Genomic DNA, 55,591 nt, shown 5'->3' on the forward strand with positions numbered 1-55,591 from the left:
ACAGGCCGGGCTGAAGGACAAGGTGCCCGCGACCACGTGGAGCAGGTTGTACGGCTCGATCGAGCCGGCGGCGGGGCTGAGGTTCTTCCGCGACGAACTGACGGATTTCTTCGAAGACAAGGTGGGGGCATGACCAAGCTGGGTGACGCGGTCGCGTCGGAGTGGACGAAGTTCTGGTCGGTGCGGGCGACCTGGTGGTCGCTGGCAGCGTCGGCGGTGCTGATGGCCTTTTACAGCGTGATGGGCGGCTTGGTGATCGCACGGGATGGCGAGACGGGCTCGGTGCGCACGATCGCGATCAACGGGGCCTTCTATATGGCGCAGTTCCCGGTGATCGCGATCGCGACCCTCTTCGTGACCAGCGAGTACGCCAGCGGCAGCATCCGCTCGTCGCTGCTGTGGGTGCCGGTACGCAATCGTTTGCTACTCGCCAAATCCGCCGTGCTGCTGCCGGTGCTGTTCGTGCTGGGAGCGGTGCTCGCGGGGCTGGCCATGGTCGTCGGCGGCTTGTTCGCGGGCGACCACGCGATCGCGATCACGACGGGCGAGGTGGTGCTGACGATCGCCGGGATGGCGGCGTACTTCGCGCTGCTGGGGTTGCTGTGCCTGGGCATCGGCACGGCGTTGCGGTCCACGGCGGGCGCGATCGTGTCGGTGATCGTGCTGCTGCTGATGGTGCCCATGCTCGTCGGCGCGCTGGGAGCGAACGCGCTGGTCGACTACTTCCCCGGCTTCGCGGGTGTCAACGGCATGCTGCCCAAGGGCGAGCTGAACCCGATCATCCACAGTCCGACGGTCTACCCGCCCTGGATCGGCGTGCTGTCCTGCGCGGCTTGGAGCGTGGCCGCGCTCGCGGCGGGCAGCGTGCTTCTTCGTAAGCGTGACGCTTAACGAGGGGAAAGCCAAATGTGGCGCACCCCAGGGCAGCTGAGTGAGGGCCTCCCTCACCCAACCCGGGCCACGCGCGTGGCCCGGGTGAGCCCGCCGAGAGAGAAGTCGTGAGTGTTTTCACCGGTTAGAACCGGCCGTACCACTCATGACCCCCACACCCAAGCCGAGCCCACGATCACGCGTGGAGCGAAAGGAGGAATCTGGAAATCGGGCGGCCAGATTCCGCCTCTCGCGAAGAGAATTTGGCTCACCCCTCGATAGAACGGGACAAAGCGGCTTAACCGACTAGGCCTGCTTCATAAGCGACGATGGCCGCCTGGACTCGATTCTTCGCGTCCAGGCGGCCTAAAATACTGCTGACGTAAGCCTTGACGGTGCCTTCGACCAGGAAGAGCTTGGCCGCGATGTCCGCATTGGACAGTCCAGAACCCAGCAACGCCAGCACTTCCCGCTCACGCGGCGTCAGCGAAGCGACCTGCGAGCGGGCCGCGGCGCCCCGGCTCAAGCGGCCGCCGGACAACTGCGCGATGACCCGTTGCGCGACCTTCGGCGAAAGGAAGGCCGCGCCATCGGCCACCGCACGGATGCCGGCGAGCAACTCGCGCGGGTCGCCGGACTTGAGCAGAAACCCAGACGCGCCAACCGAAAGCGCGCGCTCGATGTAGGCGTCCTCGCCGAACGTCGTCAGCATGATCACGCCTGTCTCCGGGCGGACGCGGCGGATTTCCTCGGCCGCCGCCAAACCGTCAAGCTTGGGCATCTGGATGTCGAGCAGCGCGACGTCCGGCCGCGTGCGCAGCACCTCGTCGACGGCCGCGCGCCCGTCGGAGACCTCCGCGACCACCTCGACCCGCTCGTCACTGCCCAAAATGGCGGCGACGCCCGCGCGGATCAGCGGTTCGTCGTCAGCCAGCACTACGCGGATCACTGCGCTCCTTCAAAACATCCTTGGACACGAGCTTGCCGTCAGTGAAGCACAGCCGGTATGCCTCATAGGTCGCGGTGAACAGGCTTCGGCCGTTGCCGTAGTACACACAGTCCGCGCCCGCCGGAATCGGCGGCTCGCCCGCATACGGCCTGGCCACGCGTTCCCTGCTCGGGAAGAACGGCTGGATCTCCGCGCGTGGCTGGCCGATGCGGAACGAGTCGTAGGCCTTCGGTTCGAGCTCCGAGCCGTACCAGCCGTACAGGAACGCGATCCCGCTGATCGCGCCGACGCCCAGGAACAACGACGCGGGCACCAGCACCGCCTGCAGCAGGCTGCGCCGCACCTCACGGCGAGCGCGTTCGAGGCCGAGCGCGGCGTCGGAGACCTCGACCGGCCCCGGTGACCCGGCATGCGGCAACGTCGCTTCCACCGCGAAGCCGCCGTTCACCGGCTCCGCCCGGAAAGTGCCGCCGACGACACGGACCCGCTCCCGCAACCCGACGAGCCCATGCCTGCCCGACGCCGCGCCGGGCAGTGGCCCGGCGGGCGGCGGCGCGTTGACCACCGACACCGTCGTCTCGTCCGCGCCACCGGTGACCGTGACCACGGCGGCGGCGCCCGGCGCGTGTTTCGCGACGTTCGTCAGCGCCTCCTGCACCACGCGATACGCCGCACGCTCGACCATCGCGGGCGCGGCACTCAGATCGTCCACAGTGGACGTGATCGCCAAGCCGGAGGCCACCGACCGCTCGACCAGCTCAGGGATGGTCTCGTGCCCGGCAGGCTCGTCGTTCTCCCGCAGTACCCCGATGATCTGGCCCAGCCGATCCATCGCGACAGCGGCGCTCTCACGCAGCTCACCGGCCGCCCGGCTCTGCTCCTCCCCCAGCCCGCCCGCGACCTCGAGCGCGGCGGCACGCACCGCGATCAGCGAAAGCTCGTGCCCCAGCGAATCGTGCATGTCACCGGCGATCCGCGCCCGCTCACGCAGCCTGGCCTGGTCGGCGACCAGCCGCTGGCGGCTCTCGATCTCCTCCGCGCGCTCCCACCCGCTGCGCGCCATCTCGTCGCGCAGCCGCACGTAGCGCCCGAGCTGCCACGGGAACAGCGCCGCGAACCCGATGACGCTCAGCATCATCGCCCAGCCGTCGAGGCCTCTGGTGCCTGCCACGTACGCGACCGGTACACAAAGGACACACACGACTACGAAGATCACCAGCGCCGGTTTCGCCGTGCGCATCCGCCGTCCGGCGAAATAGGCCATCGCGACCATGACGAACACCGGCCAGATCGGCACCCGGCCGCCGTGGTCGATCACCATCGCGACCCCGGACGAGGTGGCCGCGGCCAGCGAGACGACCGGATGACGCCTGGTCGCGGCCACCGCGGCGGTGATCACCACGAGGCCGAAGACGAACTCCCACGGCGAGGTGCCGTGCACGCTGTCGACGAAGAGCAGCCAGCTCAGCGCGAGCCAGAGCAGTGCGTCGAGCACCAGCCCGCCCCGTCGTTTCCACCAGTCCCGCACGATCCCGACGCTACAAGCTCCGGTCTCCCGCCGCCCTGGACGAAAGTAAGGTCTTCACGTCGTGGCCTTGACGAACGCCAGCACCTGCGGCCACGAGACCGCGTACGCCGAGGCGTTGACCGGGTTCGCGTGCCTGCTCCGGTTGCTGAACCCGTGCTCGGCCTCGGGATAGACGTGCGCGATGGTCGCGCCCGCCGGACGCGACTCCAAAGCGTCGCGCAGGCGGACATAGACCGAACGCGGCACCAGCTCGTCGGCCGTCGGGTAGAGCACCATCGCGGGCGCGGTGATCGCGGGAACCTCGGCGACGGCGTCGAGCACGTGATGCGGCGGGAGCTCCGGGTAGATGGTCGGGTGATACGCGACGACGTTCGACACCCGGTCGTCACGCGCGCCGAGCAGCAGCGCGAACCGGCCGCCGAGACACCAGCCGATCACTCCGGCGCGGGTACAGCCGAGTTCGCCGAAGAGATGGTCGAGCAGGGCACGCTGTTCACCCAGGCATTGCTCGTCGTCCTGCGTGCCGAGCAGCTCGAAGAGCTTCTCCTGCGGCGTGTTGTCGGCGTTCGACCCGTGCCAGGTGTCCCACACCAGCGCGGTCACGCCCTGCTCGGCGAGCTCGTCGGCCCAGTCACGCAGCTGCTGCCCGATCCCGGTGATCATCGGCAGCAGCAGCATCCCCGACACCGAGCCGCCGCCAGGCCTGGCGAGGTAAGCGCTGAGGTCTCCGACACGGACAGTGGCCTTATCAACGGTCATATTTCCGAACTTAAGGCATGATGATCGACCATGGCGGCACGTCCTCTGGCCGAGCAACTCGGCGGCGCGGTACCCGCGGGCATCGAAGCACTCGAGCCTGCCCAACGCGACGACCTCGCCCAAGCACTGCACGACGCCAGGAAACGGCAGTCCAGAGCACTCGCGAGGGCAGGCGAAGAAGGCCTCAAGTACGTGCCGGCGCTGCTGCGCGGCGCGGTGCGCAAAGTGGTCGGGTTATGAGCGAGGCCGAGGTTCTCAAGCTCGCGAGGCTGCTCGGGGACTCGCCGGACCGGTTCGCATACCTCAACGACGTCGGCCCCGATGACCTGCGGAAACTGCGCGAACAGGTGACCGACGTGCTGTTCGACGCCGACCTGCCCGTGCTCCAGCGGATGGCGATGGCCACCAGGGTCATCCCGGCGCCGGTGCTCGCGAAGATCGGCGAGAAGGTGTTCGGCCCGCTGCTCTGCGCGCGGATCGCCGGGCTGGTCGACGTCTCACGCGGCGTGGACGTCGCGAAGCGGCTGACACCGAGGTTCCTCGCGGACGTCGCCGTCGAGCTGGACCCGCGCCGGGCCAGCCGGATCATCGCCGACATCCCGCCGTCGACCGTGGCCAAGGTCGCCGCCGAGCTCGTCGGGCGCGAAGACTGGATCACCGTCGGCCGGTTCGTCGGGCATCTGCCCGACGGCACGGTCAAGGCCTGCCTGACCGTCATCGACGATCCCGCGCTGCTGGAGATCGCCTACGTCATCGACGACAAGAGCCGCATCGACCATGTCGTCGGGCTCTTGCCGCCGGTGCGGCTGGAAAGCCTCGCCGAGAACGCCGACGAGGACCTGCTCGAGAACCTCGTGGAGCATCTCAGCGAGGCCAACCTGGCCAAGCTCAAACGATGATCAGGTAAATCCCGTAGAGCACCATCGCCGCGCACACGGCGAAACACGCCACCGAAGCGGTCAGCGCGACCGTCCCGGAGCCGCCCTCGGCGCGCGCGTCCGCGTGGCTGGACAGCCCTCGGACGCCGAACGAGAACAGCGTGGTCAGCACCAGCACGGCGCCCAGCGAGATCGCGAAGACCTCGAACAATCCGGACCAGTTGATCGTCACGCCACACCTGCCGGGATCGGTTCGGGCCGCTGCTCGGCGATCGAGTTCGGATCGACCGGATTGCGCTTGGACACCAGGTAGATCGCGATGGCGATGCCGACACCGGCGACGCCGACCAGCAGCGTGCCCCAATCGCCCTTGGTGGCGATCGCGGCCGCCACCGCGCCGACGATGGCCGCGGCAGGCAAGGTCAGCAGCCAGGCCAGCACCATCCGGCCGGCGACGCCCCAGCGGACCTCCGCGAGCCTGCGCCCGACGCCCGAGCCGATGATGCCGCCCGAGCAGACGTGCGTGGTGGACAGCGCGAAGCCGAAGTGCGAGGACGCCAGGATCACGGCGCCCGCCGTCGCCTCCGCCGCGAAGCCTTGCGGCGTCTGGATTTCCGTGAGCTTGCGGCCCATGGTCTGGATGATCCGCCAGCCACCGAGGTAGGTGCCGAGCGCGATCGCCGCGCCCGCCGCGAGTATCACCCAGATCGGCGGGCTGGACCCGGCCGCGAGCGAACCGGACGAGATCAGCGTCAGCGTGATGATGCCCATCGTCTTCTGCGCGTCGTTGGTTCCGTGTGCGAGCGAGACCAGCGAGGCCGAAAGCACCTGACCGCTCTTGAACGCCTTGCCGACCACTTCCTGCCGCGCGCGCTGGGTGATCCGGTAGACCACGAACGTGCCGACGGTCGCCACCAGCCCGGCCACGAGCGGCGACGCGATCGCCGGGATGAGCACCTTCTCGACGACCTTGGCGAAGTGGATCGCGTCGGCGCCGGCAGCGATCCAGGTGGCGCCGATCAGCCCGCCGAACAACGCGTGCGACGAACTCGACGGCAGGCCGACCAGCCAGGTGAGCAGATTCCAGATGATGGCGCCGACCAGACCGGCGAAGATCACCGCCGGGGTGATCTTCAGCTCGTCGACGATGCCACCCGAGATCGTCTTCGCCACCTCGATCGAGAGGAACGCGCCGACCAGGTTGAGCACGGCGGAAAGGCCGACCGCGACCTTTGGTCTGAGCGCCCCGGTCGCGATGGACGTGGCCATCGCGTTCGCTGTGTCGTGGAAGCCATTGGTGAAGTCGAAAGCCAGCGCCGCGACGATGACTACGATGACGATCAGCGAGTAGTCCACAGTGTTCCAGGCTACCGATCGGGTGACTCAGCCCCGATACCGCCGGAGTGTCGTCTTCCTGAACACGAGATGAATTCGCTTGCGGCTCAACGAATTCGCTGTCCCCTTCGCCAGACATTCCTTGTCAGCGGCACCCCGGGACGGTACGCCAGATGAGTGACGGAAGGCGCTTCCAAAACCTGGAAATCGGCACGCGCGCCCACGCTGAGCACGCCGACGTCCTCGCGGCGCAGTGCCTCCGCGCCGCCCGCGGTGGCTGACCATACGGCCTCGTCGATGGTCATGCGCATCTGCAAAACGGCCGTAGCCACACAAAACGCCATCGAGGTCGTGTACGAACTGCCCGGATTCGCGTTGCTGGCCAACGCCACGGTCACGCCCGCGTCGAGCAACCGGCGAGCGGGCGCGAGTGGTTGCCTGGTCGACAAATCACACGCGGGCAACAAGGTCGCGACCGTTTCCGAAGCCGCCAAGGCGTCGACATCACCATCTGTCAAATAAGTGCAATGGTCGACGCTGGCCGCGCCGAATTCGACGGCGAGGCGGACACCCGGCCCCTCGCCGAGCTGATTTCCATGCACGCGCAAACCGAGTCCGCGCTCCTGTGCCGCCTTCAAAACGCGCGAGGATTGGGCTTCGTCGAACGCGCCGGTCTCGCAGAACACATCCGCCCAGCGGACGTGATCCACGACGGCGTCGAGCATGTCGCCGCAGACGAGATCCACATAGGATTCCGCGTCCGCGCCGGGCGGCACCAGATGCGCGCCGAGGAAGGTCACCTCATCGGCGACCTCGGCGGCGATACGGGCAGACCGCGCCTCGTCTTCGACGTTCAGCCCGTAGCCGGTCTTGGTCTCCAGACAGGTGGTGCCTTGATAAGCGGCCTCGTCGACGTGGCGGCGCAGATTCGCGGCCAGCTCCTCGTCGGACGCGGCCCGCGTGGCGCCGACGGTGAGGGCGATTCCGCCTGCCGTGTACGGCTTCCCGGCCATCCTGGCCTCGAACTCGGCGGTCCGGTCACCGGCAAAGACGAGGTGCGTGTGGCTGTCGACCCAGCCGGGCAGCACCGCGCGGCCGTCGACGTCGACGCGCTCGTCGGCGGCAGGCGCGTCGGGCGCCGCTCCCACCCAGACGACCCGGTCGCCCGAGAACACCAATGCGGCATTCGTCAGTTTCCCCAGCTCGGGGTCGTTGGTGGTGAGTTCGCCGATCCCGGTTACGAGTGTTGCCACAGTGCGTCGATCTCCTTCGCCAGCACGGATTCCGGTGCTTCGACCGTGAGGTGCACGCGGTCGCGGACGACCCAGCGGCCTCGGGCGAGCACGTCGCGCACATCAGCCCCAGACGCCGCGTAGACCGTACCCGAAGGTTCGGTGCCCACGGTCCTGATCGATTCGAGATCGATATTCACCAGATCGGCGCCGTGGCCCGCGGCGAGCGCGCCGACCTCGTCCCAGCCGATGGCGGCGTGGTCGGTCGCGGCGGCCATCAGCTCGTCCACGCTGAACCGCCCGCGTGACTCGCTGGCCAGGCGTTCGTTGAGCTCCAGCGCCCGTGTCTCCTCGAAGGCGTCGACGACGGCGTTGCTGTCGCTGCCCAGGCAGAGCCCGACCCCCGCGTCGAGCAGGGCGCGCGCAGGGCCGATGCCGTCGCCGAGGTCCCGCTCGGTGGTCGGGCAGAAGCACGCGCGGGCACGCGCGTCCCCGAGCAGGCGGATGTCGCTCTCGGTGAGGTGCGTGGCGTGGACGGCGGTGAGCCGTTCGCCGAGCGCGCCGTGTTCGGCGAGCAGGCCGGTCGGGGTGAGGCCGTAGGCCGCGAGGCACTGCTCGTTCTCGGCACGCTGCTCGGACAGGTGCACGTGAAGCGGCCTGTCCTGCTTGCGTACCAACGAAATCTCGTCGGCCGGGACCGCACGGACCGAGTGGATGGCCGCGCCGACACGGAAGCCGTCGTTCTCCTCCAGCGCGCTGACCCGTTCGGCCCAGCGTTCGGCGGAGCCGTCGGAAAAACGCCGCTGGACCTCGTCGGGGGCGACGCCGATGCCGCCCGCGAGGTAGCAGGTGTCGAGCAGGGTCAACCGGATCCCGGCGTCGGCCGCGGCGCGTTCGAGCGCGGCGCCCATCGCGTTCGGGTTGCCGTACGGCGTGCCGCCCGGCGCGTGGTGCAGATAGTGGAACTCGCCGACGCTGGTATACCCGGCGAGCACCATCTCCGCGTAGACGCCGCGGGCGAGCCGGTAGTACGCGTCGGGATCGAGCCTGGCGGCGAGCGAGTACATGCGCTCGCGCCAGGTCCAGAACGTCCCGCGCTCGTGGTGGGTGCGGCCGCGCAGCGCCCGGTGGAAGGCATGGGAATGACCGTTCGCCATGCCGGGCACGGTCAGCCCGGTGAGGACATGGCCCTCGCGCGGCTGACCGGGCAGCACGGAGTCGAACCGGTCGCCTTCGATCGTGATCAGGACTTCGCTCGCGACCCCGTCCGGGAGCCACGCGTACTCACACCACAGTGTCGTCATGTCGACATGTGCTCCAAAACGGTCGCCAGCGCCTGAGCGCCGTGGTCGACGTCCTCGGCCTCGGCGAACTCCTCGGGCGCGTGGCTCACGCCGGTCGGGTTGCGCACGTAGAGCATCCCGGCGGGCACGAACCCGGCGAGGATCCCGGCGTCGTGCCCGGCGCCGGTGGGCAGTTCCGGCGCTCCGCCAAGCCACTTACCGAGGTCGTCGCGCAGCTTCGCGTCGAAGGTCACTGTGTCCGAATAGGACTCTTCGGAGATCTCGACCAGACAGCCCTCTTCGGCTGCCGCTTCCTTCGCCAGCGCACTGAGTTCAGCCACCAAGGCACGCGTCCGGTCACCGCCGGGGACACGGGCGTCGAGCCAGAGGTCCACAGTGGACGCGATGACGTTCGTCCCGCCGGGTGTCAGCACCAGACGGCCGACGGTCGCGCGTCCGTCGCCGGTCGCCTTCGCGACACGGCGGGCGGCGGCGACCACCTGGGCGGCGGGGAGCATCGGGTCGTGGCGGTCGCCGATCAGCGTCGCACCGGCGTGGTTTCCCTGTCCTGAAAAGGAAAATCGCCAACGCCCGTGCGCGATCACCGTGTCTCCGACCGCCACCGGTGAACCGAGGTCGATGAGGCCACGACCCTGTTCGACGTGCAGCTCGAGGAACCGGCCGATGCGGCCGAGCGCCTCGGGGTCGGCGCCGAACCGCTCGGGATCGTGGCCGGCCTTGGCCGAAGCCTCGGCGAACGTGATGCCGTCGGGGTCCTTCAGCGCACGCGCCTTGTCGGCGTCGATCGTCCCGGTCAGCAGCCGCGAACCGAGGCAGGGGACGCCGAAGCGTCCACCCTCTTCTTCGGCGAACACGACGACCGCGAACGGCTTGCCCGGCCGGAAACCCTTGGCCTGCAAGATCTCCACCGCGTCGAGCGCGCTGACCACACCGAGCGGGCCGTCGAAGGCACCGCCGCCGGGCACCGAGTCGAGATGGCTGCCGGTGACGACCGCGTCCGGGCCGGGTGTGCCCCACCAGGCCCAGATGTTGCCGTTGCGGTCGGTCTCGACGTCGAGCGAGAGGCGCTGCGCGCGCTCGGCGAACCAGGCGCGCAGCTCACCCTCGGCCTGATCGAAAGCGTGACGGGAGTACCCGCCGCGCTTGCGATCGCGGCCGACGTCGGCGATTTCGCCGAGTAGCGAAGTCGCGGTCACTCAGCGTCCTTCATCGGGATCTTCACGCCACGCTCGCCGGCGACGTCGGAAGCCCGCTCGTAGCCAGCGTCGACGTGCCGGATGACACCCATGCCCGGGTCGTTGGTGAGCACCCGCTCGAGCTTCTGCGCGGCGAGCGCGGTGCCGTCGGCGACGCTGACCTGGCCCGCGTGGATGGAGCGGCCCATGCCGACGCCGCCGCCGTGGTGGATGGACACCCAGCTGGCGCCCGACGAGGTGTTGACCAGCGCGTTCAGCAACGGCCAGTCGGCGATGGCGTCGGAGCCGTCCGCCATGCCCTCGGTCTCGCGGTACGGCGACGCGACGCTGCCGGAGTCGAGGTGGTCGCGGCCGATGACGACCGGGGCCTTGAGCTCGCCGCTGGCGACCATCTCGTTGAACCGCAGGCCGGCGAGGTGGCGCTCGCCGTAGCCGAGCCAGCAGATACGCGACGGAAGTCCTTGGAAGGCAACGCGTTCACCGGCGAGCCGGATCCAGCGCGCGAGTGATTCGTTCTCCGGGAACAGTTCCAGCATCGCGCGGTCGGTGGCCGCGATGTCCTCGGGGTCACCGGACAGCGCCGCCCAGCGGAACGGGCCGTTGCCCTCGCAGAACAGCGGGCGGATGTAGGCGGGCACGAAGCCGGGGAAGTCGAACGCGCGCTCGCAGCCGCCGAGCTTCGCCTCACCGCGGATCGAGTTGCCGTAGTCGAAGACCTCGGCGCCCTTGTCGAGGAAACCGAGCATGGCGTCGACGTGGTCGGCCATCGACTCGCGCGAGCGGTCGGTGAACTCGTCGGGCTTCTTGGCGGCGTAGTCGTGCCAGTCGTCGACGCTGATTCCCTTGGGGAGATAGGAAAGCGGGTCGTGCGCGGAGGTCTGGTCGGTGACGATGTCGACCTCGACGCCGCGGCGCAGCAGCTCCGGCAGCACCTCGGCGGCGTTGCCGACGACACCGACGGACAGGGCGCGCTTTTCCTTCTTCGCGGCTTCGACGCGGCGGATGGCGTCGTCGAGGTCGTCGGCGACCTCGTCCAGGTACCGGGTCTCGACGCGGCGGTGCGCGCGCTGCGGGTCGACCTCGATGCAGAGCGCGACACCGTCGTTCATGGTGACGGCCAGTGGCTGGGCGCCGCCCATGCCGCCGAGGCCGGCGGTGACGGTCAGCGTGCCCTTGAGGGTTCCGCCGAAGCGCTTCTTGGCGACAGCGGCGAAGGTCTCGTACGTGCCCTGCAGGATTCCTTGCGTGCCAATGTAAATCCACGAGCCCGCGGTCATCTGGCCGTACATGGTCAGGCCCTGCTGCTCCAGCCTGCGGAACTCTGGCCAGGTGGCCCAGTCGCCGACGAGGTTGGAGTTCGCGATGAGCACGCGCGGCGCCCATTCGTGCGTGCGGAACACGCCGACCGGCTTGCCGGACTGGACGAGCAGCGTCTCGTCGGCTTCGAGGTCGGTCAGCTCGCGGGTGATGGCGTCGAAGCTGGCCCAGTTGCGGGCGGCCTTGCCGGTGCCGCCGTAGACGACCAGGTCGTCGGGGCGCTCGGCGACCTCGGGATCGAGGTTGTTGTGGAACATGCGCAGCGCGGCTTCGGTCTGCCAGTTCTTGGCGGTGAGCTGCGTGCCGCGGGCGGCGCGGACCGGACGGGCGGTGCTGGTCATCAGACCTCCAGACGGGCGGCGGCGAGAACGGCGCCGGAACGGACGAGCTCTTCGGCGGCGGCGATCTCCGGCGCCAGGTGACGGTCGGGCCCAGGGCCTTCGACCTTGGTACGCAACAGATCCCGGACCCGGCCGGTGACCGGCGACGGCTCCAGCGGCGCGCGCATGTCGAGCGCGCGTGCGGCGGTGAGCAGTTCGATGGCGAGCACGGTGGTCAGCCCGTCGACGGCCTTGCGCAGCTTGCGCGCGCTCGACCAGCCCATCGAAACGTGGTCCTCCTGCATCGCGCTGCTCGGGATCGAGTCGACCGACGCCGGCACGGCGAGCCGCTTGAGCTCGCTGACCACGGCGGCCTGGGTGTACTGGGCGATCATGTGCCCCGAGTCGACGCCGGGGTCGGCCGCGAGGAACGGCGGCAGGCCGTGCGACCGCGTCTTGTCGAGCATCCGGTCGGTGCGGCGCTCGGCGATGCTGGCGACGTCCGCGAGCGGGATCGCCAGGAAGTCGAGCACGTAGGCGACCGGCGCGCCGTGGAAGTTGCCGTTGGACTCGACGCGGCCGTCCTCCAGCACGACGGGATTGTCCACAGCGGACGCCAGCTCGCGGCTCGCGACGAGTTCGGCGTGCGCGAGGCTGTCGCGCGCGCCACCGTGCACCTGGGGGCTGCAGCGGAGGCTGTACGCGTCCTGGACGCGGTTGCAGTCGGGTCCGCGGTGGCTCTCGACGATCTTGGAGCCCTGCAGCGCCTGGAACATCCTGGCCGCGCTTTCGGCCTGGCCGGGATGCGGGCGCAGAGCCTGCAGATCGGCGGCGAACGCGCGGTCGGTGCCCAGCAGCGCCTCGACGCTCATGGCGGCGGTGATGTCGGCGATGTCGAGGAGCTTGCGCAGATCCGCGGCGGCGAGCAGCAGCATGCCGAGCATGCCGTCGGTGCCGTTGGTGAGCGCGAGGCCCTCCTTCTCGGCGAGCACGACCGGCTCGATGCCCGCGTGCTCCAGCGCGTCGGCGGCGTTGACGAGATCGCCGTTGTACTCGACCTCGCCCTCCCCCATCAGCGCGAGCGCGACGGCGGCGAGCGGCGCGAGGTCACCGGAGCAGCCGAGCGAGCCGTACTCGTGCACGACCGGGGTGATCCCGGCGTTGAGCAGCGCGGCGAGGGTGTTGGCCGTACCGGGCCGCACGCCGGTGAACCCGCTGGCGAGTGTCCGGAGCCTGAGCAGCATGAGCGCCCGGACGACCTCGGTCTCGACATGCGCGCCCGCGCCCGCGGCGTGCGAGCGGATGAGGCTGCGCTGCAGCGCCGTCCGGCTCTCACGCGGGATGTGCCGGGTGGCGAGCGCGCCGAACCCGGTGCTGACGCCGTACGTCGGCGTGACGGCGTGCGCGAGATCCTCGATGTGCTGGCGTTTCTCGGCGAGCCTGGCCTCGGCGGCCCCGGTCAGCCCGACCGGCGCGTACTCCCGCGCGACCGCGACCACCTGCTCGGCACTCAGCGGCTCCGACCCCAGTAACACTTTTTCCGGCATGCCCCTATTGGACAACCCGGCCTGCCCGGGTGAACATCACCCGAAGGCGTCTTCCGTCTGGTATCCCAGACAGTACCCCCAATGTGGCGTTGGTCAGGTTTCGGCTGACGAAAGCCGCATTGGCGGGCCAAAACCTGACGAATGCCACATTGGGGGTAACAGGAGGTGAGCGCATGGGCAGGAGTAGCGATGTCCCGGCGTTGAGGCATGGGCTGGCGATACTCGGGGTCTTGGCCAGCAGGCCGGGCCCGGTGAGTGCCGCGACCATCGCGCGCGAGCTGGGAATCCCGCGGTCCACGACCTATCACCTGCTCGCCGAGCTGGCCGAGGCCGGGTTCGTGGCGCACCTGCCGTCGGAGCGCAGGTACGGCTTGGGGATCGCTTCGTTCGAGCTGGGGTCGGCGTATCTCAGGCATGATCCGCTGGAACGGCTCGCCGGGCCGCTGCTGCGCAAGCTCGTCGACAAGGTGGGGCACACCGCGCACCTGGGCGTCTTGCACGGCAACGAATCCCTGTATCTCATCAAGGAACGTCCCGTGAAGCCCGAGACCCTGGTCACCGAGGTCGGGGTGCGGCTGCCGGCTCAGCTGACCGCGTCCGGGCGGGCGATACTGCGGCATCTCGAAGCGCCGCATGTGCGCGCGCTCTTTCCGTCCGTGGGCGCTTTCGTGCTACGGACAGAGCGGGGCCCCAAGAGCCTTGCCGAGCTCCGCCGGACGCTGACCGCCGAGCGGAGGCTCGGGTGGGCGGTGGAGGACGGCAATGTCACCGAGGGTTTCGCTTCGGTCGCCTGCCCCGTCTTCGATCACGGCGGGCGGCCGCTGGCGGCCATCAGCGTCACCCTCCGGCATCATTGTGCTACCGAAGGGTGCGCCGAAACATGGCCTGATCTCGCGGGGGAGGTCGGGAAGACCGCGCGGGAACTGACCCGCCGGATCGGCGGTCAGCCCGCGTGAGCCGCGCGACGGCCTTCAGCGGCCTCGAGGCCCAGCATGGCGAGCAATTCCGCGCACTCGATCGCATCCGAGGCATGCCCTGCCACGGTGCGGGCCGCGCGGCCGTTCTGAACTGACATGTGTGCGTGTTCTTCAGCGCGGATTCCCGCGAGAAGGCCTTGCTCTTCCGTCGGGGAGGAATGCCTAGCCCAGGTCATCTAGCACCTTCTTCCGGCCCGCGACACTGATCGCGGCGGGCCATGGTCGGGACTTCAGCATGACACTCGACCACCCGAATGTCCTAACGTCGTGCCAAAGCGAGATCAAACGATTAGCCCAACTCAGCGAGCAGAACGGACTTTCCCAGCCATCGGCAGGCACTCAGCGCGACCTCGACATTGAGCCGGTCGTCGCGGATCGACCAGCCCAGCACCTCCTCGGCCTTGCGGAGCCGATACTGCACGGAATTCTTGTGAATCCCCAGCTGGACGGCCGCAGCGGCGTAGCTCCCGCCGCACGAAAGGAAGGCGTGCACGGTCTCTCGGAGGCGCGCGTGCGGCTCGTCGTCGAGCGCCAGATCACCGAGCACGTCCTGGACCCAATGCCGGGTCGCTTCCAGGTCTGAACACATCAGCGCGACGGGTCCGACGTCACCGAATGCGGTGAACGAAGGCGCGGGTGCGCGGCCCGCGACGGCTACTGCCTGTGCCTGAATGGCTTGCTGGTGTGACCGCCGGAACCCGCGGACCCCGCCGCCGGGGGCGCCGACGGCGACCCGCACCGGGGTGTCGCCTAGGTCGGCCGCCGCGGCCATGGTGTCGGTGTCCCAGCCGGCACGCTGGCCGAGCGGCAGCCAGACCCACGCGCTCAGTTCGTCCCATGGCACGAACAGCGGGCGGATGAGGCAGCCGAGCCGTTCGCCGAGCGTGCGCACCACGCGTTCCAGCGTCGGCAGGAGGCTTTCGCTGGCGGCGTCGCGGTCGCCCCACAGGACCAGCCCGAGATGCTGCTGCCGGAGCCGGTAGCCGAGCACGTTCTCGGTCGCGTCGAGGTCGAGGTTGCGGCCTTCGACCAGATCACGCACCCGCGCCGCGCGGACCGCGCCCTGGTTCAGCGCCCAGCGGTCGCGCTCGTCCTCGTACTCCGCGACCACGCGCTGCGTCGCGCGGTCGATGTAGGCCGACGTGACGCCCACAAGTTCTTGTGCCGCAGCGGAAACCACGGCTCCCTCGCCGCTCTGGTGCTTGAGTTCCTCGAGACACAAGCGCAGGAAACTGTCCTGCCCCAGGCGATAACACCGCACGAGCGCGTCGACCGGGATGCCGCGCTGGGCCAGCCGCCGCGCGTACTCGACGGCGGCGGCGGGTGTTTCCGCGCGCGTGACATCGGTGCGATGTCCCAGCACGTAAAGCAAAGTGGCCACGTTGGCCTCGACGCTGGCGGCAAGCGCTTGCAGCAACCGCTCATCACCGCCGAGGTACTCGATCTCGGCGGACAACCTGCCGCGCAGATCCTCGGCGATGGATGGCAGGTTCACGCTCATCGCGGAGGCGATCGCGGTCACCGTCTCCGCAACCTCCGCCGATCCGTCGGCGGCCTCGTTGCGAATAACGCGCACAGGTTCACCGTACGCCGCTCCGCCGCACCAAGTAAGGTTCGTCACGCTCACCGCGACCCCCGCTTCACCTGCGCCGACGACGCGGACAATCACACCGCGTCGTCAACCACACTCCCACTGTGACAGTCGGGTTCCACTGTGCGCTCAGCACGGCTTTGCGGAAAATCTTGGTCGCCGCGACCAAAAACCGGGTTTACGCAGACCAGGATGGGAATCCGGGCACACACGGAGCGCTTCGGCCGACGATGACGATCACCCGCAGTCCCGGCCTGACTTTTCCCTGTTTCACCCCAATAGCCGAGTCCGCTCCCCCGGTCAGCAGCACCCGGTTGGCCTATCCGAAGTCGATCATAACTCCGATGTGGACGCTCGCATCCCGTCGAGGATGAGCGCCAGCCCGTGCTCGAAGCGCCGGTCGTGGTCACCGGCGGCGAGCACGGCCTCGTGCGCCATCGGGAACCTCTCCGGATCCGGCGGCACCGGCGCGCCGACGCGGTTGGCCGCCTGCTGCTCTTCGAGCGTGGTGCCGAGCACGAAGTCGGTGAGCACCCCGATCCCGCGCAGCGCGGCACTCGGCGTGAAGCCCGCCTTGCCGAGCATCTCGACGATGCCTTCCACGTACTCCCAGCGTTCCTCGATCGGCCTCGCCGCGCTCGCGAGCAACGCGCCGTCGCGATGGGCGAGCATGCCGCGGCGGATCCGCCGAGCCATCCAGGCGAGCCAGGCGTCCCACTCGGCGCCGGGTCCGGGCGCGCCTTCGAGGCCGTCGACGGAAGCCATGGCCGCGGCGTGCATCTCGTCGAGCAGGTCCTGCTTGTTCTTGAAGTGCCAGTACAGCGTCGGCGCCTGGATGCCGAGTTCCCTGGCGAGCTTGCGCAGCGACAGGTTCTCGAGCCCGACGTCGTCGAGCAGCCGCAGCGCCGCCTTGACGACCTCTTCGCGAACCAGGGCCATAACGGACCTCCCATAACTCGGTTCACAATCTAACAGTGTTCGGGACCGGGCCGCCGACCCGGGTTCGGTCGTCCATTGTGGACAATTCGAAAATGGGACCGGGAATTGCGAGACGGGTTTCCCACCCGGCGATAATCCGGGCCGGTGCACTATCCGCAACGAGCTGACAAGAGCATGTCCAGTGGGCTGGAACGGTTCAGCGACTTTGGTCGGATGACAGTAGGTAATTCCTTGACCAAACGGACATCCACACTTATGGTCTAGACCACATTCAAGTGAGCCGCTCCCCTATTCGCCGAACACCGTTGTTCCGCCGTTTGGAGCCTTCAATGAACCTGAAGCGCAAACTCGCCGTCGCCGCTGGGGCATTACTAGCCCCGATCGTCGTGATCACCGTCCCGATGGGAACGGCCAGCGCGCACGGCTACGTTTCGTCACCGCCGAGCCGTCAGGCCTTCTGCGCGCAAGGCAAGGTCTCGAACTGTGGCCCGATCATTTACGAACCACAGAGCGTGGAAGGCCCCAAGGGGCTGACCAGCTGCAATGGCGGTCTCGCGCAATTCGCGCAGCTCGCGGACGAAAGCCGGAACTGGCCGACCACTTCGGTCAGCGGCACCGTCAACTTCACCTGGACGCTGACCGCGCGTCACGCCACCAGCACCTGGGAATACTTCATCGGCGGCACCAAGGTCGCGTCGTTCAACGACGGCGGCGCCCAGCCGGGAGCCACCAAGACCCACGCCGTCAATCTGAGCGGTTTCTCCGGCCGCCAGAAACTGCTGGCCCGCTGGAACATCGCCGACACCGCCAACGCGTTCTATTCGTGTGTCGATTTGCAGATCGGGGGTGGCGGAAACCCGACAACCCCCACGACACCGCCGACCACGACCAGCAATCCGCCGACCACCCCGACGACCTCTCAGCCGCCTGCCGGCGGGACCTGGAAGGTGAATACGGCTTACTCGGTCGGCCAGACGGTCACTTATGGCGGCGCGACCTACAAGTGCATTACCGCGCACACCTCGCTGCAGGGCTGGGAACCGCCCAACGTCCCCGCACTGTGGCAGAAGCAGTGAAACTCCGCCTCGCGCTGGCCGCCGGACTCCTCACCCTCGCCGGGTGCGGGTCCGGCGGCCCCGCCGCGCCCGCGGCCGAGTTCAACCCGACCGACGTGATGTTCCTGCAGATGATGATCCCGCATCACCAGCAGGGCATCGACATCGCGCGAATGGCCAAGGAGCACAAGCTGCGCCCCGAAATTCAGGTGCTCGCGAACGCCATCGACGTGACCCAGGTCAACGAGGTCGCGGACATGAAGGCCTGGCTCGCGGGCTGGGGGCAGCCGCCGACCGCCGACGCGGCGCCGGACGCGCACGCCCACCACGGCGGCACCCGGCTGACCCCGCCGGACGAGGTCGCCGAGCTGAAGGCGGCCAAGCCGGAGGAGTTCGAGAAGCTGTTCGTCAACATCCTCACCGCGCATCAGCACAACGCGGTCGAACTCGCGCAGACCGAAGCGGCGGGCGGCGCCGCCTTCAAGACCAAGGACCTGGCGAACCGGATCATCCAGTCACGCACCGGGGAGATCAAGCAGCTACTGGGTTTTCTCGGCTGAGGGCACCAGGAACTGGTCGATCAACGGCAGCAGTTCGCCGGCGACACGCAGTGCCTCCGCGGTTTCGACGTCGGGCACCGAATAGTGCTGGTTCCCGGCGGCCGTGGTCGCGGTCAGCGTCGCCAGCCCGGCCCTGCGCTGGAAGAACGACCGGCGCAGGTTCCAGCCGACGATGCCGTCGCGGGACAGCACCACGCGCCGCCGTACGAGCGAGCCGTGCCTGCTGACCAAGGCCGAGCCGACGACCGCGTGCCCGAGATTGCGGTAGCGGTCGAACGCCAGCGCGGCCGCGACCGGCACCACGGCCAGCGAACTCAAGGCGACCCCGAGCGTCACGACATCCATTGCCCACAACAGGAAAACGAGCCCGATCACCACGGCGGCGCCGACGAAAGCCCTGGTATACCGGCGACGGCGAGCTCGCGGGCCGTGCTGGACGAGGTCCGCGCTGAGCGGCTCCGGCGCGCCGACGAGCGCCGCGACCCGACCGGCTTCCTCGCGCGGCGCCGGCGGCAACAGCACCGTGCCACCGCGTTCGGCGCCGTGGCCGACGCGCAGCCCGGTGGTGATCGCCAGCAGCTTCGCGCCGCGAACCAGCCGCAGCAGCAACGGTTCGCTGACTTCGACGCCACGCAACCGCCGCTCCTCGATGGTGGTGGAGCGCTTGTTGATCAGCCCGCGCGAGATGTGCAGCGTGCCGCTCTGATGCCTGCTGAGCCGGAAGTTCCAGTACGCCAGCACATACCCGGCCGTCGACGCGACGACCACCACGACGGCGAGCACGCCGATGATCTCGGCGATGTCCTGGGCGAGCGGCGCGTTCTCCAGGTGCCGGAAGATCACCCGCAGCGGCCCGAACCGGTCGAGGTCGCCCTGCGCCTCGGACAGCACCCGCGAGAGCGCGGCGCCGATGACACCGACCGTCACCAGCCCGGACAACGTGAACGGCCCGAACCGGATCCACTTCGGATCGAGCGCGGCCAGCGGGGTTTCCCTAGGCTTCGGGTCGTCGGTCTCGGCCGTGACCGGACTGCGGTGCAGCAGCTCGTCCCGCAGCCGCTGGGCCTCCTCGGCGGTCAGCGCGTCGAGCTTGATGCCCTCGTGTCCCTTGTCGGACCGCCCGGTGCCGACGGTGACCGCGGCCAGCCCGAGCACCCGGTGCAGCGCCTGCGCGTCGATGTCCACTGTGCGCACCCTGTCGGTCGACACGGTCAGCACTTGCTTGCGCAGCAAGCCTTTCCGGATCTGGACCTGCCGAGGCGTGACCCGGTACGTGGTGGTGAACCAGCGCAGCACGCCGAGCACCACGAGCAGCCCGACGCCGAACAGCGTCCACCACGGGCCACGCCCGGTCGACGCGCCGACCACGAGGATCACGAGCAGACCGGGCAGCGCGCGCACGACCTCGTTGAGCGGGTGGACGAGCAGCATCTTCGGGCTGAGCTTGCGCCAGTCCGTTTCGACCTCGGCCGCCGCTTCCGGCGGCGCCCACGGCGACGTCACGTCGCGTCTCCCTCGGACGCGACGGCGTTGCCGGTGAGTTCTTCGGCCGCGCGCTGCGCGGTCTCGTGGTCGAGTCCGTGGATCTTGATCGGGCCCGCCGAGGACGCGGTGGTGACGGTCAGGTTCGCCAGCCCGAACATCCGCTCCAGCACACCGCGTTCGCTGTCGACGGTCTGGATGCGCGAGACCGGCGCGATCCGCCATTCCTGGTCGAGCCAGCCGGACCGGGTGTAGACGGCGTCGGGCGTGATTTCCCAGCGGTGCACGGCGAAACGCCACCGCGGCATGACGATGACGTGCGCGATCGCGAGCACCGCCGAGACCAGCGCGACGATCGCGTGCGGGGTGCCGCCGCCTTCGTCGTCGGCCAGCAACCAGACGACCTGTGCGCCGAACACGAAGACCCAGCTGAACGCGGCACGGCAGGCCCAGTACAGCTTCGCCTTCGGGCTGACCCGGTTGCGGGGCACCCGCAGCTCGACCGCGCCCCCGGCCACTGACTCGCTCATGGCGCCACCCTAACAGCGTTCGAGACGCTGACGGCGGCGAACGGGGCCACACCTCGTTGTGTGCCCCGAGACGACGCAGGCTAGGCGACCCTGACGAGCCTGCCGGTTTCGCCGGACCAGCCGAGTACCGGGTCGGCCGAGAGGATCGCCTGGTGCAGGTCGCGGACCAGCGCCGACGGCTCCAGCCCCAGCTCGTCGGCGAGCCGGGCACGCAGATCCCGGTAGACCTGCAGCGCCTGCGACTGCCGCCCGACGCGGTACAGCGCGGTCATGCACTGCGCGTGGAGGTTCTCGTGCAGCGGGTGGCGGCCGATCAGTGTGGTCAGCTCGACGACGAGCTGCTGATGACGGCCCAGGCGCAGGTCGGCGTCGATCCGCCGCTCCAGCACGGAAAGCCTGCTTTCCTCCAGCCGCACCAGTTCCAGCGCGAGCGCCGGGCCGACCCGCACGTCGACCAGTGCCGGGCCCCGCCAGAGTTCCAGTGCCGCCCGGAAGAGCTCCGAGGCGGCCTCGTCGCGGCCGAGCGCGTACTCACGCTGGCCGGAAGCGGCCAGCCGTTCGTATTCGGCGGTGTCGACCGAGCCTGGCGGCAGGTTCAGCAGGTAGCCACCGTGCCGGGTGACCAGAATGTCCTTGGCACCGACCGGCGAATCCGGCCCGAGCGCCGCGGTGAACAGCCGCCGCAGCTGCAGTATGTAGGTCTGCAGCGTGGTGAGCGCGCTGCGCGGCGGGTCCTCACCCCAGATCTCCTCCATCAGCCTCGGCACGGAAAGGACCTGATTGGCGTTTATCGCCAACAACGCCAGTATCTGCCGGGGCTTGCTCGCATTCGGCACTATGGACGTGTTCTCACACAGCGCGCTCAGCGGTCCCAAGAGCTTGATGTCCACGGGAATTCCTCCAGAAGTTCATGCGTGGTGGTAGCGCTTACCCGCGATCAACCCAGTCGGCTGATTAATCGCGAAAGCGGACTCGACTAAAGTGGAATGGAAGGCGGCGTCGCCCGGTTCGCCGTATTTCACTCGAACGGCGCAGGCAGCCAGCCGCGCAGCTGCGGGGCGGTCTCCGTGAGCCGCGCGCAGAGCCGGGTCGCCGACTCGGCCGCCGCCTCGGCGTCCGCCGCGACACTGAAGAACACCAGCTCGACCCGCCGCGCCCCGGAAGAGGCCCTGACGTGCTCGAACCCCGAGTCCTGACCGGCCAGTTCCCGCAGGAGACCGGCCACGAGCGGCGCCTCCAGCAGCTGGCGCGGCGCCGCCGCCGTGGCGATCAGGACCACCTCTGTCATGTACACGGGCGACCGATCGAAATCCCGATGAATGAATCATCGGCTTCGCCCTTCACGAACATTTGACATCCCAGTCGAATCCGTCTCCGCAGGTCATGCTCATGGCGACCGGTTCGCGGTATTCGAGTGAAGTCATTGATCTGCCCCCAGATCGTCGTTTGCCTGTTTCCGACACCACGAACACTGCCCGACGATCAGCCGGTCCCGAAAGGGGAAAGGACTGGCACCAAGTGGCAGCGCAGCTTGCTGCCAACCACGGCCAAAACCGAAACCGGACAAATTTCCCAATAGCCGGCCGGGGAACGGATCACACTTGGTTACTGATTAACCGGTACTGGTGTACTGTTCGGCTTCGCGAGGGGGAACGCGACTGGGGTTCTTTGGGGGAACGTGTGCTCAGACCGCTTGGGTTGGATACGACGGCGGAAGCCGTCTACCGGGCGATGGTCGTCCACCGCGACTGGGGAGTCGCGCAGCTGGCCGAATATCTCGAAATGACCGAGGAAGACATCCGGGCGGCGCTGGACCGGCTGGCCGACTTGGCGCTGGTCAGGCGCTCGCTGACGCATCCGACCCGGCTTCGCCCGGTCGAGCCGCAGTTCGGCCTTTTCGCGCTGCTGCAATCACGGCAGGCGCAGCTGCACAAGAGCCAGCAGGAACTCGCGCAGAGCCACGCGACCATCTCCGAGCTGATCGTCGACCTGCAGTCGGCCAGCCCCCGCGTCGAAGTCGACCAGCTGATCGGCATCGACGAGGTGCAGAGCAGGCTCGAGGTGCTGGCCAACCACGCCTCCGTCGAATGCCTTTCCGTCATGCCGGGCGGCGCCCAGTCGGAGTCCAGCATCGAAGCCGGGCTCCCGCTGAACGAACACGCGCTGGCCAGGGGGGTGGCCGTGCGCACGATCTACCTGAACAGCGTGCGCAACGACCCGGGGACCCTCCGGTACGCGAACCGGCTCACCGAGCGCGGCGCCGAGTTCCGCACCGCGCCGACCCTGCCCGTCCGGATGCTGCTGGTCGACCGCGAGATCGCGCTCGTGCCGCTCAATCCGGACAACAGCAGGGAAGGCGCCGTCCAGATCACCAGCCGCCGGATCATCGCGACCCTGCTGGCGTTCTTCGAGCACATCTGGAACACCGCGGCCCCGTTCGGCCAGGAACCCTGCCGCGCCGGAGACGGGCTGACCGAACAGGAACGCGAGCTGCTGCGGCTGCTGGCCGACGGGCTGACCGACGAGGTCGCCGCGCGGCGGCTGGGCCTGTCGCTGCGGACCACCCGCCGCTTCATGGCCGACCTGATGAAGCGGCTCGGCGCGAAAAGCCGCTTCGAGGCCGGTTTCCGTGCCGCCGAAAGGGGTTGGCTCGGCTCGACCACCACGCTCGAGGGCAGTCGCTGCGGCTGCCCGAGCTAGTACGGGCCGACGAAACCGGCGGTGACCCCTTCCAGCTGACGGACCGTGGCGCGCGCGTCGCCGAGAAGTTCCAGGCAGGCGGCGGTGATGCGCCGCGCGTCCGGATGGAACGCCTCCTCCAGCGGGTAGGACACCGGGGCCGGGCAGTCCGGCAGCGTGACCCTGCGGACCGGCGCGCGCAGCGCGTCGAAGACGTTTTCCGCCGCGACGGCCGCGACCTCGGCCGCCAGGCCGTAGCTCGCCCAGCTGGTGTCGGCCACCACGAGCCTGCCGGTCTTCGCGACCGACGCGCAGATCAGCTCCTCGTCGAGCGGGCGGATACTGCGCACGTCAACGACTTCCGCGCTGATCCCGCGCTCGGCGAGCAGGTCGGCGGCACGCTCGGCCTCGTACACCATCAGCGAGGCCGCGACGATGGTGACGTCCTGTCCCGCACGCACGATTCGGCCCTTGCCGAACGGAATCCCGGTCGCCGCTTCGGAAACCTCGCCGCGGTGCTGGTAGAGCCCGCGGTTTTCCAGCAGCACGACCGGTGTCTCCGAGCGGAGCGCCTGCACGAGCAGGCCCTTGGCGTCCGCGGGCGAGGCCGGCATGGCGACGTACAAGCCGGGGAAGTGCCCGAAAAGCGACTGCGGGCTCTGGGAATGCGTCGCGCCCTGGCCCCAGCCTCGGCCGACGACGCCTCGGGTCACCACCGGCACCCCGCCCTGGTTTCCGTACATATAGCGCCATTTGGCCGCAAGATTGATCAACGGATCTGATGCCAGGAACAGGAAATCGGCCCTCGAATGGACCAGCAGCGGCCTGCGGCCCATCGCTGCCGCCCCGATCGCGATGCCCGCGGTGGCGTTCTCCGCGTTCGGCACGTCGAAGACCCGCGACGACCCGAACCGTTCGAACGCCGCGCGCGTCGTCCCGTAGATGCCCTTGCTGTCGTCGACGCCCTCCCCCGCCACGAAAATCGCGGGATCGGCTGCCATGCACTGCACGGTGGCCTCGCTGATCGCCTGCCAGTAGGTGAGTTCACGCATGGTCATCGGGTCCTCTCATCCGAGCCGGCGAGCAGATCCGCGACATCGGGGAACGGGCTCGCCTTCGCGTACTCGACGGCTTCGGCCGCCTCGGCACGGAACTCGCCGTACCAGTCCTCGACAAGCCGGTCGATCGTGGGATCGGTGTCCCGCAAGGCATCCGCGGCCTGCCGGATCGGGCAGCGGCCGAGCCACGAGTCGACCTCGGCCTTGCCGCGGTAACCGTCGTCCGGCTCCCAGTTCGGGCCGACGTGTTCACGCCAGCGGTAGGTGTCCAGCTCCAGGAAGTACGGCCCGTCGCCTTCGCGGCACCGGGTCAGCGCCTCGTCGGCCGCGCAGTGCACGGCGAACACGTCGTTGCCGTCGACCCGGCTCGCCGTCACCCCGTACGACCGGACGCGATCGGTGATGGTCGTGCCCTCCGGCTGACGCGACCGCAGCGGCGACTCGATCGAGTAGCCGTTGTTCTCGCAGACGAACAGCACCGGCAACCGGTGCAGCGCGGCGAAGTTCACCGACTCGGCGAACACGCCCTCCTCGGTGGCGCCGTCGCCGAAGAAGGTCACCGCCACCCTCGGCTCGCCCGCCATCGCGAACGACCAGGCCGCGCCGACGGCGACCGGGATCATCTCGCCGAGAATCGCCGCGGAGCCGCCGAACCCGGCCGCGTGATCGACCAGGTGCACCGACCCGCCACGCCCGGCGGCGCAGCCGGTGGCCCTGCCGTGTATCTCGGCGGTCATCGCGCGCAGGTCACCGCCCATGGCGAGGTACGGCGCGTGCGAGCGGTGCCCGCTGTAGACCACGTCGGTGTCACGGGTGGCCGCGCAGACGCCGACCGAGGTCGCCTCCTGGCCGATGGAAAAGTGCGTGGGAGTCCGCATTTCCTGCTCGTCGCGGTACCGCTCCGCCAGCGTCTCCTCGACGCAGCGGATCCGCACCATCTCCCGCACCAGCCGGTGGGTCATCGTTCGTCCTTTCCTTCACTGCCAGCCGGGGCCGGTCTCGGTGGCCCAGGTGGGCGCCGCGGCGCGGCGGAACCACCGCGGCCGGGCCGTCTTCACGGGGGCGGGGTCGTCACGGCCGGTGAGCCACGCGAGCGTGACCACCAGCGCGGCCAGCTCTTCCGGGCTCGGGTTTCCGTTCAGGACACGCAGCTCGGTCATTGCGGCTGGTTCCCGTGCTTGCGGCTGGGCTGTTCGGTGTGCTTGGCACGCAGCATGGTCAGCCCGGCGATGATCTTCGACCGGGTCTCCGCCGGGTCGATGACGTCGTCGACGAGCCCGCATTCGGCCGCGTAGTAAGGATGGGTGAGCTTTTCGCGGTACTCCTCGATGAGCAGTGCGCGGGTCGCTTCGGGATCGGCCGAAGCGGCGATCTCCCGGCGGAAGATGACGTTCGCCGCGCCCTCCGCGCCCATCACGGCGATCTCGTTGGTCGGCCAGGCGAGCGCGAGGTCGGCGCCGATCGAGCTGGAGTCCATCACGATGTACGCGCCGCCGTACGCCTTGCGCAGCACCACCGAGATCCTCGGGACGGTGGCGTTGCAGTAGGCGTACAGCAGTTTCGCGCCGTGCCGGATGACGCCACCGTGCTCCTGCGCGACGCCGGGCAGGAAGCCGGGGACGTCGACCAGTGTGACCAGCGGGATGTTGAAGGCGTCGCAGAATTGGATGAACCGCGCTGCCTTCTCCGACGAGGTGATGTCGAGTACGCCGGCCAGCGCGCTCGGCTGGTTCGCGACGATGCCGACCACCTGCCCGCCCATCCTGGCGAGCGCGCAGATCACGTTGCCCGCCCAGCGTTCGTGCACCTGGAAGAACTCGCCGTCGTCGACGATCTCCTCGATCACCGCGGCCATGTCGTACAGCCGCCCGCGATCGGCGGGCACCAGCGAGGTCAGCGCTTCACCGCGCCGGTCGGCCGGATCCGTCGACGGCAGCGCGGGCGGCAGCTCGCGGTTGTTGGACGGCAGCAGGCTGAGCAGGTACCGCACGTCCTGGAGGCACTCGGCCTCGTCGTCGTAGGCGAACCCGGCGACCCCGGAGATCTCGGTGTGCACGTCGGCGCCGCCGAGCCCGTTCTGGGTCACCGACTCGCCGGTGGCCGCCTGGACCACGTCCGGCCCGGTGATGAACATCTGCGAGGTCTCGCGCACCATGAACACGAAGTCGGTCAGCGCGGGCGAGTAGGCCGCGCCACCGGCGCACGGGCCCATGATCACGCTGATCTGCGGGATCACCCCCGAATTGCGGACGTTGCGCTGGAAGATGCCGCCATACCCGGCGAGCGCGGTCACGCCCTCCTGGATCCGCGCGCCCGCGCCGTCGCACAGCCCGACGATCGGCGCGCCCGCCGCGGCGGCCATGTCCATGATCTTGTGGATCTTGGCGGCGTGCGCCTCACCGAGCGCGCCGCCGAAGATGCGGAAGTCGTGGGCGTAGACGAACACGGTCCGCCCGTCGACCTGGCCCCAGCCGGTGATGACGCCGTCCGAGTGCGGACGCTTCCGTTCCATGCCGAAGCCGTGATATCGGTGCTTGCGCAGGCCTTCCACCTCGGTGAAGGTGCCCTCGTCGAAGAGCAGGCCGATCCGTTCCCTCGGGGTCAGCTTGCCCTTGGCGTGCTGGGCGTCGGTGGCGCGCTGGTCGCCGCGTGCCACCTTGTCCCGCAGCCTGCCCAGCTCCGCGGTCAGCTCGGCGGCGGACCGGACGGGCGGGGCCGCGACCGGGTACGGCGGCGGCGCGACGGTCACGGGCTTGTCGTCGACAACGGTCATTTCCGGGCTTCCTGTTCTGATCGTGCCTTGATTTCGTCGAGCAGATCCGCCTGCGCGAGGCAGTCCGCGGTGGTGGTCCTGCCGATCCGGCAGGCCGAGGCGAAGGCCCGCACGGTCGCGGCCACCTGGTCTTCCGGCTCCAGCGAGATCCGCTCGGAGCCGCCGCTGCGGTCCAGCCGGAGCATGGGCCTGCGGTCGGCGGGCGTGGTGAAGACGTGCTCGAGTGCCAAAGTTCCTTTGCTGCCGGTGAAGGTGTAGGCCGAGCGGTACTCGTGGTCCATCCCGTAGGTGAGACGCGCGGTCACGCCGTCGGCCGTTTCGAGCGTCGCGGTGCCGCCGTACTCCACAGTGGACACTGAGGTGTACGCGGCTTCCTTGACCCGCAACGGTCCGCCGAGCAGATGCACCGCGGCGCGGACCGGGTAGATCCCGACGTCCAGCAGCGCTCCCCCGCCGAGCTCGGCCGAATGCCGGATGTCACCGGGTTTCGGCCTCGGCACGGTGAACGCGGCCTCGAAACCGGTGAGCGTGCCGATCGCGCCGTCACGCACCAGCCGCCGGGCGGCGATGTGCTGGCCGTGGTGCACGAACAGGACGTTCTCCATCAGCACCCGGCCCCGGTCCCGTGCCAGCGCCAGCAACCGCCGGGTGCCGGACGCGTTGGTGGTGACCGGTTTCTCGGACAGCACGTGCTTTCCGGCGTCGAGTGCCCGTTCGACCCACCGCTCGTGCAACGCGGCGGGCAGCGGGATGTACACGGCGTCGACGGACTCGATGAGGGCTTCGTAGCTTTCGAAAGCCTTGCAGTCGTACGGCGCGGCCGTCTCCACGGCACGGGCGTAATCGCGAGCGGCCACGCCGGTGAGCTCGACGCCGTCCGCCGCCGCGAACGCCGGCAGCATCCGGCGCCTGGCGATCTCGGCGCACCCCAGCACCCCGACGCGCAGTGGCTCAAACACCGGTCAGCCGTTCCATCGCGGCCAGGCAGGCGACCAGGGTGCGTGCCTGGACGTTGACGCAATGTCCTTGCTGGACAAGGAGATTGAGCTGCCCTGGCGTCACCCAGTTGTAGCCCGGCGGGGTGTCGAGCGGCACCTCGGAATCGTCGACCTCGATGACCAGGTAGCGCGCCTCGGCGTCGAGGAACCGGCCGCCCTCCTCGGAATGCACTGCCTCGTAACGGATCCGCGCGGGATCGGCGGCGAGCACGAGGTCCAGGTAGCGCGGCCGGGGCGGTGCTCCGGCGCCGGCATAGTTGCCGGGGATGCACTGGACGGTCGGCGCGATCTCGACCGCGTCGCGCAGCCCGCCTTCCATCCGCGCGTGTGCCAGCAGGTGCAGCACCCCGTTGATCGGCCTGGCGAGGAACGCGGCGACACCGGGCCCGCGCGGCCGGAACAGCGGCTGGGTCCAGCTGGCCACCTCACGGCTTCCGGCCTGGACCGAGGCCGCGACGACCTCGAAGAACCGGCCGTCGACGTGGTGGATCGCGGTGTCCGTGCGAGCCCAGCCCGGGATGCCCGCCAGTGGCACGCGTTCGGCGTGCGCGTCCTGGCGTGACCGCTCCGCGGTGAACCAGGACCGGAGGTCGGCGTCCGGGTGCAGCGCCCAGGTCTCCGGCCGGACCTCCGCCTGCGGGCCGCTCGCGAGCACCGTGCGGGCGTCCATGTTGACCAGGTTGTCGTAGCGCAGCAAGGCGGCGATCTGGCCGAAGGTGAGCCAGCGGAAGTCCTCGTGCGCGGGCACCGGGCCCGTGGTCTCGACGATCATGTTGCGGTTGTGCTTGCGGTGGAACCAGGCGCCGTGCTCGGACTGCAGCACGTCGGTGAGCACCCGGCCGCGCTCGGGCCGCAGGAAGTAGTCGAGATAACGGACGGCCGAGCCGCCGTGCACCTGGGTGTAGTTGCTGCGGGTGGCCTGCACGGTCGGGGAAAGCTGGAGCAGATTGGGATTGCCCGGTTCCATCTTGGCCTGCATCAGGCAGTGCAGCACCCCGTCGAACTCCTTGACGAGGATGCCGAGAATGCCGATCTCGGGCTGCTGGATGATCGGCTGGAACCAGTCGGCGCCGCTGTCGAGCGTCACGTGCAGGCCCTGGACACTGAAGAACTTCCCGCTGCGGTGCACCAGGTTCCCGGTGCCCTCCTGGGTGTGCCAGCCTTCGAGCTCCGCGAACGGGATGCGGTCGACGCGGAACGGGTGCTCGGCACGCCGCCGCGCGAACCAGTCGTGGAACCCGGCGAGGTCGAGCTGCGCGCCGTCCGCCGTCGCGGCGGACCTGGCGATCCTGGCGGCCACACCGGCGTCGTGGCGTGGCCGCAGCGCTGTCTCGAAAGATGACATCTGACGACTCCTTTTCGATTCGGTGCTCAGCGGCCGCCGGCGACGGTGAGCTCGGCGCCGGTGACGTTCCCGTTGGCCTCGGAACAGAGGAAGACGACGGCGCGAGCGACCTCCGACGGGTCGCTCAGCCGCCCGGTGGGGGTGTTCGCGAGCTCGCGGGCCTTGACCGGCTCGGGCAGTCCGTCGCGCACCCGGTCCGTCATGGTCAGGCCGGGGCTGACCACGTTGACCAGCACGCCGTCCCCGCCGACGTCCCACATCAGGCTGCGGGCCAGTCCGTGCAACCCGGCCTTGGCCGAGCCGTAGAACTCCTGGCCTTTGTTGCCGCCCAAGGCGTTGTGCGAGGAGATCAGCGCGATCCGGCCCCAGCCGCGCTCCCGCATGCCGCGGACCGCGTGCTGCACTGTCCTGATGACCGGGGCGAGGTTGCCGCCGACGACCGGCAGCCAGTCCTGTTCGGGCACGTCTTCGAAGCCGGTGCCCGGTGTGCGGCGCTCGCCCCAGCGGACCGCGTTGGCCACCAGCACGTCCAGCGAACCCCAGCGCTCGTGCACGGCGGCGACCGCCGCGGCAGGCGAATCCGGGTCCTCGAGGTCGTAGTGGACGGCGAAGGCGTCACCGAGATCGGCGGCGAGTTTCTCGGCCGCCTCACGGTTCCCGCGATAGGCGACGGCGACGCGCGCGCCCTCCTCGTCGAAGGCCCGCGCGATCGCCTCACCGATCCCGCCGGTGGCACCGGTGACGAGCACGGTGCGCCCGCACAGCCCGAGCTTCATCGCGCGCCGCCGACGAAGTCCTTGATGGACGACGCGACGTAGTCGAGCATCTCCTCGGTGAGTCCCGGATAGACGCCGACCCAGAACGTCTGCTCGGTGACGATGTCGCTGTTGACCAGATCGCCGGAAACCCGGTGCGGCTGGTCGAGGTAGGCGGGGTGCCTGGTCAGGTTGCCCGCGAACAGCCGCCGCGTGCCGATCTTGCGGTCCTCCAGGAAGGCGACCAGTTCCGCGCGCTTGAACGGCGCGTCCGGCGAGACGGTCAGCGCGAAGCCGAACCAGCTCGGGTCGCTGCGCGGGGTGGCTTCCGGCAGCAGCAGCCACGGCACGTCCTGCAGCGCCGTGCGCAGCTGACGCCAGTTGCGGCGGCGCGCGGCGCAGAAGTCGTCCAGCTTCGCGAGCTGGCTCAGGCCGAGCGCGGCCTGCAGGTCGGTCGTCTTCAGGTTGTAGCCGACGTGGGAGAAGATGTACTTGTGGTCGTACCCGGCGGGCAGGGTGCCCATCTGGTAGTCCCACCGCTTGAGGCACTTGTTGCTCTCGCCTGGCTCGCACCAGCAGTCACGGCCCCAGTCGCGCAACGACTCCACGATCCTGGCCAGCGCGAGGTTCGAGGTGAGCACGCAGCCGCCCTCACCCATCGTCAGGTGGTGGGCCGGGTAGAAGCTGACGGTCGTCAGATCGCCGAAGGTGCCGGTCGGCTTGCCGTCGTAGGTGGAGCCGACCGCGTCGCAGTTGTCCTCGATGAGGAAGAGGTCGTTGTCCTCGGCCAGCTGGGCGATTTCGGCCACCGGGAACGGATTCCCGAGCGCGTGGGCGATGATGATCGCCTTCGTCTTCGGCGTGATGGCGGCCGCGACCCGGTCGGCGGTCGTGTTGAGCGTGGTCAGGTCGACGTCCACGAAGACGGGCAGCAGGCCGTTCTGCAGGATCGGGTTGACCGTGGTCGGGAAGCCTGCCGCGACGGTGACCACCTCGTCGCCGGGGCGCAGCCTGCGGTCCTCCAGCAGCGGCGACGTCAGCGCGCTGGTGGCGAGCAGGTTGGCCGACGAGCCCGAGTTCGTCAGATGCGCCTTGCGCAGCTTCAGCTTCCGCGCGAAGGCACTCTCGAACTTACGTGAGGCGTACCCAGCGGCGATCCGCATCTCCAGCGCGGCCTCGACCAGCGCGGTCCGGTCGTTCTCGTCGAGCACCGCGCCGGACGGCCAGATCTCGGTCACCCCGGGCACGAACGGCCGGTCGTCCTGCTTTTCCTTGTGATACAGGCGGGTCTCGTCGAGAATCAACGCCTTCTTGCCCGTCATCGGCGGCTACCTCCAAAGTCGGCTCGGCGCGGCTTCTCGCGCATCGACGACCTTCCGGCAGCGATCTCGAACCGGGCTCGACACCCGGTGGACCGCCACCACTCCAGGCACGCTGATTACCTTGCGCCGTATGGAGATCCAGGAGACGGAAGTACCAGGAGCCTTCCGCGTCACCCCGCGCCTGTTCACCGACGCCAGAGGCGGCTTCTTCGAATCCTTCCGCCACGACGAGCTCGCGCGCGCGACCGGGCACGTGTTCACGCCCGCCCAGACGAACTACTCGTCCTCGGTCCGCGGCACCCTGCGCGGCATGCACGGCGTGACCTTGCCACCCGGCCAGTCCAAATTCGTCAGCTGCGTCCGCGGCGCGGTGATGGACGTGGTCGTCGACGTGCGCCTCGGCTCCCCCACCTTCGGCACGCACACGGTCACCGAGCTCAACGCGACCGAAGGCCGCGCGATGTACGTGGCCGAAGGCCTGGCGCACGGTTTCGTCGCGCTGACCGACGACGCCTGCGTGAGCTACCTGTGCTCGACGCTCTACGTACCGGGCACCCAGGTCGACATCTGGCCGTTCGACCCGGAACTCGCGCTGCCCTGGGCCGACATCCTCACCGGCGAGCCCGTCATGTCCGCCAAGGACTCGAACGCCCTTACCCTGAGCCAAAACGCCGACCAAGGCCGGCTGGCGACCTATACGGAGTGTCTGGCCCACTATGCGGCCAAGCGTCGCGCCTGACCCGGCCTGGGAAAAAAATCCCAATGTGGCTTTCGTCAGATCTGAGCTGACGAAAGCCACATTGGGATTTTTGCGAGCCGCACACCCACCGCACCAGCGGAAGTGGCGTTCACGCGGACCGGCTGGCCTCGGCCGAGGCAAGGGCGGTCAGCATGCCGACGGCTTCGGCGGGCGCGGGCAAAGCCTCGATCTCCCGTCGCAGCTCGGCAGCGGCTGAGCGGACGGCGGGAGTCCGCAGCGAAAGCACCCCATCGCGGATCACCGACACGTCGCCGTCGAAGTCGCTGCCACGCAGATGCCAGCCCGCGCCAGCCGCGGCCAGGCGGTCACCGATGAGCAACTGCTCCGGCCGTGGCGAGACGATCGCCTGCGCGATACCGGCTGAGGCAGCCGCCATGCCGGTCATGCCGTTTCCTTGATGTAAAAGGACTTCGCAACGCGGCAACGTCGTCAGCACAGGCAGGCCGGTCGGCAAATCCGCGCGCTGTGAGGGAGTGACCACCAGCGCGGTCGGCACCCCGGCATCAGCGAGCGCGATTCCCGTTGCCAGCAACGGATCCCGCTCGGTGATGCGCGCGTTCGGCTCCCAGGTGACGCAAACCGCGAACCCTGAAGCCCCAGCCAGCGCCGGTTGATAGCGGATCGCCCATCGCGTGGCCGGGGACGGCAGCCACAGACTCGGCGGGCAGGGCCCGGCCCAGACGTCGGGGTGGTGGGCGGGGTCGGCGCCGAACCGGTCGAACAGCCGCCGGTAGCCGGCGCCGCGCCCCAGGTCGAGCACCGCGGGACCACCCCACTGGTGGCAGACGAGCGGCACGCCGAGGTTGCTCGCGACCACGGTACCGGCGTACGTGCTCGCGTCGGCGACGATGATGTCCGGCCGCCATTTTCGGGCCAGTGGCAGCAAATCGGGCAGCATGCCCTCCGCTATGCCTGCCTGACGGTCCTCCAGTGACGTGAGAATCCGGCGCTGGGTCTCGTCGAGGCTCGGGATCCGGGACGGCCAGTCCGACGGCCACCGGCCTGGCGGGCGGGCGACCTCGGGTGCGCCGGTGGGGACCGGGACCGAACCCGTCGCCGCCACCGGGAGCCCGGCGGCGGCGACGTCACGGACACTGCCGGCGGGCACGGCGAAGAGCACGTCGTGCCCGGCGGCCGCGCAGGCCGAGGCGAGCGGGACCAGCGGGGCCAGATGGGCGGATCCGGACCAGGTGGTGAAGAGCAGGCGCACGGTCGTTCCTCTCCTGGTCAGCTGGTGAACTGGCCCTGCGGGAGATCGGCCTCGGCGAGGAACCCGAGTGAGTTCAGCAGCTCGGCGCGGCGCGCGTCCGTCAGGCCCTCCGGCCGCGCGACCGCGAGCCGTTCGGCGGTCACGCGGATCCCGTCCGGCTCTTCGGACATTCGCCAGGTGGTGCGGTAGAGGTCGAAACCGGCCGGCGGTTCCAGCTGCTTCACCACGACCGTGTGCGGCGCGGTGGCGATCACCACGGCCCTGCCGTCGGTGGTCGTGACGAACTCGGCGGTGTCGCCAGGCCCTGCCGGTGTGCCGGTGACCGCCTCGAGCAGACCGGCGTACACGCGCTCGGCGGGGCCGGGCACCACCGTGGACCTGGTGGCGCGCAAGGTGAGCCGGTCGCGCTCGGCGCTCGACTCGACCGCGGCCTTGAGGGTGCGCATCTGCAGCGCGCCGTGCCGGTCGAGCTCCGCCACGGTCGCCTGCGGATCGCCGTCCGCGGTGAACCAGTGGTGTGACTCGACGCGGCAGCCGCCGTCGGGCAGCGGCACGAACAGCCACGAGCCGCCGAGCCCGGTGATCGCACCGACGGTGCCCTGCTGCTCGAAGTCCATGCGCAGCGCGCCGTCGTCCAGGGTGCGGTGCGATTCCCAGACACGCAGGCTCTCGCCGGCGCCGGGCCGCACCGCCCAGAACCGCGAACGGTCCTTGGCGCCTTCACGCCAGGCGATCTCGGTGTGCGCCACCCACGGGTAGAGCAACGGCCAGTTCAGCACGTCGGTGAGCGCCGCGTAGACGGCCTCGGCAGGCGCGCCGACCGCTATCTCGGCCCGCGTGCGGTGGATCTCGGATGACATTTCCTCAGCTCCTCACGAATGCGCGGGGACCGCGGCGCGGTCCTCCAGCTGGGCGACCACCGAGGCGGGCGACGGCATCGCGTCGATCTCGGCGCGGACCTCCCGCGCGGCCGCGGTGAATTCCGGCTGCCCCAGTACCGCGCCGATCGCGGACCGCAGCCCGCCCGGCACGGCCTGCCGGTCGGGATCGACGCAGATCCCGGCGCCCGCCCGCTCGACGAGATCACCCCACAGCCACTGCGTCGAATCGCGGCCGTCGGGCACCACGAGCTGCGGCACCCCGTAGGCGAGCCCGGTCATCCCGCTGCCGGCGCCGCCGTGATGCACCAGCGCCGAACAGGTCTGGACCACTGCGCCCAGCGGGATCCAGCCGGTCAGCCGGACGTTGGCCGGCAAGGAAAGCCCGTCGAACTCCTCGTGCCCGGCGACCGCCAGCACGATCTCCGCGTCGAGGCCTTCGACCTCGTCCAGCAGCTGCTCACGACGCTCGTTGAAGTTGCGCGTGGTGATCCCGCCCGAAACGCAGACCCTCGGGCGTTCCGGTTCCCTGCGCAGCCAGTCGGGAATCTCGCCGGAACCGTTGTACGGCACGTACCGGACCGGGATCTTGGGCACCCGGGACGGACGGGCCAGCGCGGGCGGGCAGGGGTCGATCCAGGTGTCGGTACCGACACTCGGCGCGACACCGAACCGTTCGAACATCCGGAAGTACGCGGGCGGGATTTCGTTCTCCGCCAAGAAGTACAGCCCCATCGGCTGCACCCAGCCATGCCCGATGGCCGGCACGCCGACGGCCGCGGCCGCGACCAGGCCGACGACCGCGCCGATGTCGTAGACGACGAGATCGGGCCGCCAGTGCCTGGCGAAGCCGACAAGGTCGTCCGCGAGCGAGTCGGCCAGCCCGAGCACCTGCCCGGCCCAGGCGAGCCTGCGTTCCTCGGACCACGGCAGCGGGCCCATCGGCCAGTCGGCGGGCACCCGCTCCGGGCGCTCGGCCGCGTCCGGGATGGTCCCACGGGCGAACGCCTCGCCCGCGGCGTGCTCGCCGATCGGCACGGCGATCAGGCCGGCCGACCGGACTCCGGCCAGCGACTGCGGCCGGGCGGCCACCCGCACCTCGTGCCCGGCGAGCCTGGCGGCCCAAGCCAGCGGCACCACCCAGGGAACGTGGCTGGCACCGTGTGCGACGACAAGGATGCGCATCGGTGTCAGCCTTGCTTCGCGGGTCGTCCCGGCAGCGCGAGCGCGGGCAGCAGGGTCAGCGCGCTGAACCCGAACGCCCACCAGAACGACGTGCCGAACGCACTGGACGGCGCCGACGAGACGAGCTCGTGCTGCAGCACCACGACGAGCACCGCGGTGCCGAGCGAGCCGCCGATGCGGTGCAGGACGTTGGTCACGCCCGCCGCCTGCGGCATCTGCGGCGGCTTGACGCTCTGGAACACGGCCGTCATGACCGGCGACATCGCCGCGCCCAGCCCCAGGCCGCGGACGAACAGCCCGGCGCCGAGCAGCAGTTCGTTGGGATCGGAGCCGACCTGGGTGTAGGCGAGCGTGCCGATCATCGAAAGCCCGATACCGACCAGCAGCACCGGCTTGAGGCCCAGCCGCCCGGTCAGCCTGCCCGCGAAGAACACCGCGATCGCGATCCCGATGTCTTGTGGCACAAGCAAAAGCCCGGCGTGTAACGCGTCCTGGGCGCGCACCTGCTGGTAGTACAACGGCAGCAGGAACATCGAGCTGAACAGTGCAGCGCCGACCAGGAACGAGGTGAGCACGGCATTGGTGAACGCGCGGTTGGCGAACAGCCGGAGATCGAGCACCGGGGTGTCCTTGCGCAACGCGTGCCAGACGTAGACCGCCAGCAGCAGCGCGCCGACCGCGATCGGCCCGTGCGCGCGCAGCGAGGCGAAACCACCGTTGGCCGTCTCGGAGAAGCCGTACAGCATCGCGGCCAGACCCGGTGAAACCAGCAGCAACCCGCGCACATCGAGCTTCAGTCCGCCTTCGGGCTTCGACGACGGCAGCACGCGCCTGGCGAGCAGCAGCGTGATGATGCCGAGCGGGACGTTGATGTAGAAGATCCACGGCCAGCTGAACACGCCGATCAGCACACCGCCGATCACCGGCCCGAGCGCGGGCGCGAAGGTGAGCGGGATGATCAGCAGGCTCATCACGCGGCCGAGCCGCTTGGGCCCGGCTGCCTGCGCGAGCATCGCCTGCCCGATCGGCTGGATGAGACCGCCGCCGATCCCTTGCAGTACCCGGAAAACGATGAGTGAGCCCGCCGACCAGGCGAGACCGCACAGTGCGGACCCGATCACGAAGCAGGCCACCGACGCCATCCAGGTGCGCTTCGCGCCGAAGCGGTTCGTCGCCCAGCCGCTGATCGGCGCGACCAGCGCGAACGCCAGCAGATAGCCGGTGCTGATCCACTGCACGGTGGCCAGCGGGCTGTCGAAGTCACGCCGGATCGCTTCGACGCCGACGTTGACGATGGTGGCGTCGAGCACGGCCAGAATCGTCCCCAGCACCAGCACGACACCGAGCTTGAGCAGTGCGGGGTCGAGACGCTCGTCCTGCGGCGGCGCCGGGGAACTCGCGGTGGTGGTCATGTCTGTCTTTCCTTATCTGGACAGGGAAAAGGAAGCTGTGGCCCGCGCTAGGGGGGAGGTCGCGGGCCACAGCGGGCCTGATGGCTCAGGGAATGAGGACGACGCGGCCGAGCTGCGCGCGGTCTTCCATGAGCTGATGTGCCTTGACGGCCTCGGCGAGCGGCAGCTCGGTGTAGACGACCGGCTTGACCTTGCCGCTGAGCACCATTTCGCAGACTTCGTCCACGATCGGGGTGAAGTCGTCGACCTGGCCGTCCATGACACCCATCGAAAAGTGGGTCAGGTAGCGGCCTGCCAGGTCCTGCAGCGAGACCTTCGGCAGCTCCTTGCCGCCCGAGGCCGAACCGTAGAACACCAAGCGCCCGAACGGCTTCAGCAGCCGCACGCTCTTCTGCGTGATGTCGGAGCCGACGCTGTCGAGCACGATGTCGACACCCGCGCCGCCGGTGGCCTCGCGGACCTCGTCGTCCCAGCCCTCGCGGCTGTAGTCGATGGCGATGTCGGCGCCGAGTTCCTTGGCGAACTCCAGCTTCGCCGCGGAGTTCGCGGTAGCGATGACGGTTCCGGCGCCGAGCGCCTTCAGCATCTGCACCACGAGGTGCCCGATCGCGCCCGCGGCGGCGTGCACCAGCACGGACTCACCCGGCTTGAGCGTCGCGGCCTGGATGACCTCGAGGCCGACCTGAGCGGGCGAGCTCAGCATGGTGGCCTGCGCGGCGTCCATCTCGGCTGGCACCCGCACCAGGTCCTTGACCCTGGCCAGCGAGTATTCGGCGAAGGCCTCCTTGAAGATGATGCTGGCGACCCGGTCGCCGACGGCGAATCCTTCGACACCGGGGCCGAGCGCGTCGATGAACCCGCAGGAGTCACCGCCGGGGGAAGCGGGCAGCTGCACGGACTTCCCGTAGTAGAAGTCACCGGCCCGCTCCTGCAGGCCTGCGAAGTTCACGCCGATGGCCTCATTGCGGATCCGGACGAACCCGGGACCCGGCTCGGGCTTGTCGACCTCGTCGACGCGCAGCACCTCCGGTGTGCCGTGCTCGTGATAGCGGACGATGCGCATGGGTGTCTCTTTCTCGTCGGAGGGGACCACGCGGAACGGGTCCGGTCGCCTCCCAGCCTCGGCGGCCGCACTTGAGCGGCCACCGAGCCGTCCTAGTGCGCGGCGACCGCTTCGGCCGTCACGCCCGCGAACAGGTCGTCCTCGGGCACGGTCGTCTCGACCAGCGACCGGACCAGGTGGTAGTCCTCGGTCGGCCATGCCTGCTGCTCGATCTCCAGCGGGCACGACCGTTCGGGCCCGTCCGGGTTCACCTGGGTCTCGTGCGCGAGCAGCGCGCGCAGCCGCGTCGGGTACCACTCGGCGCACGAGACCTGCGACGTGATGTCCCAGGTGCGCATGGAGTCGTCCCAGCCCTTGAGTACCTCGCCGTGCGGCGAGTGCAGCCCGGCGGCCGTCATGCCGTCGTAGATCGCCTGGAAGTAGGCCTTGCTGAACGCGCAGATGTAGTACAGCTTCAGCGGCTGCCAGGCTTCGCCGGTCCCCGGGTAGAGATCCGCGACGCCCGCCGCGTCGAACGCCTCCATCGCGACCTGGTGGGTCTTGATGTGGTCGGGATGCGGGTAGCCGCCGTTCTCGTCGTAGGTCACCACGACGTGCGGACGGAACTCACGGATCGCCCGCACGAGCGGCACCGCGGCCGTTTCGACCTCTTCCAGCGCGAAAGAGCCCGCGGGCACCGGCTCACCGTTCTTCGGCAGGCCGGAGTCCATGAAACCGAGGAAACGCTGCTCGACGCCGAGGATCTCGCGGGCCCGTTCCATCTCGGCGCGGCGGAGCCTGGGCAGGTCGGCCCAGACCTCGGGCCGGTCCATCGCGGGGTTGAGCACGTCGCCGCGCTCGCCGCCGGTCATGGTGCAGACCAGCACCTCGGCGCCCTCGGCCGCGTACTTGGCGAGCGTCGCGGCGCCCTTGCTGGACTCGTCGTCGGGGTGGGCGTGCACGGCCATCAACCGGAGGCCGGCACGCGGGCGGGAAGTGGATTCGGTCATCGGCTTCTCCTTTGCCGTCAGGGCGCTTTGCGGGGGTAGAGCGCGGCGGGCACGAGCGTCAGCACGCTGAACGCCAGCACCCACCAGAACGTGTGGCTGTACGCGCTCTGCGCGCTTTCCGCGCCGGTGAGCGCGTTCTGCAGGATCACGGCCAGCACCGCGGTGCCCACCGAGCCGCCGATCCGGTTGAGCACCGTGCGCGCGCTGGTCGCGGCGGGCGCCTGGCTCCGGTCGACGGAGGTGTACGTCGCGGCGACGTTCGGCGGCACGATCGCACCGAGCCCGATGCCACGCACCAGCAGCGCGACGATGAGCACCACGTCGCCGACGCCGGACAGTACGAACGGGACGGTGCCCGCGATGGTGAGCAGGATGCCTGCCAGCACGATGGCACGTGGTCCATGCCGATCGGTCAGTTTGCCTGAGGGCGCGGCCACCAGCGCGGTGCCGAGCGCCTGGGGCGCGAGCATCAGTCCCGCGGCGAGCGGGCTCAGCCCGCGGACCTGCATGAAGTACAACGGCAGCAGCAACATCGAAGAGTACAGCGCCGCGCCGAGCAGGAAGGTGTTGATGCCCGCCAGCGCGAAACCCTTGCCAGCGAACAACTTCACGTCGAGCAGCGGGGTTCGTTCGGTGCGCAGCGCGTGGACGACGTACCCGGCGAGGAACACGAACCCGGCGATCATCAGCCACGCCTGCGTCATGTCGAACCCGGCCTGGCCGACCTGCGCGAGGCCGTAGACGAGCGCGACCAGACCAGGCGGCAGCAGCATCAGGCCGAGCCCGTCCGGGCGCAGCTTCGTGTCGCGCTCGGCGGCGTCCGCCGGGACGACACGGGCGGCCAGCACCAGCGCGAGCACGCCCAGCGGGACGTTGACCAGGAACAGCCAGCGCCAGCCGACGGTGCCCACCAGCAGGCCGCCGACGACCGGGCCGAGGATCGGCGCCAGTGAAACCGGCACGGTGATGAGACCGACCAGCCTGCCGATGCGTTTCGGCCCGGCGTGCCGGACTGCCAGCGCCTGCCCCACCGGCTGCATGAGCCCGCCGCCGACGCCCTGCAGCAGCCGGAACACGATCAGCGACTCCGCCGACCAGGCCAGCCCGCACAACGCGGAGGCGAGCACGAACAACGCGACCGAGGCGAGCCACACCCGCTTGCCGCCGAACCGGCGCAGCAGCCAGCCCGAGAGCGGCGCGGTGAACGCGACCGTCAGCAGGTAGCCGGTGCTGACCCACTGGACGGTCGTGACCGTCGCGCGGAAGACGTCGGCGATGGAGCCGATGCCGACCGTGACGATCGTGGCGTCGAGCTGGGCGAGCACGGCCGCGAGCACGAGCACCGCGCCGAGCCTGACCAGCGCCGGATCGAGGCGCTCTTCCTGCTCGGGTCGTGCGGTGTGGACCTTCACGGGTGCCTCCTCGCTCTCGATTGACTAGGTCGAGCACAAACTTAGCTCGACCTAGAATTTATGTCAAACCAAATTATTGGGATAGCCTAAAGTTGTGCGTATCCTCAGTGGCATGGAGACACACGGCGCGATCGGGCTGCGCGATCGCAAGAAGCAGGAGACCCGCGAGCGGCTGGCCCACGTCGCGACGCTGCTCTTCATCGAGCGTGGCTTCGAGAACGTGACGATCGCCGAGGTCGCCGAGGCGGCGGACGTGTCCAAGATGACTGTCACGAATTACTTCCCCCGCAAGGAAGATCTCGTCTTCGACGCGCATGAAGGCGTCGAGGACAGTCTCGCCAAGGTGCTGCGCGACCGGCGGCCCGGCGAGTCCGCGCTGCGGGCGCTGCACCGGGAATTCGTCGGCTCACTCGACGCGAACCGGCCGTTGAACGGCCTCTGCACCGCCGACTTCGCCCAGCTCGTCCACAGCAGCGAGCGGCTGCGCGCCCGCGAACGCGAACTCGACGAAAAACGGGAAGCCGCGCTGGCGGACGCGCTCGCGGCGGAACCGCGTGGTGACGACCCGGCCCCCGTGCTGGTGGCCGCCCAGCTCGCGGCCGCCCATCGCGTACTGGTCAACAAGGGGCGTGCCCTCATCCGCGACCACACCGGCCCCGAAACCGTGCGCGCCGCACTGACGGCGCTGGCCGATTCGGCCTTCTCGCTGCTCGAACCCGCGCTCGGCGACAGCTACACGCGCTGAGCGGTCGAGCCGGACTCGACCGGGCGTTGGCACGCTCCAGCCCAGTAAGCCGCCGGGACCTGCCCGGACGGCCGCAGGGAGGAGCACGTCTTGTCCGTCACGCTGGGGAACAACCTGACCGGGTTCACCATCACCCACGACCTCATCCGCCGGATGATCCCGGAGCTCGGCAAGCGCCTGGCGAACGCCGACGCGGCCGGCACGCTGGACCAGGCGGCCGCGCGGAAGCTGGCGGACTGGTGGTCGATGTTCACCACCATCCTCGACGGCCACCACACCAGCGAGGACAGCCACGTCTGGCCGGTCGTCCTCGCCGCCGAACCCGGCCTCGCCGCGATCGCGGACACGCTGGAGGAGCAGCACGACTCCCTCGACGGTCACCTCGCGGGCATCGACGAGGGCCTGCGTTCGCTGGCCGCCGGCGAATCGGTGCTGCGCCCCCTGCTCGAGCGCATCGCCGCCTTCGACGAGCTCATGCTCGGGCACCTGAGCCTCGAAGAGGAGCACATGGTGCCGGTGCTGCGCGACAAGGTGACGCACGAGGCCTACCTGGGCATGCTCGGCAGCCTCGCGGAAGGCCACGACCCCGCGGACTTCGTCCCGACCATGCCGCTGCTGCTGGAGCAGGCGACCCCGGTGGCCAGGCAGTTCATGCTCGGCAACATGCCACCGGCACTGCGTGAGCGCTACGACTCCGAGTGGGAGCCCGCCTACCGATCGCTCGTAGCCTCGCTCCCGCCCGCCTGATCCCCGGGGTTACCCCAATGCGTCGTCCGGTCCGTGGCAGGACCCGAACGACGCATTGGGGACCTAGCGGAAGCCGAAAGCCACTTTCGTCAGACCCGATCTGACGAAAGTGGCTTTCGGGTTATCAGACCTGACGAACGCCGCATTCGGGCTAGGTGTGGCTCTGAAGTCGCTTGGGGGCACGGGTTCCCGCCGCGCCCCCGATTCCCGGGTCAGCGAGCCAGCAGCCCGCGCAGGGTCGAGCCCAGGTCGCCCGGCCGCCAGTCGGTCGTGCGCCACCCGACGAATCCGTCGGGCCGCACGAGAACCGCGCCCGCCGCACCGAGGCCGAGCGCGCGCGTCCACGCGCCCTCCGGATCCACGACATCGCGGCCGACGCGTAAGGCCTCCACCCCGGGCAATGCCGGCGCGTCCGTGACAGCGGAACCGAGCACGAGCGTGAAACCGGGACCGTGGAGATCGAGGCTGGAGCAGTCGAGGCCGTCCCGGCGCACCATCACATGCGGTGCCCTCGTGCCGGATTCCCCGCCACGTACGGCATCCGAGACGTAGCGGTAGCCCTCACCGAGCGCGATCGCGGCGACGCGGGACGCGGCGTCGCCGGCGCCGCCGTCGGCGCGTTCGGCCTGGAGGCGGGTGGACAGGGCGCAGGTGAGTTCGGCGACCGGGCGGCGTTCCGCCTCGTAGGTGTCGAGTAGCCGGTCGCCTGCCTCGCCGCGCAGTACCGCGGCGAGTTTCCAGGCGAGGTTGTGCGCGTCCTGGATCCCGGTGTTCGCGCCGAGCCCGCCCGACGGGGGCATCACGTGCGCCGCGTCGCCCGCCAGCAGGACGCGGCCGCGGCGATAGGAGTCGGCGACCCACGAGGCCAGTTCCCAGGTGTGGACGGCGCGGGAACTTCCCGGTACCGCTGGCAGAATCCGCAGCTCCGGCACCTCGGCGCCGACGGCGTCGCGTACCGCTTCCGCGCAGCGTTCCGGCGTGAACTCCTCGAGCGACGCGGGATCGTGCGGGACCATCAGCACCCAGCGGTCGTCACCGTCGAGCCGCGCGAGCAAGGTCCCCGGCACCGGGCGGTTCAGGTACGCCAGTCCGACCGGACGGCCGCGCAGCGGGCCGGTCAGGTCAGCGGTGAACGCGATGTTCACCACGTGCGCGAGCCGTTCGCCGGTGGTGCCGATGCCGAGCGCGCCGCGGATGGGCGAGCGATGGCCGTCCGCCGCGATCAGGTACTCGGCGCGCACCGTGCGCGCCCGACCGCTCGATCTGTCCACAATGGAGGCCGTGACGCCGTCCGGGTCATGGGAGAACTCGGTCAGCTCGGTGTGGAACCGGACGTCCGCGCCCAGTTCCTCCGCCCTCGCCCGTACGAGCGGTTCGACCGTGCTCTGCTCGACCAGCGCGGGCGGGCACGGGCTGCTGCCGGAGACGGACTCGCCTGGCGGCCTGCTGCCGCGATAGATCTCTTGTCCGGCAAGGGTTTCCGCGCGCACCACATCGGTCGCGTCCAGGAAGACCGACGGTGGCGCCGCGCGCACCGGCTCCTCCAGGCCGTGGCCGCGGAAGAGCTCCATCGTGCGCGGGCTGAGCACCCTGGCCTTCGCGAGCATCGAGGTGCCCTCGTGCCGCTCGACCACCATCACCGCGACGCCCGCCGAGCGCAGGAACACCGCCGCGGCCAGGCCGACGATGCCGCCCCCGGCGATCAGGACCGGCACGTTTTCCTCGCTCATCGGCATTTCCTCCACAGTCGACAGGTGCGCACAGCGTCACGGCGCGTTGTCGCGCGGCGCTCGAAACCCGCCGGTCCAGCGGCTCTCAAGGGCGGCACCGCACGCTCTCGCGAGGGAGCACCCTGCCCCCGTGAAGGGAACGAGGACACGATGAGCGACGCGACGATCCTGCTGACGCTCGGCCTGCTGCTCGAGCGGCCGATGAGCCCGGCCGAGCTGGCCGACACCGCCGTCGAACGCACCGGAAGCGGACCGGACGCGGCCGAGTTCGCCACGGTGACCACCAGGTTCCGGGCCAGCGGCCTGACCACCGCCGTCGGCGGGGCCGACGCGCTGACCGGCGAGGGCAAGGCCGAGTTCGAACGGCGCGTCGTCGCGCTGCTGAGCACGCCGGAACCCGGCACGTTCTTCACGGCGGTCGGCTATCTCGGCGCGCTGGACCGCGAAACCGCCGAGTCCGCGCTGCGTGTCCGCGTGGAAAACCTGCGCGCGCAAGAGAAGCAGTTCGCCGACACCCCGCCGGACATCCCGCGGTTGTTCGTCATCGAGAACGAATACGGGGCGCACGCGTGCCGGGCCGAGCGGGAGTGGATCGAGCGGACGCTCGCCGAGATCGAAGCGGGCGACCTGACCTGGCCGGTGGTCGAGGTGACCGAGGAAGGCTGGCAGTGGGAGCCCGTCGAGCGCTAATCAAGCCTCGTTCAGGGTGGCGTTCCTAGCGTCTGGTCCATGACGACTGACATCTCACTCAAGGGCAAGACCGCGCTGGTCACCGGTGCCAGCCGGGGTATCGGCGCGGCCATCGCCGCGGAACTCGGCGCGCGCGGCGCGGCCGTCGCGGTGAACTACCTCCGCTCCGAAGAGGAGGCGGGCAAGGTCATCGCCGGCATCGAGGAGCGCGGCGGCCGGGCCATCGGCGCGCAGGCCGACATCGCCGACGGCGAGAGCACCGCGGCGATGATCGCCGAGGTCGAGCGCGAACTCGGCCCGATCGACATCCTCGTGCTCAACTCCAGCGGCTACCGCGAGGTGCTGCGCGGCCCGGCGCTCAACCACTCGGTCGAGGCGCTGGTCGGCAAGATGGCGACCCAGGCGCGGGCCACCCTCGGCCCCGCCTACGCCGTGCTGCCGGGCATGATCGAGCGCGAGTCCGGCACCGTGATCCTGATCTCCGACAGCTTCTCCCGCCAGGCCGCGGCGGGCGCGATCGGCCACGCGGTGGCCAAGGCGCCGATGGAGGCCGCGATGAAGCACCTCGCGATCGAGCTCGGCCCGAAGAACATCCGCTTCAACACGGTCATCCCCGGCGCCACGCGCAGCGAGAACCTGATGAAGAAGTGGGACGCCAAGGACGAGTGGGGCCGCACCCTCGCGTCGGTCGTCGACCAGACCCCGCTGCGCCGCATCGGCGAGCCGGAAGACGTCGCGAAGGCCGTCGCCGTGCTGGCGGGCGACGAGCTCGCCTACGTCACCGGCGCCTTCCTGCCGGTCAGCGGCGGGCACCTGATCATCTGAGCCTGCCCCGGGTGGCCCGCCGGGGTGCGAGCCCCGGCGGGCCACCTGAAACAATTTCACTCCACATCCAGGTAATCAGTAAATAGGGGACAATTCGTGAACAATGTCGTGCCAGGCAGAACGGTGGCGGTGGTGGCCTGCGCCGCCCAGTTCATGGTGGTGCTCGACACCACGATCGTGAACGTCGCGCTGCCGTCGATGCGGGCGGACCTCGACCTCGGACCGGCCGGTCAGCAATGGGTGATCAACGCCTACCTGCTGATGCTGGCCGGTCTCCTGCTGCTGGGCGGCCGCGCCGCCGACCTGTTCGGCCGCCGCCGCGTGTTCGTCATCGGCCTCGCCCTGTTCACCGCGGCCAGCCTCGCCGGCGGACTGGCCACCGGCGGCCCGATGCTCATCGCGGCCCGCGCCGTCCAGGGAATCGGCGCCGCGCTGCTCGCGCCCGCGCCGTTGGCGCTGATCAACTCCTACTACGCCGACATCCGCGCCAAGGGCAAGGCGATCGCCGCATGGGGTGCGACGGCGACCGCGGCGGGCAGCTGCGGAATCCTGCTCGGCGGCATACTGACCGACGGATTGGGCTGGCGCTGGGTCATGTTCGTCAACGTGCCCATCGGCGTCGTCCTGATCGTCGTCGCGCTGAGGTCGCTCCCGGCGTTCCCCGGCAAGGGCCGCGGACTCGACGTTCCCGGCGCGATCCTGGTGACGGCCGGTTTGGCCGCGGTGTCGTACGGCCTGTCCGCGATGGAAGACCATGCCTGGAACTCGCCGCTGACCGGCGGTGCCGTCGCGGCGGGCGTCGTGCTGCTCGCGGCGTTCACCTGGGTCGAAAGCCGCAGCGAACGCCCGCTCATGCCGTTGCGGATCTTCCGCAGCCCCTCGTTGGTGCTGGGCAACATCTCCGCGATCGCCGTCGGCGCGGTCACCACTTCGGTGATGTTCTTCGTGACGCTCTACCTCCAGCGCGTGCTGGGCTACAGCCCGCTGCGCGCCGGCTTGGCCATGCTCCCGTTGACGGTCGCGATCGCGGTGGCCTCGCTGCTCGTCCGCCGTCTGGTGACGGCCATGGGGCCCCGTGTGCCGCTGGCGGTGGGCTGGCTGCTGACCGCGGCCGGCCTGTTCTGGCAGTCGGGGTTCTCGCCTGACGGCACGTTCGCCGCCGACATCCTCGGCCCCGGCATCCTGATCGGCCTCGGCCTCGGCATGACCGTGCTCCCGATGACGATGGCGGCGACCTCCGGTGTGCCCGCCCAGGACGCGGGACTCGCCTCCGCGCTGATGAACACGGCGCGCCAGATGGGCGGCGGCGTCGGCCTGGCCGTACTCGGCGCGGTCGCCGCCTCGGTGGCGGGCACCGTGACCGAAAGCTACTCGGCCGCGCTCCTCGGCGCCGGCGCGCTTTCGGTGGTGGCCGCGGGACTCGCGTTCCGCATGCCCGGCCCCGCTCCCGAGCCCGCCACGGCCTGAGTACTCGTGAGCGTTGCGGGCGGTTCTATTGGGCGGGAAGCCAAAGGTGGCGTGCTCGGTGTGAAGTGAGGGGGCCGTTGGGTGCGTAGTACGCATTCGGGGGCACCCTCGCTTCACGATGAGGCTCTGGCAAGCGGTCGTGAGTGGTACGGCCGGTTCTAACCGGTCTAAACACTCACGACCCAAGCCTCCCGAAGCGAAGACCCCGCCGACCTGCCCGGAGCACGCCACCTTTGCCCCTCCCCTCCATAACCGCCCGCAACGCTCACGACCCCCTTTCACCTGCGCAACATGCGGCTGAGCGTTTTGCCGGGGTCGCGTTCGACCACCTCGCCCAGCACGGAGTCGATCGCTTCGAGCAGGTCCTGGGGCAGCCCGGCCTCGGCTCCCTTCAGGTTCCGCGCGACCTGGTCCACCGACGATGCCCCGATCACCGCACCGGTCACGCCGGGGTTCCGCAGGACCCAAGCCAGCGCGAGCTGCGGCAACTCCAGCCCTGCCGAAGCCGCGAGCGGCCGAAGCCGCCGCACCCGCTCCAGCACGTCGTCCTCGAGGAAACGCCACCGCCGCAAGGAATTGTCGCCGCCCTCGGCCGCCACCGCGCGAGAACCGGACGGCGGCGCCTGGCCAGGCAGGTACTTGCCGGTCAGCACTCCCCCGGCCAGCGGCGACCACACCAGCTGCCCGATGCCGAGTGCCGCGCACGCGGGCAGCACCTCGGTCTCGATGACGCGCCACAGCATGTTGTACTGCGGCTGGTTGGACACCAGTGGCACGCCGAGCTCACGGGCCAGCCTGCCTGCCTCCGCCAGCTCGTCCGCCGCCCATTCCGAGACGCCGATGTAACGGGCCTTGCCGAGCGCGACCGCCTCCGCGAACGCGCCCATCGTCTCTTCCAGCGGGGTGCCGTCGTCATAGAGATGCGCCTGGAACAGGTCGACGTGATCGGTGCCGAGCCGGGCCAGCGACGCGTCGAGCCCGGTCAGCACCCGCTCACGGCTCAGGCCGCCCGGTCCCTTTGTGCCGCGGCCGACCTTCGTGCAGAGCACGACGCTTTCCCTTGGCACGGAAGACAAAGCCCGGCCGAGCACCTCCTCGGCACGGCCGCCGGAGTAGACGTCGGCCGTGTCGAAAGTGGTGACGCCGTGGTCGAGCGCGGCACGGACGCAGGCGATCGCGGCCGTGTCGTCGAGCTGATTGCCCGCCGTGAGTGAGTTGCCGAAGGCGACCCTGCTCACCATCGGCCCATGCTCACCGAGCCTGCGGTACTCCATGCTCCGTCACCTCCCGCACCCCGGCCGCGGCGAGCGCGTCACGGACGGAGCCGGAACCGCTGACCGCGGAGACGTAACCGTCCGGCCTGATCAGCATCCACCCGCCGGGTTCCAGACCGAGATCGGCACGAAGCAGCTCGTCCGAGGTGCTCAAAACACGCACCCCAGCATGGGTTTCCGGAGCGCCGAACGTGACAAGTGTCCACTCTGGACGCTGCAATTCCAGCACCAGGTCCCGCCACCCCGAAGACTCAGCGAGCCTCGCGGCCGTGACCCGGCCCGCGCGCGTCCCGACGCCCGATTCGTAGCTGAGATCCAGCGCCGACATCCCGCCCATGATCTTGCGTTCGATCCGGGATTTGAGCGGTGGCAACGACTTCACGATGGTGAACATCGTGCGCAGCGCCGCGGCGGCCTTCCGGCTCTTGAGCTGGACGAGCATGGTCGCCATCCGCGTCGACTTGAGCAGGTTCGCGCCCACCGGCACCCGCTCGGCGCTGTAGCTGTCGAGCAGCTCGTCACCCGCCTCACCGCGCACGACGGCCGCGAGCTTCCATGACAGGTTGACCGCGTCCTGCACGCCGGTGTTCATGCCCTGCCCGGAAGCCGGGCTGTGCACGTGCGCCGCGTCGCCCGCCAGCAGGCAACGGCCGACCCGCATCCGCTCGATCATCCGCTGCTGGATCGTGAACACCGAAACCCAGCTGGGCGACGAAACCTCGGCAGGCAGACCGGTGCCCGCGGAGATCTTCTCGGCGAACCGGCGCGCCACGGCCGCGGGGTCGCCGGCGTGCGAGACCTCGGCGGTGTCGAGCAGGCGCCACTTGCGCTCGTCGGGGAACGGCACCAGCATGATCGTGCCCGCGGGCGTGCGCATCCAGTGGATACTGTCGCGCGGCAGGTCGCAGTCGACCAGCGCGTCCGCGATGAGCCAGGTTTCGCTGCTCTCGCCGAGAAGTTTCAGGCCGAGCTGCTTGCGGACGGTGCTGTGCCCGCCGTCGCAGCCGGCCAGCCACCCGGTCTCGAGCTCTTCGACGCGCCCGTCCGCGTGCTCCAGCGTGACCGCCACCCGGTCGCCGTGATCGGTGAACGCGGTCAACCGCACACCCCATTCGACCTCGACCCCGTGGCGCGCCACGGCTGTCCGCAGCACCTCCTCGGTGATCACCTGGTCGACCATCAACGTGAACGGGAACCGCGTCGGCAGCCTGCTGTAGTCGGTGTCGAACCGCACCAGCCTGCGCCCGTTCTGGTGCAGCGTGAAGTGCTCGACGCGCTGGCCACGCGGCAGCAGCTCGTCGAGCACCCCCATCTGGTCGTAGGTCTCCAGCGTGCGCGCGTGGGTCGCGAGCGCGCGGCTGGTGGTGGCCGGTCCGGCCGCCGCGTCGACCAGCCGCACCCGCAGGCCCTGGCGGGCCAGCTCGTGCGCGGCGGTGAGCCCGACCGGCCCGGCGCCCACCACCAGCACCTCAAGCGTGGTCATCGGAGCTTCTCCTTCATCAGTCGGTGAAACACTCTTCGGCGATCTGGATCGCCGGGTTCCCGTAAGCGATGCGGGCCAGCACCTTCCGGTAGACCGGGGTGTGCTTGAGCACCCGCGCGAGCCGCGGCCGCACCTTGGTGGCGAACGCGCCCTGCGAGAGCATCGCCTTGCTCTGCAACGACTGCATCCGTTGCACACCGGCGATGTCGCCTGCCCGCTGCCGCTCGAACGCCGACAGGAAGCCCTCGCTCGCGTCCCCGGCCCGCACGGATTCGACCAGCAGCGGGTGCAGCAGCACCGCGTCCTGCACGGCGAGGTTGATGCCCTGCGCGCCGATCGGGCTGTGCGTGTGCGCGGCGTCGCCGATCAGCACCAGCCCGTCGGCGGCCCAGCGTTCCGCACGCCCGGAAAAGACATCGAGCAGGCTGAGCTGACGCACCGAAGTGATCTGCTCGGCGATCAGCTCGGCGTACGGCGGCGCGGCGGCCGCCAGCTGCTCCTTCACGTGGTCGAGCCCGCGTGACGCGATGTCGCCGTAACTCTTGTGCGGCAACGTCCAGCCGAGCTGGACCTGGTCCGGCCACGAGTCGTAAGCCAGCACCGGACTGCCACCGGCACGGAACACGCGGACGTCCCTGGTCTCCGGGACCTGCCCGGTGGTCAGCTTGAACCACAGCACGTCGAGATCGAACGCCTCGGTGCGGCCCGCCTCGATCCCGGCGAGGCGCCGGATCTTGGAGAACCGCCCGTCGGCGCCGACCACGCAGTGCGCGAGCACGGTGCGCGAACCGGTGACCACCCCGGTGATCCGGCCGTCCTCGCGGACGAGGTCGCTCGCGCGGTGGCCGTCGAGATACCGGAACCCGTCGTGCTTTTCGCACCGCAGCAGCAGTTCGTCGAGCACATGTGCCTGCGGGATGCTGAGCAGGTGGTCGTACGGCGACGGCAGCGACCGGTAGTCGATGTCGAGCAGCACCCGGTCGTGGTCGACCAGCCGGAAGCGGCTGTGCTCGTGCGCGCCCCTGGCGCGGGCGCCGTCGAGCACGCCCAGCCGGTCGAGCAACGCCATCGCGCCCGGCTGCAGGATCTCGCCGCGGAACTCGCGCTGGTGCGCGCGGGCGCGTTCCACGACCGTGACGTCGAGCCCCGACCGGAGCAGCAGCAACGCGAGCACCAGCCCGGCCGGTCCGGCGCCGACGACACAGATGTCGGTCCGGATCTCTTCGGTGTCCATCGGTCTCCTCCTAGCCGCGCAGGCTCAGGCCACCGTCGGCGGTGATCACCTGGCCCTGGATCCAGCCGGCCTCGGCGGTGCACAGCAGCGCCACCACCCCGGCGACGTCGTCGGGGGTGGTCAGCCGCCCGGCCGGGGTGCGGGCCGCGAGCATGGCGGCCACCTCCGGCATCGGGGTGCCGGGACCCTTGTCGATCTTCGCCGTGGAGACGGCGTTGACCGCGATCCCGCGCCCGGCCAGTTCCACGGCCAGATAGCGGACGAGACTCTCCAGCGCCGCCTTCGCGACTCCGAGTCCGGTGTACTTCGGGATGACCGCACGCGCGCCACTGCTCGACACGGCGACGATCCGCCCGTCACGCCCCGCCATCAGCTCCGCGATCGCGGGAATGCCGTGCAGGAACGGATCCAGTGCCGCGGCGACGTCCGCGTGCACGTGTGCCGGGTTGGCGCCGACCGCGTCGGCCGGATGCCATACCGCGGCGTTGTGCACGAAGACGTCCAGCACGCCGAACCGCGCGCGCACCTCGGCCAGCAGACTGTCTACTTCGGACGGAACGCTGATGTCGGCCTTGATCGCCGTCGCCGCGGCGCCCAGCCCGGTCAGCTCGGCGACGGCCTTCTCGGCGTTTTCGTCGGAGTGGGCGTAGTTGAGCACCACCTGGGCGCCGGCGGCGCAGAGCCTGCGCGCGACGGCCAGCCCGACACCACGGGTCGCGCCGGTGACCAGCGCGACCTTCCCTGCCAGGCCCAGGTCAGACACGGCCGGCCACCGTCTCCGCGCGGTTGCCCGCGACCGGCTCGGCGACCGTGGTGGTCACCTTGGCGAAGGCCAGCAGCGCGTCGTGCTCCGGGGTGTCCTGCGCGGTCAGGTGCGCGTCCGGGCCCGCCCAGCGCACGGCCGCGGTGTACCGGCCGGGGTGCATGACCGACTTCGCCAGGTCCAGGTGACCGAACCCCTCGGTCTCGGCGGCGACGCGGGCGTACTCGCGGTAGGCGGCCTCGAAGTCGGCCGGCTCGCCGGTGATCTCGAAGCGCTCGACGACGACCTGTCCCTCCACAGTGGACTCGCCGTCGATGCGCAGCACGCCCATGGACGGGTCGGCCTCGACGTCGACGATCTGGTGGAACTCCTTGGCGTGCGACTGGAAGGTCTCGCTGGCGAGCACGCGCTTGAACGCCTCCGGGCTGGTCCACCAGCCCAGGTTCACGTACACCGACGACCGCTCGGCCGCGCGGACCGCCTGGTGCGAGTGGAAACCGTCCTGCCGCCGCATCCAGCCGACGTGGTCGAGGAACCGGCTCTCGAACTCGGCGCCCGCGGCCGGGTCCTTGAGGGTGAACGTGTTGATGACGGTGAACATGGTCTTCACTTCTTTCGTCGTCGAAGGGTTGGCCAGCCAGGCGATCAGGTTGTCGCGCAGCCTGCGGCGCTGGATCTTCCCGTTGCCGGACCGGGGAATCGAGGAAACGCCCGCCGCGTCACGCACGCGCTGGTAATAGGGCAGTTGCTCGTTGACCTCCGCGAGCACGGCCGCCTGGTCGGCGCCGGGTTCGAGCACCAGCAGCGCGCCCGAGACGGCCCCGCTGAAGTCATCGGGAAGGTCCACCACGACCGATTCGGCGATCAGCGGGTGCCGGTTGAGCACCGCTTCGACCTCGGACGGCGCGATCAGGAAGTTGTCGCACTTGAAGACGTCCTTCAAGCGGTCGACCAGGAAGAGCCTGCCGTCGGCGTCGATCCGCCCGACATCCCCGGTGGACAGCCAGCCGTCCGGTTCCAGCCCGGTGCCGTCGGGGCCACCGAGGTAGCCCTTCATCACCTGCGGCCCGCGCAGCTGCACCTCACCCGTTTCACCGGGCGCCTTGACCTCACGGGTCTCCAGGTCGACGACCCGGCATTCGGTGTGCTCGACCGGCTTGCCGACCGAGCCTGCCACCGGGTGCTCCGGGTCGTCGCTGTGCGTCAGCGGCGAGGTCTCGGCGAGCCCGTAGCCCTGGAAAACGGGGATACCAAAGCGTTCTGTCAACCGTGCGGCCGCGCTGACGGGCAGCGCCGAACCACCCGACGCGATCCGCTGGACGGTGCGCAGGGTGAGGCCGTCGAGCGCCGGATCGGCCGCCAGCCTGGCCAGCCTGAACGGCAGGCTGTACAGGTGCGTCGCGCCGTGCTCGTTGGCGGCGGCCACCGCGTCGACCGGCTCGGGGCCGGTGCACAGCACCTGCGTGGCCTTGGCGCGCACCGCGGAGTTGAGGTGCATCGGGTGGAAGGTCGGCAGGTGGTTGACGGTCACCGACTCGGCGTCGAGCCGGTGCGCCGCGACGATCTGCGCGGCGTTGACCGTCAGGTTGCGGTGGGACAGCCGGACCGCCTTGGGCGCCCCGGTGGTGCCGCTGGTGAACTGCAGGCAGGCGTCGTCGTCCGCACCGACCTCGGGCACCGGGCCCGGCGTGCCGGCCAGCTCCGCCAGCGTGCGGACGCCTTCGCGCCGTCCGCCGCCGATCAAGACGGTTTCGACACCCTCGATCCGGTCGTGCACCACGGTGTCGGCGAAGACCAGTCCCGCACCGCTCGTGGTGAGCACGTGGCGCAGATCTTCCTCACGCAGCAACGGGTTCACGACGGCGACGATCCGGCCGGCCCGCGCCGCCGCGTAGTACGCGATGGCGAAGTCCGGGTGCAGCACCGAAACGACGGCGACCGCGGGGCCGGGGCCGATCGCCTGTGCCACTTCGGAAACGCGACGGTCCAGCTCGGCGTAGGTGAGCCGTTCCGCGCCCGACACCAGCGCGATCCGCGCCGGATGGGTGGCGGCCGCCTCGGCGAGCAGGCCGTCGAGGCGGGCCGGCACCTCAGCCACGACGGGCCTCCGCGTAGGCCTTGGCGTGGTTGAGGGTGTTGGTGCTGTTGGTGCTGAGCGCGCGGTGGACGTACTCGCGGGCGTCGGCGACCGTCTTGCCGTCACCGAGGATCTTCGTGACGGCTTCCGGCTTGAGGATGACCGTGTGCCGCGAGGTCACGTCGACGCCGTCGCCTGCCTCGGCGATGGTCCAGCGGCCGGTGTGCGCGGTCATCAGCGCGGGCACGGTCGTCTGCTTGTAGACGATGCGGTCGGTGCCGAACACCACGCGGATGGACTCGGTGGTGTGCACCGAGCCGTCGGCCGTGCGGGTGTCCATGGCCATCACCTGCAGGCCGGGCGTCTCCTCGGTCAGGTCGAGCCGCGCGACGTGCGGCAGCCGCTCCGGCCACAGGTCGGCCCGGTTGAGGAAGTCGAAGACGTCGGCGCCGTCACCTTCGATGCGCACGGTGTCGTCGAAGGTGAACATCAGCTCGTCGAGCCGGTCGGCCCGCTCGGCGATCTCCTTGATACCGGCCAGTTCCGCGCCACTGTTGCGGTCGAGCGCGGAATTGATCCACGCCAGGCCGTCCGGCGCGTCGTCGACGACCGTGAAGTCGTGGTGCAGTTCCAGCAGCGACGAGGTCTCGTCGACCGCGGTGACGACCCAGGTGCCGCCCATCGAGGCGATCGGCGCCACCGAGACCTCCTGGCGGAACGAGACGGTCAGCTTCTCCGGCTCGAACTCGCGGCGGGAGATCCAGGTCTTGACCGCGCCGTTGGCCGTGGCCCAGATCTGGATGCGCTCGGAGCGCTCATCCTTCGCCAGGTGCTCGACGTGGACGTTGGGCGCGAAGAACTCCGGCCAGCGGGTGACGTCGGCGACGATGTCGTACACGACCTTGGCTGGCGCGGCGACGGCGGTGCTGTGCAGGGTGTGGTGCCGCTCGGACACGGGAACTTCCTTTCGGGTCAAGGGGAACCGGTCTTGGGAACTCAGTAGTTGCCGAGGCCGCCGCAGACGTTGAGCGCCTGCGCGGTGATGGAGGCCGCGGTGTCCGTCGCCAGGTAGGCGACCAGGCCGGAGACCTCTTCCGGGGTCGAGTAACGGCCGAGCGGGATCTTCGCCTCGAACGTCTCGAGGATCTTGTCCTCGGTGGTGTCGTAGGCGGCCGCGTAACCGGCGCGGACCCGTTGCGCCATCGGCGTTTCCACGTAACCGGGGCAGACGGCGTTGACCGTGACGCCGGTGGTGGCGAGCTCCTTGCCGAGTGCCTTGCTGAACCCGATCACGCCGTGCTTCGACGCCGAGTACGGCGCCGCGAGCACCACACCCTGCTTGCCGCCGGTGGAGGCGATGTTGATGATCCGGCCCCAGCCGCGCTCCTTCAGCCCGCCGTGGTTGAGCACCTCGCGGGTGGTGAGGAAGACGCTGTTCAGGTTGGTGTCGATGACGTCGTACCAGAGCTCGTCGGTCAGGTCGGCGGTCACGCCACCGCCGTTGCGGCCCGCGTTGTTGACCAGTACGTCGACGCGCCCGTACCGCTGCACGGCGGCGGCCACCAGCCCCTTGACCGAGGCCACGTCACGGACGTCGGCCGTGGTGCCGTCCACCTCCAGGCCCTCGGCCTGCAGCTGCTTGACGGTTTCCGTGACCGTGTCGGCCGTGCGTGCGCAGATGAACACGGCCATGCCCTGGTTCGCCAGGTCCCTGGCGACGGCCAGACCGATCCCGCTGGTGGCGCCGGTGACCAGTGCGACGCGCTGCTCGTTCCCCATGCTCAGTACTCCTCTTAGGACGTTGGTGCCGTCGAATCTGCTCACCGGCCCTCGATCGGAGCTGGAGCGGGACTGGACAACGGGGCTCCACCGGCGGTCCAGCAGATCGCGAGCAGTGGCTTCCAGGCTCGGGATCATGACGACCACAGCCATCACCACCACCGCGGAGCTGTACTTCGAGGTGCAGCAGTTCTACGCACAGCAGATGCACCTGCTCGACGACGGCAAGGCCGAGGAGTGGGCCGAGACCTTCACCGAGGACGGCGTCTTCGCCGCCAACGCCCACCCCGAGCCCGCCGCGGGCCGTTCCGTCATCGCGGCGGCCGCTCGCAAGGCGACCGACGACTACGCCGCCAACGGCGTGCAGCGCCGCCACTGGCTCGGCATGGTCTCGGTCGAGCGCCGCACCGAGGACGAGGTCTTCGCCCAGTGCTACGCGCTGGTGATCGAAACCCCGCGCGGCGGCCAGGCCGCCATCCGCGTCTCCACCCGCTGCGACGACACCCTGGTCAACCGCGACGGCCGCTGGCTCGTCCAGCACCGCCAGGTCACCCGCGACGACCTCGCCT

Annotated in this window: 55 protein-coding genes (2 of these 55 cut by a window edge); 15 read left to right on the plus strand and 40 right to left on the minus strand. The window is 69.8% G+C overall.

Annotated elements, in window-relative coordinates; all coding sequences use genetic code 11:
- Both ACFV15_RS06065 and ACFV15_RS06070 read left to right on the plus strand, forming a co-directional pair.
- Positions 1-133, plus strand: partial view of an alpha/beta hydrolase family protein gene (locus tag ACFV15_RS06065; RefSeq protein WP_378349033.1) — the 3' end only. It extends 893 nt beyond the left edge of the window; the window shows 133 of its 1,026 coding nt (coding positions 894-1,026); its start codon lies beyond the left edge, outside the window; it ends in the stop codon at positions 131-133.
- Positions 130-891, plus strand: coding sequence for an ABC transporter permease (locus tag ACFV15_RS06070; RefSeq protein WP_378349034.1), 762 nt, complete (start codon positions 130-132; stop codon positions 889-891). Before ACFV15_RS06065 ends, ACFV15_RS06070 begins: the two co-directional genes overlap by 4 nt.
- Positions 892-1,168: 277 nt before the next feature.
- Here the strand turns inward: ACFV15_RS06070 and ACFV15_RS06075 are convergent, their stop codons facing one another.
- The 3 genes from ACFV15_RS06075 to ACFV15_RS06085 are packed head-to-tail and all read right to left on the minus strand — an operon-like array spanning position 1,169 to position 4,106.
- A complete protein-coding gene (locus ACFV15_RS06075) occupies positions 1,169-1,819 on the minus strand; it encodes a response regulator (protein ID WP_378349035.1) in 651 nt (216 codons plus the stop codon).
- Positions 1,797-3,347, minus strand: a complete 1,551-nt coding sequence (locus ACFV15_RS06080; RefSeq protein WP_378349036.1) for a sensor histidine kinase — start codon at positions 3,345-3,347, stop codon at positions 1,797-1,799. The genes ACFV15_RS06075 and ACFV15_RS06080 overlap by 23 nt, the downstream gene beginning before the upstream one ends.
- A 54-nt stretch (positions 3,348-3,401) precedes the next feature.
- Positions 3,402-4,106, minus strand: coding sequence for a dienelactone hydrolase family protein (locus ACFV15_RS06085; protein WP_378349037.1), 705 nt, complete (start codon positions 4,104-4,106; stop codon positions 3,402-3,404).
- A gap of 30 nt (positions 4,107-4,136) precedes the next feature.
- Here ACFV15_RS06085 and ACFV15_RS06090 point away from each other — a divergent pair, with 30 nt between their 5' ends.
- Both ACFV15_RS06090 and ACFV15_RS06095 read left to right on the plus strand, forming a co-directional pair.
- On the plus strand, positions 4,137-4,346 hold the full coding sequence (locus ACFV15_RS06090; protein WP_378349038.1) for a hypothetical protein: 210 nt from the start codon (positions 4,137-4,139) through the stop codon (positions 4,344-4,346).
- Positions 4,343-5,005: a hypothetical protein gene (locus ACFV15_RS06095; protein WP_378349039.1), complete on the plus strand. Its 663-nt coding sequence runs from the start codon at positions 4,343-4,345 to the stop codon at positions 5,003-5,005. Before ACFV15_RS06090 ends, ACFV15_RS06095 begins: the two co-directional genes overlap by 4 nt.
- Here ACFV15_RS06095 and ACFV15_RS06100 read toward each other — a convergent pair.
- From ACFV15_RS06100 to hutH, 7 genes are all read right to left on the minus strand, one after another.
- Entirely contained in the window at positions 4,995-5,216 is a 222-nt protein-coding gene (locus tag ACFV15_RS06100) for a hypothetical protein (protein WP_378349040.1), read from the minus strand. The two genes, ACFV15_RS06095 and ACFV15_RS06100, sit on opposite strands and share 11 nt — an antisense overlap.
- Positions 5,213-6,340, minus strand: a complete 1,128-nt coding sequence (locus tag ACFV15_RS06105) for an anion permease (protein WP_378349041.1) — start codon at positions 6,338-6,340, stop codon at positions 5,213-5,215. Before ACFV15_RS06105 ends, ACFV15_RS06100 begins: the two co-directional genes overlap by 4 nt.
- Before the next feature lie 86 nt (positions 6,341-6,426).
- Positions 6,427-7,572, minus strand: coding sequence for an imidazolonepropionase (gene hutI / locus ACFV15_RS06110; protein ID WP_378349042.1), 1,146 nt, complete (start codon positions 7,570-7,572; stop codon positions 6,427-6,429).
- Positions 7,557-8,855, minus strand: a complete 1,299-nt coding sequence (locus ACFV15_RS06115; protein ID WP_378349043.1) for a formimidoylglutamate deiminase — start codon at positions 8,853-8,855, stop codon at positions 7,557-7,559. The genes hutI and ACFV15_RS06115 overlap by 16 nt, the downstream gene beginning before the upstream one ends.
- On the minus strand, positions 8,852-10,051 hold the full coding sequence (locus ACFV15_RS06120) for an allantoate amidohydrolase (RefSeq protein ID WP_378349044.1): 1,200 nt from the start codon (positions 10,049-10,051) through the stop codon (positions 8,852-8,854). Before ACFV15_RS06120 ends, ACFV15_RS06115 begins: the two co-directional genes overlap by 4 nt.
- Complete coding sequence (gene hutU / locus ACFV15_RS06125) at positions 10,048-11,709, minus strand: urocanate hydratase (RefSeq protein WP_378349045.1); 1,662 nt, start codon at positions 11,707-11,709, stop codon at positions 10,048-10,050. Before hutU ends, ACFV15_RS06120 begins: the two co-directional genes overlap by 4 nt.
- Entirely contained in the window at positions 11,709-13,235 is a 1,527-nt protein-coding gene (gene hutH / locus ACFV15_RS06130) for a histidine ammonia-lyase (RefSeq protein ID WP_378349046.1), read from the minus strand. Before hutH ends, hutU begins: the two co-directional genes overlap by 1 nt.
- Before the next feature lie 173 nt (positions 13,236-13,408).
- On the opposite strand from hutH, the gene ACFV15_RS06135 reads away from it, so the two are divergent.
- Entirely contained in the window at positions 13,409-14,191 is a 783-nt protein-coding gene (locus ACFV15_RS06135; RefSeq protein ID WP_378349047.1) for an IclR family transcriptional regulator, read from the plus strand.
- On the opposite strand, the gene ACFV15_RS06140 is transcribed toward ACFV15_RS06135, so the two are convergent.
- From ACFV15_RS06140 to ACFV15_RS06150, 3 genes are all read right to left on the minus strand, one after another.
- The gene (locus ACFV15_RS06140) at positions 14,179-14,310 is read right to left on the minus strand and encodes a hypothetical protein (protein ID WP_378349048.1); all 132 of its coding nucleotides are present in this window, start codon (positions 14,308-14,310) and stop codon (positions 14,179-14,181) included. The genes ACFV15_RS06135 and ACFV15_RS06140 overlap by 13 nt on opposite strands.
- Before the next feature lie 191 nt (positions 14,311-14,501).
- Positions 14,502-15,788 carry a PucR family transcriptional regulator gene (locus ACFV15_RS06145; protein ID WP_378349049.1) on the minus strand — a complete coding sequence of 429 codons (1,287 nt, stop codon included), beginning with the start codon at positions 15,786-15,788 and terminating at the stop codon, positions 14,502-14,504.
- A 348-nt stretch (positions 15,789-16,136) separates the two neighbouring features.
- Positions 16,137-16,742 (minus strand): TetR/AcrR family transcriptional regulator C-terminal domain-containing protein, encoded by a 606-nt coding sequence (locus tag ACFV15_RS06150; RefSeq protein WP_378349050.1) that lies wholly within the window; start codon positions 16,740-16,742, stop codon positions 16,137-16,139.
- Between the two features lie 329 nt (positions 16,743-17,071).
- Between ACFV15_RS06150 and ACFV15_RS06155 the strand changes: the two genes are divergently transcribed.
- Together ACFV15_RS06155 and ACFV15_RS06160 are read left to right on the plus strand one after the other, a co-directional pair.
- Positions 17,072-17,818, plus strand: a complete 747-nt coding sequence (locus tag ACFV15_RS06155; RefSeq protein ID WP_378349051.1) for a lytic polysaccharide monooxygenase — start codon at positions 17,072-17,074, stop codon at positions 17,816-17,818.
- The gene (locus ACFV15_RS06160; RefSeq protein WP_378349052.1) at positions 17,815-18,357 is read left to right on the plus strand and encodes a DUF305 domain-containing protein; all 543 of its coding nucleotides are present in this window, start codon (positions 17,815-17,817) and stop codon (positions 18,355-18,357) included. The genes ACFV15_RS06155 and ACFV15_RS06160 overlap by 4 nt, the downstream gene beginning before the upstream one ends.
- Here ACFV15_RS06160 and ACFV15_RS06165 read toward each other — a convergent pair.
- The 4 genes from ACFV15_RS06165 to ACFV15_RS06180 all read right to left on the minus strand — a co-directional run bounded on the left by ACFV15_RS06165 (position 18,337) and on the right by ACFV15_RS06180 (position 21,657).
- The gene (locus ACFV15_RS06165) at positions 18,337-19,860 is read right to left on the minus strand and encodes a PH domain-containing protein (RefSeq protein ID WP_378349053.1); all 1,524 of its coding nucleotides are present in this window, start codon (positions 19,858-19,860) and stop codon (positions 18,337-18,339) included. The genes ACFV15_RS06160 and ACFV15_RS06165 overlap by 21 nt on opposite strands.
- Entirely contained in the window at positions 19,857-20,369 is a 513-nt protein-coding gene (locus tag ACFV15_RS06170) for a PH domain-containing protein (protein WP_378349054.1), read from the minus strand. The genes ACFV15_RS06165 and ACFV15_RS06170 overlap by 4 nt, the downstream gene beginning before the upstream one ends.
- Positions 20,370-20,449: 80 nt before the next feature.
- Positions 20,450-21,259 (minus strand): BTAD domain-containing putative transcriptional regulator, encoded by an 810-nt coding sequence (locus tag ACFV15_RS06175; RefSeq protein ID WP_378349055.1) that lies wholly within the window; start codon positions 21,257-21,259, stop codon positions 20,450-20,452.
- Between the two features lie 128 nt (positions 21,260-21,387).
- Positions 21,388-21,657 (minus strand): hypothetical protein, encoded by a 270-nt coding sequence (locus ACFV15_RS06180; RefSeq protein WP_378349056.1) that lies wholly within the window; start codon positions 21,655-21,657, stop codon positions 21,388-21,390.
- Between the two features lie 410 nt (positions 21,658-22,067).
- On the opposite strand from ACFV15_RS06180, the gene ACFV15_RS06185 reads away from it, so the two are divergent.
- Positions 22,068-23,069 carry a LuxR C-terminal-related transcriptional regulator gene (locus tag ACFV15_RS06185; RefSeq protein ID WP_378349057.1) on the plus strand — a complete coding sequence of 334 codons (1,002 nt, stop codon included), beginning with the start codon at positions 22,068-22,070 and terminating at the stop codon, positions 23,067-23,069.
- On the opposite strand, the gene ACFV15_RS06190 is transcribed toward ACFV15_RS06185, so the two are convergent.
- Genes ACFV15_RS06190 through rfbH form a run of 8 tightly spaced genes read right to left on the minus strand, consistent with a single transcriptional unit; the run spans position 23,066 to position 31,299 of the window.
- A complete protein-coding gene (locus ACFV15_RS06190) occupies positions 23,066-24,106 on the minus strand; it encodes an alpha-ketoacid dehydrogenase subunit beta (protein ID WP_378349058.1) in 1,041 nt (346 codons plus the stop codon). The two genes, ACFV15_RS06185 and ACFV15_RS06190, sit on opposite strands and share 4 nt — an antisense overlap.
- Positions 24,103-25,068 (minus strand): thiamine pyrophosphate-dependent dehydrogenase E1 component subunit alpha, encoded by a 966-nt coding sequence (locus ACFV15_RS06195; RefSeq protein ID WP_378349059.1) that lies wholly within the window; start codon positions 25,066-25,068, stop codon positions 24,103-24,105. Before ACFV15_RS06195 ends, ACFV15_RS06190 begins: the two co-directional genes overlap by 4 nt.
- Before the next feature lie 15 nt (positions 25,069-25,083).
- Positions 25,084-25,266 carry an acyl-CoA carboxylase subunit epsilon gene (locus ACFV15_RS06200; RefSeq protein WP_378349060.1) on the minus strand — a complete coding sequence of 61 codons (183 nt, stop codon included), beginning with the start codon at positions 25,264-25,266 and terminating at the stop codon, positions 25,084-25,086.
- Positions 25,263-26,879, minus strand: a complete 1,617-nt coding sequence (locus tag ACFV15_RS06205) for an acyl-CoA carboxylase subunit beta (RefSeq protein WP_378349061.1) — start codon at positions 26,877-26,879, stop codon at positions 25,263-25,265. The genes ACFV15_RS06200 and ACFV15_RS06205 overlap by 4 nt, the downstream gene beginning before the upstream one ends.
- Positions 26,876-27,838, minus strand: a complete 963-nt coding sequence (locus ACFV15_RS06210; protein WP_378349062.1) for a Gfo/Idh/MocA family protein — start codon at positions 27,836-27,838, stop codon at positions 26,876-26,878. Before ACFV15_RS06210 ends, ACFV15_RS06205 begins: the two co-directional genes overlap by 4 nt.
- Positions 27,831-29,222 carry an NDP-hexose 2,3-dehydratase family protein gene (locus tag ACFV15_RS06215; protein ID WP_378349063.1) on the minus strand — a complete coding sequence of 464 codons (1,392 nt, stop codon included), beginning with the start codon at positions 29,220-29,222 and terminating at the stop codon, positions 27,831-27,833. Before ACFV15_RS06215 ends, ACFV15_RS06210 begins: the two co-directional genes overlap by 8 nt.
- A 26-nt stretch (positions 29,223-29,248) precedes the next feature.
- A complete protein-coding gene (locus ACFV15_RS06220) occupies positions 29,249-29,998 on the minus strand; it encodes an SDR family NAD(P)-dependent oxidoreductase (protein WP_378349064.1) in 750 nt (249 codons plus the stop codon).
- Positions 29,995-31,299, minus strand: coding sequence for a lipopolysaccharide biosynthesis protein RfbH (gene rfbH, locus ACFV15_RS06225; RefSeq protein WP_378349065.1), 1,305 nt, complete (start codon positions 31,297-31,299; stop codon positions 29,995-29,997). The genes ACFV15_RS06220 and rfbH overlap by 4 nt, the downstream gene beginning before the upstream one ends.
- Before the next feature lie 130 nt (positions 31,300-31,429).
- Between rfbH and ACFV15_RS06230 the strand changes: the two genes are divergently transcribed.
- Positions 31,430-32,038 carry a dTDP-4-dehydrorhamnose 3,5-epimerase family protein gene (locus ACFV15_RS06230; RefSeq protein ID WP_378349066.1) on the plus strand — a complete coding sequence of 203 codons (609 nt, stop codon included), beginning with the start codon at positions 31,430-31,432 and terminating at the stop codon, positions 32,036-32,038.
- A 109-nt stretch (positions 32,039-32,147) separates the two neighbouring features.
- Here ACFV15_RS06230 and ACFV15_RS06235 read toward each other — a convergent pair whose 3' ends face one another.
- The 7 genes from ACFV15_RS06235 to ACFV15_RS06265 all read right to left on the minus strand — a co-directional run bounded on the left by ACFV15_RS06235 (position 32,148) and on the right by ACFV15_RS06265 (position 40,208).
- Positions 32,148-33,269, minus strand: a complete 1,122-nt coding sequence (locus tag ACFV15_RS06235; RefSeq protein ID WP_378349067.1) for a glycosyltransferase — start codon at positions 33,267-33,269, stop codon at positions 32,148-32,150.
- 17 nt (positions 33,270-33,286) lie between these two features.
- A complete protein-coding gene (locus tag ACFV15_RS06240; RefSeq protein ID WP_378349068.1) occupies positions 33,287-34,129 on the minus strand; it encodes an aromatase/cyclase in 843 nt (280 codons plus the stop codon).
- 12 nt (positions 34,130-34,141) lie between these two features.
- Complete coding sequence (locus ACFV15_RS06245; protein WP_378349069.1) at positions 34,142-35,332, minus strand: nucleotide disphospho-sugar-binding domain-containing protein; 1,191 nt, start codon at positions 35,330-35,332, stop codon at positions 34,142-34,144.
- A gap of 5 nt (positions 35,333-35,337) precedes the next feature.
- Positions 35,338-36,744: a DHA2 family efflux MFS transporter permease subunit gene (locus tag ACFV15_RS06250; protein ID WP_378349070.1), complete on the minus strand. Its 1,407-nt coding sequence runs from the start codon at positions 36,742-36,744 to the stop codon at positions 35,338-35,340.
- An 85-nt stretch (positions 36,745-36,829) separates the two neighbouring features.
- Positions 36,830-37,807, minus strand: a complete 978-nt coding sequence (locus ACFV15_RS06255) for a zinc-binding alcohol dehydrogenase family protein (protein ID WP_378349071.1) — start codon at positions 37,805-37,807, stop codon at positions 36,830-36,832.
- Between the two features lie 92 nt (positions 37,808-37,899).
- A complete protein-coding gene (gene mca / locus ACFV15_RS06260) occupies positions 37,900-38,796 on the minus strand; it encodes a mycothiol conjugate amidase Mca (RefSeq protein ID WP_378349072.1) in 897 nt (298 codons plus the stop codon).
- Between the two features lie 17 nt (positions 38,797-38,813).
- Entirely contained in the window at positions 38,814-40,208 is a 1,395-nt protein-coding gene (locus ACFV15_RS06265; protein WP_378349073.1) for an MDR family MFS transporter, read from the minus strand.
- A gap of 94 nt (positions 40,209-40,302) precedes the next feature.
- Between ACFV15_RS06265 and ACFV15_RS06270 the strand changes: the two genes are divergently transcribed.
- Positions 40,303-40,953, plus strand: coding sequence for a TetR/AcrR family transcriptional regulator (locus ACFV15_RS06270; protein WP_378349074.1), 651 nt, complete (start codon positions 40,303-40,305; stop codon positions 40,951-40,953).
- A 90-nt stretch (positions 40,954-41,043) separates the two neighbouring features.
- Entirely contained in the window at positions 41,044-41,700 is a 657-nt protein-coding gene (locus ACFV15_RS06275) for a hemerythrin domain-containing protein (RefSeq protein ID WP_378349075.1), read from the plus strand.
- Positions 41,701-41,912: 212 nt separating this feature from the next.
- Here the strand turns inward: ACFV15_RS06275 and ACFV15_RS06280 are convergent, their stop codons facing one another.
- Entirely contained in the window at positions 41,913-43,430 is a 1,518-nt protein-coding gene (locus ACFV15_RS06280) for an FAD-dependent monooxygenase (RefSeq protein WP_378349076.1), read from the minus strand.
- 150 nt (positions 43,431-43,580) lie between these two features.
- Here ACFV15_RS06280 and ACFV15_RS06285 point away from each other — a divergent pair, with 150 nt between their 5' ends.
- From ACFV15_RS06285 to ACFV15_RS06295, 3 genes are all read left to right on the plus strand, one after another.
- Entirely contained in the window at positions 43,581-44,120 is a 540-nt protein-coding gene (locus ACFV15_RS06285) for a hypothetical protein (protein WP_378349077.1), read from the plus strand.
- Between the two features lie 39 nt (positions 44,121-44,159).
- Positions 44,160-44,945, plus strand: a complete 786-nt coding sequence (locus tag ACFV15_RS06290) for an SDR family NAD(P)-dependent oxidoreductase (RefSeq protein ID WP_378349078.1) — start codon at positions 44,160-44,162, stop codon at positions 44,943-44,945.
- A 96-nt stretch (positions 44,946-45,041) separates the two neighbouring features.
- Positions 45,042-46,412: a DHA2 family efflux MFS transporter permease subunit gene (locus tag ACFV15_RS06295; RefSeq protein WP_378349079.1), complete on the plus strand. Its 1,371-nt coding sequence runs from the start codon at positions 45,042-45,044 to the stop codon at positions 46,410-46,412.
- 278 nt (positions 46,413-46,690) lie between these two features.
- On the opposite strand, the gene ACFV15_RS06300 is transcribed toward ACFV15_RS06295, so the two are convergent.
- Genes ACFV15_RS06300 through ACFV15_RS06330 form a run of 7 tightly spaced genes read right to left on the minus strand, consistent with a single transcriptional unit; the run spans position 46,691 to position 55,022 of the window.
- Positions 46,691-47,686: an aldo/keto reductase gene (locus ACFV15_RS06300; protein ID WP_378349080.1), complete on the minus strand. Its 996-nt coding sequence runs from the start codon at positions 47,684-47,686 to the stop codon at positions 46,691-46,693.
- The gene (locus tag ACFV15_RS06305; RefSeq protein ID WP_378349081.1) at positions 47,664-49,169 is read right to left on the minus strand and encodes an FAD-dependent oxidoreductase; all 1,506 of its coding nucleotides are present in this window, start codon (positions 49,167-49,169) and stop codon (positions 47,664-47,666) included. Before ACFV15_RS06305 ends, ACFV15_RS06300 begins: the two co-directional genes overlap by 23 nt.
- A gap of 16 nt (positions 49,170-49,185) precedes the next feature.
- Entirely contained in the window at positions 49,186-50,403 is a 1,218-nt protein-coding gene (locus ACFV15_RS06310) for an FAD-dependent monooxygenase (RefSeq protein ID WP_378349082.1), read from the minus strand.
- Positions 50,404-50,413: 10 nt separating this feature from the next.
- A complete protein-coding gene (locus tag ACFV15_RS06315) occupies positions 50,414-51,166 on the minus strand; it encodes an SDR family oxidoreductase (protein ID WP_378349083.1) in 753 nt (250 codons plus the stop codon).
- On the minus strand, positions 51,159-53,264 hold the full coding sequence (locus ACFV15_RS06320; RefSeq protein WP_378349084.1) for an AMP-binding protein: 2,106 nt from the start codon (positions 53,262-53,264) through the stop codon (positions 51,159-51,161). Before ACFV15_RS06320 ends, ACFV15_RS06315 begins: the two co-directional genes overlap by 8 nt.
- Positions 53,257-54,198: an aromatase/cyclase gene (locus tag ACFV15_RS06325; RefSeq protein WP_378349085.1), complete on the minus strand. Its 942-nt coding sequence runs from the start codon at positions 54,196-54,198 to the stop codon at positions 53,257-53,259. Before ACFV15_RS06325 ends, ACFV15_RS06320 begins: the two co-directional genes overlap by 8 nt.
- A 41-nt stretch (positions 54,199-54,239) precedes the next feature.
- Positions 54,240-55,022 carry an SDR family NAD(P)-dependent oxidoreductase gene (locus ACFV15_RS06330; protein WP_378349086.1) on the minus strand — a complete coding sequence of 261 codons (783 nt, stop codon included), beginning with the start codon at positions 55,020-55,022 and terminating at the stop codon, positions 54,240-54,242.
- 136 nt (positions 55,023-55,158) lie between these two features.
- Between ACFV15_RS06330 and ACFV15_RS06335 the strand changes: the two genes are divergently transcribed.
- Positions 55,159-55,591, plus strand: partial view of a nuclear transport factor 2 family protein gene (locus tag ACFV15_RS06335; protein ID WP_378349087.1) — the 5' portion only. It continues 2 nt past the right edge of the window; the window shows 433 of its 435 coding nt (coding positions 1-433); the start codon lies at positions 55,159-55,161; the stop codon is cut by the window's right edge — 1 of its three bases falls inside, at position 55,591.

Origin of the sequence: Amycolatopsis sp. NPDC059657, from assembly GCF_042734395.1 — a bacterium.
Taxonomy (GTDB): domain Bacteria; phylum Actinomycetota; class Actinomycetes; order Mycobacteriales; family Pseudonocardiaceae; genus Amycolatopsis.

What these genes read in the sequence shown, in the direction of transcription:
- ACFV15_RS06070 (WP_378349034.1), top strand. Translation starts at nt 130, where the DNA reads ATGACCAAGCTGGGTGACGCGGTCGCGTCGGAGTGGACGAAGTTCTGG.
- ACFV15_RS06085 (WP_378349037.1), bottom strand. Translation starts at nt 4,106, where the DNA reads ATGACCGTTGATAAGGCCACTGTCCGTGTCGGAGACCTCAGCGCTTAC.
- ACFV15_RS06090 (WP_378349038.1), top strand. Translation starts at nt 4,137, where the DNA reads ATGGCGGCACGTCCTCTGGCCGAGCAACTCGGCGGCGCGGTACCCGCG.
- ACFV15_RS06095 (WP_378349039.1), top strand. Translation starts at nt 4,343, where the DNA reads ATGAGCGAGGCCGAGGTTCTCAAGCTCGCGAGGCTGCTCGGGGACTCG.
- ACFV15_RS06115 (WP_378349043.1), bottom strand. Translation starts at nt 8,855, where the DNA reads ATGACGACACTGTGGTGTGAGTACGCGTGGCTCCCGGACGGGGTCGCG.
- hutU (WP_378349045.1), bottom strand. Translation starts at nt 11,709, where the DNA reads ATGACCAGCACCGCCCGTCCGGTCCGCGCCGCCCGCGGCACGCAGCTC.
- hutH (WP_378349046.1), bottom strand. Translation starts at nt 13,235, where the DNA reads ATGCCGGAAAAAGTGTTACTGGGGTCGGAGCCGCTGAGTGCCGAGCAG.
- ACFV15_RS06135 (WP_378349047.1), top strand. Translation starts at nt 13,409, where the DNA reads ATGGGCAGGAGTAGCGATGTCCCGGCGTTGAGGCATGGGCTGGCGATA.
- ACFV15_RS06140 (WP_378349048.1), bottom strand. Translation starts at nt 14,310, where the DNA reads ATGTCAGTTCAGAACGGCCGCGCGGCCCGCACCGTGGCAGGGCATGCC.
- ACFV15_RS06150 (WP_378349050.1), bottom strand. Translation starts at nt 16,742, where the DNA reads ATGGCCCTGGTTCGCGAAGAGGTCGTCAAGGCGGCGCTGCGGCTGCTC.
- ACFV15_RS06155 (WP_378349051.1), top strand. Translation starts at nt 17,072, where the DNA reads ATGAACCTGAAGCGCAAACTCGCCGTCGCCGCTGGGGCATTACTAGCC.
- ACFV15_RS06170 (WP_378349054.1), bottom strand. Translation starts at nt 20,369, where the DNA reads ATGAGCGAGTCAGTGGCCGGGGGCGCGGTCGAGCTGCGGGTGCCCCGC.
- ACFV15_RS06180 (WP_378349056.1), bottom strand. Translation starts at nt 21,657, where the DNA reads ATGACAGAGGTGGTCCTGATCGCCACGGCGGCGGCGCCGCGCCAGCTG.
- ACFV15_RS06190 (WP_378349058.1), bottom strand. Translation starts at nt 24,106, where the DNA reads ATGACCATGCGTGAACTCACCTACTGGCAGGCGATCAGCGAGGCCACC.
- ACFV15_RS06195 (WP_378349059.1), bottom strand. Translation starts at nt 25,068, where the DNA reads ATGACCCACCGGCTGGTGCGGGAGATGGTGCGGATCCGCTGCGTCGAG.
- ACFV15_RS06200 (WP_378349060.1), bottom strand. Translation starts at nt 25,266, where the DNA reads ATGACCGAGCTGCGTGTCCTGAACGGAAACCCGAGCCCGGAAGAGCTG.
- ACFV15_RS06205 (WP_378349061.1), bottom strand. Translation starts at nt 26,879, where the DNA reads ATGACCGTTGTCGACGACAAGCCCGTGACCGTCGCGCCGCCGCCGTAC.
- ACFV15_RS06215 (WP_378349063.1), bottom strand. Translation starts at nt 29,222, where the DNA reads ATGTCATCTTTCGAGACAGCGCTGCGGCCACGCCACGACGCCGGTGTG.
- ACFV15_RS06220 (WP_378349064.1), bottom strand. Translation starts at nt 29,998, where the DNA reads ATGAAGCTCGGGCTGTGCGGGCGCACCGTGCTCGTCACCGGTGCCACC.
- rfbH (WP_378349065.1), bottom strand. Translation starts at nt 31,299, where the DNA reads ATGACGGGCAAGAAGGCGTTGATTCTCGACGAGACCCGCCTGTATCAC.
- ACFV15_RS06230 (WP_378349066.1), top strand. Translation starts at nt 31,430, where the DNA reads ATGGAGATCCAGGAGACGGAAGTACCAGGAGCCTTCCGCGTCACCCCG.
- ACFV15_RS06240 (WP_378349068.1), bottom strand. Translation starts at nt 34,129, where the DNA reads ATGTCATCCGAGATCCACCGCACGCGGGCCGAGATAGCGGTCGGCGCG.
- ACFV15_RS06245 (WP_378349069.1), bottom strand. Translation starts at nt 35,332, where the DNA reads ATGCGCATCCTTGTCGTCGCACACGGTGCCAGCCACGTTCCCTGGGTG.
- ACFV15_RS06250 (WP_378349070.1), bottom strand. Translation starts at nt 36,744, where the DNA reads ATGACCACCACCGCGAGTTCCCCGGCGCCGCCGCAGGACGAGCGTCTC.
- ACFV15_RS06255 (WP_378349071.1), bottom strand. Translation starts at nt 37,807, where the DNA reads ATGCGCATCGTCCGCTATCACGAGCACGGCACACCGGAGGTGCTGCGC.
- mca (WP_378349072.1), bottom strand. Translation starts at nt 38,796, where the DNA reads ATGACCGAATCCACTTCCCGCCCGCGTGCCGGCCTCCGGTTGATGGCC.
- ACFV15_RS06280 (WP_378349076.1), bottom strand. Translation starts at nt 43,430, where the DNA reads ATGAGCGAGGAAAACGTGCCGGTCCTGATCGCCGGGGGCGGCATCGTC.
- ACFV15_RS06285 (WP_378349077.1), top strand. Translation starts at nt 43,581, where the DNA reads ATGAGCGACGCGACGATCCTGCTGACGCTCGGCCTGCTGCTCGAGCGG.
- ACFV15_RS06290 (WP_378349078.1), top strand. Translation starts at nt 44,160, where the DNA reads ATGACGACTGACATCTCACTCAAGGGCAAGACCGCGCTGGTCACCGGT.
- ACFV15_RS06300 (WP_378349080.1), bottom strand. Translation starts at nt 47,686, where the DNA reads ATGGAGTACCGCAGGCTCGGTGAGCATGGGCCGATGGTGAGCAGGGTC.
- ACFV15_RS06305 (WP_378349081.1), bottom strand. Translation starts at nt 49,169, where the DNA reads ATGACCACGCTTGAGGTGCTGGTGGTGGGCGCCGGGCCGGTCGGGCTC.
- ACFV15_RS06310 (WP_378349082.1), bottom strand. Translation starts at nt 50,403, where the DNA reads ATGGACACCGAAGAGATCCGGACCGACATCTGTGTCGTCGGCGCCGGA.
- ACFV15_RS06330 (WP_378349086.1), bottom strand. Translation starts at nt 55,022, where the DNA reads ATGGGGAACGAGCAGCGCGTCGCACTGGTCACCGGCGCCACCAGCGGG.